This window comes from Pseudoalteromonas sp. CO342X (assembly GCF_004208915.1).
GTDB lineage: Bacteria > Pseudomonadota > Gammaproteobacteria > Enterobacterales > Alteromonadaceae > Pseudoalteromonas > Pseudoalteromonas maricaloris.
Map to the genome: position 1 here is coordinate 115,344 of NZ_SGPH01000035.1, position 57,671 is coordinate 173,014.

General features: G+C 44.0%; 56 protein-coding genes and 1 riboswitch (2 of these 57 cut by a window edge). Of the genes, 24 read left to right on the forward strand and 32 right to left on the reverse strand.

All coding sequences use genetic code 11. The features are described 5' to 3' along the window. From EXT47_RS15910 to EXT47_RS15925, 4 genes are all read left to right on the forward strand, one after another. Positions 1 to 412 carry the final stretch of a LysM peptidoglycan-binding domain-containing protein gene (locus EXT47_RS15910; RefSeq protein WP_130127107.1) on the forward strand. The gene continues 1,004 nt to the left of window position 1, outside the view, so the window shows 412 of its 1,416 coding nt (coding positions 1,005-1,416); its start codon lies off the left edge, out of view; the stop codon is at positions 410 to 412. A 101-nt stretch (positions 413 to 513) separates the two neighbouring features. Continuing rightward, entirely contained in the window at positions 514 to 1,002 is a 489-nt protein-coding gene (locus EXT47_RS15915) for a peptidylprolyl isomerase (protein WP_010607145.1), read from the forward strand. Positions 1,003 to 1,004: 2 nt separating this feature from the next. Next, the gene (locus EXT47_RS15920) at positions 1,005 to 1,733 is read left to right on the forward strand and encodes an SDR family NAD(P)-dependent oxidoreductase (protein WP_130127108.1); all 729 of its coding nucleotides are present in this window, start codon (positions 1,005 to 1,007) and stop codon (positions 1,731 to 1,733) included. Positions 1,734 to 1,747: 14 nt separating this feature from the next. Further along, positions 1,748 to 2,581: an amidohydrolase gene (locus tag EXT47_RS15925; RefSeq protein ID WP_130127032.1), complete on the forward strand. Its 834-nt coding sequence runs from the start codon at positions 1,748 to 1,750 to the stop codon at positions 2,579 to 2,581. On the opposite strand, the gene EXT47_RS15930 is transcribed toward EXT47_RS15925, so the two are convergent. The 5 genes from EXT47_RS15930 to EXT47_RS15950 all read right to left on the reverse strand — a co-directional run bounded on the left by EXT47_RS15930 (position 2,576) and on the right by EXT47_RS15950 (position 6,798). Next, positions 2,576 to 3,346, reverse strand: coding sequence for a YggN family protein (locus EXT47_RS15930; protein WP_039492770.1), 771 nt, complete (start codon positions 3,344 to 3,346; stop codon positions 2,576 to 2,578). The two genes, EXT47_RS15925 and EXT47_RS15930, sit on opposite strands and share 6 nt — an antisense overlap. 177 nt (positions 3,347 to 3,523) lie before the next feature. Further along, positions 3,524 to 4,027: a DUF1566 domain-containing protein gene (locus EXT47_RS15935; RefSeq protein ID WP_039492772.1), complete on the reverse strand. Its 504-nt coding sequence runs from the start codon at positions 4,025 to 4,027 to the stop codon at positions 3,524 to 3,526. A 10-nt stretch (positions 4,028 to 4,037) separates the two neighbouring features. Then, a complete protein-coding gene (locus EXT47_RS15940; protein ID WP_039492774.1) occupies positions 4,038 to 5,723 on the reverse strand; it encodes a DUF1566 domain-containing protein in 1,686 nt (561 codons plus the stop codon). Positions 5,724 to 5,738: 15 nt separating this feature from the next. Next, the gene (locus EXT47_RS15945; RefSeq protein WP_010607140.1) at positions 5,739 to 6,071 is read right to left on the reverse strand and encodes a hypothetical protein; all 333 of its coding nucleotides are present in this window, start codon (positions 6,069 to 6,071) and stop codon (positions 5,739 to 5,741) included. Positions 6,072 to 6,093: 22 nt separating this feature from the next. Beyond that, positions 6,094 to 6,798 (reverse strand): DUF2982 domain-containing protein, encoded by a 705-nt coding sequence (locus EXT47_RS15950; protein ID WP_017218431.1) that lies wholly within the window; start codon positions 6,796 to 6,798, stop codon positions 6,094 to 6,096. A gap of 228 nt (positions 6,799 to 7,026) precedes the next feature. Between EXT47_RS15950 and EXT47_RS15955 the strand changes: the two genes are divergently transcribed. The 3 genes from EXT47_RS15955 to msrA are packed head-to-tail and all read left to right on the forward strand — an operon-like array spanning position 7,027 to position 11,717. Further along, the gene (locus EXT47_RS15955) at positions 7,027 to 8,079 is read left to right on the forward strand and encodes an efflux RND transporter periplasmic adaptor subunit (protein WP_130127033.1); all 1,053 of its coding nucleotides are present in this window, start codon (positions 7,027 to 7,029) and stop codon (positions 8,077 to 8,079) included. A 6-nt stretch (positions 8,080 to 8,085) separates the two neighbouring features. Next, the gene (locus EXT47_RS15960; RefSeq protein ID WP_130127034.1) at positions 8,086 to 11,184 is read left to right on the forward strand and encodes an efflux RND transporter permease subunit; all 3,099 of its coding nucleotides are present in this window, start codon (positions 8,086 to 8,088) and stop codon (positions 11,182 to 11,184) included. Next, a complete protein-coding gene (gene msrA, locus EXT47_RS15965; protein ID WP_205991267.1) occupies positions 11,181 to 11,717 on the forward strand; it encodes a peptide-methionine (S)-S-oxide reductase MsrA in 537 nt (178 codons plus the stop codon). Before EXT47_RS15960 ends, msrA begins: the two co-directional genes overlap by 4 nt. A 41-nt stretch (positions 11,718 to 11,758) precedes the next feature. On the opposite strand, the gene EXT47_RS15970 is transcribed toward msrA, so the two are convergent. The 3 genes from EXT47_RS15970 to EXT47_RS15990 all read right to left on the reverse strand — a co-directional run bounded on the left by EXT47_RS15970 (position 11,759) and on the right by EXT47_RS15990 (position 15,877). Further along, positions 11,759 to 12,736 (reverse strand): hypothetical protein, encoded by a 978-nt coding sequence (locus EXT47_RS15970; protein WP_045990561.1) that lies wholly within the window; start codon positions 12,734 to 12,736, stop codon positions 11,759 to 11,761. 425 nt (positions 12,737 to 13,161) lie between these two features. After that, on the reverse strand, positions 13,162 to 15,024 hold the full coding sequence (locus tag EXT47_RS15985; RefSeq protein WP_130127037.1) for a TonB-dependent receptor: 1,863 nt from the start codon (positions 15,022 to 15,024) through the stop codon (positions 13,162 to 13,164). Between the two features lie 34 nt (positions 15,025 to 15,058). Next, a riboswitch (cobalamin riboswitch) is annotated at positions 15,059 to 15,305 on the reverse strand. A gap of 89 nt (positions 15,306 to 15,394) precedes the next feature. Beyond that, complete coding sequence (locus EXT47_RS15990) at positions 15,395 to 15,877, reverse strand: YajQ family cyclic di-GMP-binding protein (RefSeq protein WP_010374237.1); 483 nt, start codon at positions 15,875 to 15,877, stop codon at positions 15,395 to 15,397. Positions 15,878 to 16,029: 152 nt separating this feature from the next. Between EXT47_RS15990 and EXT47_RS15995 the strand changes: the two genes are divergently transcribed. After that, positions 16,030 to 16,380: a VanZ family protein gene (locus EXT47_RS15995; protein ID WP_236596531.1), complete on the forward strand. Its 351-nt coding sequence runs from the start codon at positions 16,030 to 16,032 to the stop codon at positions 16,378 to 16,380. Next, the gene (locus tag EXT47_RS16000) at positions 16,373 to 17,275 is read left to right on the forward strand and encodes a ketopantoate reductase family protein (protein WP_130127038.1); all 903 of its coding nucleotides are present in this window, start codon (positions 16,373 to 16,375) and stop codon (positions 17,273 to 17,275) included. The genes EXT47_RS15995 and EXT47_RS16000 overlap by 8 nt, the downstream gene beginning before the upstream one ends. A gap of 444 nt (positions 17,276 to 17,719) precedes the next feature. Here the strand turns inward: EXT47_RS16000 and thiI are convergent, their stop codons facing one another. Continuing rightward, the gene (gene thiI / locus EXT47_RS16005) at positions 17,720 to 19,177 is read right to left on the reverse strand and encodes a tRNA uracil 4-sulfurtransferase ThiI (protein WP_130127039.1); all 1,458 of its coding nucleotides are present in this window, start codon (positions 19,175 to 19,177) and stop codon (positions 17,720 to 17,722) included. 219 nt (positions 19,178 to 19,396) lie between these two features. Then, a complete protein-coding gene (locus EXT47_RS16010; RefSeq protein ID WP_010374241.1) occupies positions 19,397 to 20,053 on the reverse strand; it encodes a TetR/AcrR family transcriptional regulator in 657 nt (218 codons plus the stop codon). Between the two features lie 185 nt (positions 20,054 to 20,238). Here EXT47_RS16010 and coaD point away from each other — a divergent pair, with 185 nt between their 5' ends. Continuing rightward, a complete protein-coding gene (gene coaD, locus EXT47_RS16015; protein WP_010374242.1) occupies positions 20,239 to 20,721 on the forward strand; it encodes a pantetheine-phosphate adenylyltransferase in 483 nt (160 codons plus the stop codon). Next, a complete protein-coding gene (locus EXT47_RS16020; protein ID WP_039492790.1) occupies positions 20,718 to 22,076 on the forward strand; it encodes a capsule assembly Wzi family protein in 1,359 nt (452 codons plus the stop codon). The genes coaD and EXT47_RS16020 overlap by 4 nt, the downstream gene beginning before the upstream one ends. Before the next feature lie 557 nt (positions 22,077 to 22,633). Here EXT47_RS16020 and EXT47_RS16030 read toward each other — a convergent pair. The 6 genes from EXT47_RS16030 to argC all read right to left on the reverse strand — a co-directional run bounded on the left by EXT47_RS16030 (position 22,634) and on the right by argC (position 29,311). Then, the gene (locus EXT47_RS16030; protein WP_223193776.1) at positions 22,634 to 23,089 is read right to left on the reverse strand and encodes a hypothetical protein; all 456 of its coding nucleotides are present in this window, start codon (positions 23,087 to 23,089) and stop codon (positions 22,634 to 22,636) included. 402 nt (positions 23,090 to 23,491) lie between these two features. Continuing rightward, positions 23,492 to 25,357: an argininosuccinate lyase gene (gene argH / locus EXT47_RS16035; protein WP_130127040.1), complete on the reverse strand. Its 1,866-nt coding sequence runs from the start codon at positions 25,355 to 25,357 to the stop codon at positions 23,492 to 23,494. A gap of 14 nt (positions 25,358 to 25,371) precedes the next feature. Continuing rightward, the gene (locus EXT47_RS16040; RefSeq protein WP_130127041.1) at positions 25,372 to 26,583 is read right to left on the reverse strand and encodes an argininosuccinate synthase; all 1,212 of its coding nucleotides are present in this window, start codon (positions 26,581 to 26,583) and stop codon (positions 25,372 to 25,374) included. Positions 26,584 to 26,594: 11 nt separating this feature from the next. Further along, a complete protein-coding gene (locus EXT47_RS16045) occupies positions 26,595 to 27,515 on the reverse strand; it encodes an ornithine carbamoyltransferase (RefSeq protein WP_010374249.1) in 921 nt (306 codons plus the stop codon). Positions 27,516 to 27,524: 9 nt separating this feature from the next. Further along, positions 27,525 to 28,304 carry an acetylglutamate kinase gene (gene argB, locus EXT47_RS16050; RefSeq protein WP_039492799.1) on the reverse strand — a complete coding sequence of 260 codons (780 nt, stop codon included), beginning with the start codon at positions 28,302 to 28,304 and terminating at the stop codon, positions 27,525 to 27,527. Next, positions 28,301 to 29,311: an N-acetyl-gamma-glutamyl-phosphate reductase gene (gene argC / locus EXT47_RS16055; RefSeq protein WP_188249516.1), complete on the reverse strand. Its 1,011-nt coding sequence runs from the start codon at positions 29,309 to 29,311 to the stop codon at positions 28,301 to 28,303. Before argC ends, argB begins: the two co-directional genes overlap by 4 nt. Positions 29,312 to 29,487: 176 nt before the next feature. Here argC and argE point away from each other — a divergent pair, with 176 nt between their 5' ends. Further along, positions 29,488 to 30,636 carry an acetylornithine deacetylase gene (argE, locus tag EXT47_RS16060; RefSeq protein WP_010374255.1) on the forward strand — a complete coding sequence of 383 codons (1,149 nt, stop codon included), beginning with the start codon at positions 29,488 to 29,490 and terminating at the stop codon, positions 30,634 to 30,636. A gap of 56 nt (positions 30,637 to 30,692) precedes the next feature. On the opposite strand, the gene EXT47_RS16065 is transcribed toward argE, so the two are convergent. Next, positions 30,693 to 33,116: a zinc-dependent metalloprotease gene (locus EXT47_RS16065; RefSeq protein ID WP_130127042.1), complete on the reverse strand. Its 2,424-nt coding sequence runs from the start codon at positions 33,114 to 33,116 to the stop codon at positions 30,693 to 30,695. A 154-nt stretch (positions 33,117 to 33,270) separates the two neighbouring features. Between EXT47_RS16065 and EXT47_RS16070 the strand changes: the two genes are divergently transcribed. Further along, complete coding sequence (locus EXT47_RS16070) at positions 33,271 to 34,239, forward strand: class 1 fructose-bisphosphatase (protein ID WP_010374260.1); 969 nt, start codon at positions 33,271 to 33,273, stop codon at positions 34,237 to 34,239. 67 nt (positions 34,240 to 34,306) lie between these two features. Here EXT47_RS16070 and EXT47_RS16075 read toward each other — a convergent pair whose 3' ends face one another. The 8 genes from EXT47_RS16075 to EXT47_RS16110 all read right to left on the reverse strand — a co-directional run bounded on the left by EXT47_RS16075 (position 34,307) and on the right by EXT47_RS16110 (position 41,962). After that, entirely contained in the window at positions 34,307 to 35,146 is an 840-nt protein-coding gene (locus EXT47_RS16075; protein WP_130127043.1) for a sulfurtransferase, read from the reverse strand. Positions 35,147 to 35,150: 4 nt separating this feature from the next. Next, positions 35,151 to 35,552, reverse strand: coding sequence for an adenylyltransferase/cytidyltransferase family protein (locus tag EXT47_RS16080; protein ID WP_010605851.1), 402 nt, complete (start codon positions 35,550 to 35,552; stop codon positions 35,151 to 35,153). A 232-nt stretch (positions 35,553 to 35,784) separates the two neighbouring features. Further along, positions 35,785 to 36,435, reverse strand: a complete 651-nt coding sequence (locus EXT47_RS16085; protein ID WP_130127044.1) for a hypothetical protein — start codon at positions 36,433 to 36,435, stop codon at positions 35,785 to 35,787. A gap of 110 nt (positions 36,436 to 36,545) precedes the next feature. Then, entirely contained in the window at positions 36,546 to 36,965 is a 420-nt protein-coding gene (locus tag EXT47_RS16090; protein ID WP_130127045.1) for a group 1 truncated hemoglobin, read from the reverse strand. Beyond that, a complete protein-coding gene (locus EXT47_RS16095) occupies positions 36,966 to 37,793 on the reverse strand; it encodes a DUF3034 family protein (RefSeq protein WP_130127046.1) in 828 nt (275 codons plus the stop codon). Beyond that, complete coding sequence (locus EXT47_RS16100) at positions 37,780 to 40,116, reverse strand: bifunctional diguanylate cyclase/phosphodiesterase (RefSeq protein ID WP_130127047.1); 2,337 nt, start codon at positions 40,114 to 40,116, stop codon at positions 37,780 to 37,782. The genes EXT47_RS16095 and EXT47_RS16100 overlap by 14 nt, the downstream gene beginning before the upstream one ends. Next, on the reverse strand, positions 40,113 to 40,745 hold the full coding sequence (locus EXT47_RS16105; protein WP_130127048.1) for a methylamine utilization protein: 633 nt from the start codon (positions 40,743 to 40,745) through the stop codon (positions 40,113 to 40,115). Before EXT47_RS16105 ends, EXT47_RS16100 begins: the two co-directional genes overlap by 4 nt. Before the next feature lie 116 nt (positions 40,746 to 40,861). Next, complete coding sequence (locus EXT47_RS16110; RefSeq protein WP_130127049.1) at positions 40,862 to 41,962, reverse strand: phosphoribosylaminoimidazolesuccinocarboxamide synthase; 1,101 nt, start codon at positions 41,960 to 41,962, stop codon at positions 40,862 to 40,864. A gap of 188 nt (positions 41,963 to 42,150) precedes the next feature. Between EXT47_RS16110 and EXT47_RS16115 the strand changes: the two genes are divergently transcribed. From EXT47_RS16115 to EXT47_RS16125, 3 genes are read left to right on the forward strand one after another with little or no spacing between them, the layout of a single operon-like run. Next, positions 42,151 to 42,843, forward strand: a complete 693-nt coding sequence (locus EXT47_RS16115; protein ID WP_130127050.1) for an ABC transporter ATP-binding protein — start codon at positions 42,151 to 42,153, stop codon at positions 42,841 to 42,843. After that, a complete protein-coding gene (locus EXT47_RS16120; protein ID WP_130127051.1) occupies positions 42,837 to 44,216 on the forward strand; it encodes an FtsX-like permease family protein in 1,380 nt (459 codons plus the stop codon). The genes EXT47_RS16115 and EXT47_RS16120 overlap by 7 nt, the downstream gene beginning before the upstream one ends. Positions 44,217 to 44,226: 10 nt before the next feature. Further along, the gene (locus EXT47_RS16125; RefSeq protein WP_010605860.1) at positions 44,227 to 44,733 is read left to right on the forward strand and encodes a DUF3299 domain-containing protein; all 507 of its coding nucleotides are present in this window, start codon (positions 44,227 to 44,229) and stop codon (positions 44,731 to 44,733) included. Between the two features lie 98 nt (positions 44,734 to 44,831). Here EXT47_RS16125 and EXT47_RS16130 read toward each other — a convergent pair whose 3' ends face one another. Next, the gene (locus EXT47_RS16130; RefSeq protein ID WP_069020569.1) at positions 44,832 to 45,065 is read right to left on the reverse strand and encodes a hypothetical protein; all 234 of its coding nucleotides are present in this window, start codon (positions 45,063 to 45,065) and stop codon (positions 44,832 to 44,834) included. A 254-nt stretch (positions 45,066 to 45,319) separates the two neighbouring features. On the opposite strand from EXT47_RS16130, the gene EXT47_RS16135 reads away from it, so the two are divergent. The 4 genes from EXT47_RS16135 to EXT47_RS16150 all read left to right on the forward strand — a co-directional run bounded on the left by EXT47_RS16135 (position 45,320) and on the right by EXT47_RS16150 (position 47,391). Then, a complete protein-coding gene (locus EXT47_RS16135; protein ID WP_130127052.1) occupies positions 45,320 to 45,637 on the forward strand; it encodes a helix-turn-helix transcriptional regulator in 318 nt (105 codons plus the stop codon). A 46-nt stretch (positions 45,638 to 45,683) separates the two neighbouring features. Then, positions 45,684 to 45,944: a hypothetical protein gene (locus tag EXT47_RS16140; RefSeq protein WP_130127053.1), complete on the forward strand. Its 261-nt coding sequence runs from the start codon at positions 45,684 to 45,686 to the stop codon at positions 45,942 to 45,944. Between the two features lie 494 nt (positions 45,945 to 46,438). Continuing rightward, positions 46,439 to 47,110, forward strand: a complete 672-nt coding sequence (locus tag EXT47_RS16145) for a hypothetical protein (protein ID WP_130127054.1) — start codon at positions 46,439 to 46,441, stop codon at positions 47,108 to 47,110. A 56-nt stretch (positions 47,111 to 47,166) separates the two neighbouring features. Beyond that, the gene (locus EXT47_RS16150) at positions 47,167 to 47,391 is read left to right on the forward strand and encodes a hypothetical protein (protein ID WP_017218402.1); all 225 of its coding nucleotides are present in this window, start codon (positions 47,167 to 47,169) and stop codon (positions 47,389 to 47,391) included. 70 nt (positions 47,392 to 47,461) lie between these two features. Here EXT47_RS16150 and EXT47_RS16155 read toward each other — a convergent pair whose 3' ends face one another. The 6 genes from EXT47_RS16155 to asnA all read right to left on the reverse strand — a co-directional run bounded on the left by EXT47_RS16155 (position 47,462) and on the right by asnA (position 53,257). After that, positions 47,462 to 48,052, reverse strand: a complete 591-nt coding sequence (locus EXT47_RS16155) for a biliverdin-producing heme oxygenase (RefSeq protein ID WP_130127055.1) — start codon at positions 48,050 to 48,052, stop codon at positions 47,462 to 47,464. A 124-nt stretch (positions 48,053 to 48,176) separates the two neighbouring features. Further along, complete coding sequence (locus EXT47_RS16160) at positions 48,177 to 48,569, reverse strand: RidA family protein (RefSeq protein ID WP_010374286.1); 393 nt, start codon at positions 48,567 to 48,569, stop codon at positions 48,177 to 48,179. 10 nt (positions 48,570 to 48,579) lie between these two features. Next, complete coding sequence (gene spoT, locus EXT47_RS16165) at positions 48,580 to 50,682, reverse strand: bifunctional GTP diphosphokinase/guanosine-3',5'-bis pyrophosphate 3'-pyrophosphohydrolase (RefSeq protein WP_010605866.1); 2,103 nt, start codon at positions 50,680 to 50,682, stop codon at positions 48,580 to 48,582. A gap of 248 nt (positions 50,683 to 50,930) precedes the next feature. Then, positions 50,931 to 51,206, reverse strand: coding sequence for a DNA-directed RNA polymerase subunit omega (gene rpoZ / locus EXT47_RS16170; RefSeq protein ID WP_010374289.1), 276 nt, complete (start codon positions 51,204 to 51,206; stop codon positions 50,931 to 50,933). An 87-nt stretch (positions 51,207 to 51,293) separates the two neighbouring features. Then, positions 51,294 to 51,917 carry a guanylate kinase gene (gene gmk / locus EXT47_RS16175; protein ID WP_130127056.1) on the reverse strand — a complete coding sequence of 208 codons (624 nt, stop codon included), beginning with the start codon at positions 51,915 to 51,917 and terminating at the stop codon, positions 51,294 to 51,296. A gap of 344 nt (positions 51,918 to 52,261) precedes the next feature. After that, positions 52,262 to 53,257 carry an aspartate--ammonia ligase gene (gene asnA / locus EXT47_RS16180; RefSeq protein WP_010374293.1) on the reverse strand — a complete coding sequence of 332 codons (996 nt, stop codon included), beginning with the start codon at positions 53,255 to 53,257 and terminating at the stop codon, positions 52,262 to 52,264. 161 nt (positions 53,258 to 53,418) lie between these two features. Here asnA and asnC point away from each other — a divergent pair, with 161 nt between their 5' ends. The 4 genes from asnC to EXT47_RS16200 all read left to right on the forward strand — a co-directional run. Continuing rightward, positions 53,419 to 53,877, forward strand: a complete 459-nt coding sequence (asnC, locus tag EXT47_RS16185; RefSeq protein WP_010374296.1) for a transcriptional regulator AsnC — start codon at positions 53,419 to 53,421, stop codon at positions 53,875 to 53,877. A 50-nt stretch (positions 53,878 to 53,927) separates the two neighbouring features. Then, positions 53,928 to 54,626: a tRNA (guanosine(18)-2'-O)-methyltransferase TrmH gene (gene trmH / locus EXT47_RS16190; RefSeq protein ID WP_017218399.1), complete on the forward strand. Its 699-nt coding sequence runs from the start codon at positions 53,928 to 53,930 to the stop codon at positions 54,624 to 54,626. Positions 54,627 to 54,654: 28 nt separating this feature from the next. After that, on the forward strand, positions 54,655 to 56,742 hold the full coding sequence (gene recG / locus EXT47_RS16195; RefSeq protein ID WP_130127057.1) for an ATP-dependent DNA helicase RecG: 2,088 nt from the start codon (positions 54,655 to 54,657) through the stop codon (positions 56,740 to 56,742). A 385-nt stretch (positions 56,743 to 57,127) separates the two neighbouring features. Further along, positions 57,128 to 57,671, forward strand: the 5' portion of a protein-coding gene (locus EXT47_RS16200) for an alpha/beta hydrolase (protein WP_130127058.1). The gene runs 119 nt beyond the window's last position; the window shows 544 of its 663 coding nt (coding positions 1-544); it begins with the start codon at positions 57,128 to 57,130; its stop codon lies off the right edge, out of view.

Genomic DNA, 57,671 nt, shown 5'->3' on the forward strand with positions numbered 1-57,671 from the left:
AGCGCTAAACAATAAGCGCTCTGATTTGATCCGAGTTGGCGAAAAGCTATTAGTTTCCGAGAGTAATGAGCAGTTAGACTTACTCATCGACTATGACGTAAGCCCTTATATTAAAGAAATAAAAGCCAAGCCCATACCGCAAGTGGAACATCACCACACCATAAAACAAGGCGAGTCATTGTGGACTATCAGCCGTCACTACAAGGTCGCGGTAAAAGATTTATTAAATTGGAATTCACTCACGGCACAGAGTCTATTAAAACCTGGCAAAGTGTTAATGGTGTTTTTACCAGCTCCTGCTGCACCAAAAAGCAATAAGACTCAACCAGCTAGCTCCTCAATCTCTAGCATTGAAGCGCTCCAATCAATACTGCGCCATGGCAAGCCAAAGCAAAGTGAGAGCCCAAATTAAAGGGATAGACTTGCGTCCAAGAAGCGCACTCACGTAAACTACACGCTTTACAGGTGGATGCTAAATGGCGTCACCGAACACTATTTATTTAAGGTTTACTTATGCAAATTGCAAAGAACACAGTGGTAGAGTTTCACTACACACTTCACGAAGGTGACAGCCAAATCGAATCAAGCAAAGAAGGCGAGCCACTAAACTACCTGCACGGTACTGAAGGCATGCTACCTGGTCTTGAAAGTGAACTTGAAGGTAAAACCGGTGGCGATAGCTTTACGGTAACCTTAACGCCAGAGCAAGCTTATGGCGAATATCAAGAAGGTCTAGTACAGCGCATTCCTATTAAACACCTTCAAGGTCTTGGTGACAGCAAAGTTTGGAAGCCAGGCATGACTGCTATTGTCGATTCAAACCAAGGTCGTCATCAGGTTAAGGTAGTAAAAGTAGGACGCTTCAATGCGGATTGCGACTTAAACCACCCATTCGCAGGCAAAACACTAACGTTTGATGTTGAGATCCTTTCTGTACGCGAAGCAACTGCAGAAGAAATTTCACATGGTCACGTACACGCTGCTGGCGGCTGCGGACACTAATGATGAACCAAGTTGCCATCGTTACCGGTGGCAGCTTTGGCATTGGCGCCGCCATTGTCAACAAGCTGCTATCGCAACAATATACCGTTTATAACCTCGATATTCAGCCCAGTGAACAAGGGATTTTTCGCCATTGTGACGTCAGTAAAGTCGCCGATGTAAAAGCAGCAATTGCAGATATAGTCGCAGAAACAGGGAAAATAGATGCGCTCGTTTCAAACGCGGGGAAACATCTGAGTGCTACAATCGAAGATACCGACGAAGCCACATTTGATGCCCTTTTTGCATTAAATGTGAAAGGCGCTTACGCTGCCATTCAAGCCGTATTACCAAGCATGAAATCACAAGGTAGCGGTAGCATCGTATTGATGTCTTCGGATCAGGCAGTTATTGGTAAACCTAACTCTTTCGCTTACAACCTTTCTAAATGTGCGCTTGCTTCGATGGCGAAAACCACAGCATTGGATTACGCCAAATTTAACATTCGCGCGAATGCAGTGTGCCCTGGCACAATTGAAACTCCGTTATTCCATCATGCCATTGATAGTTACTGTGCGCGCAGCGGCGCTGATAAAGCAGAAATCGTTGCAGAAGAAGCCCAGTTGCAACCATTGGGTAGATTAGGGCAACCGCAAGAGGTTGCTGCGCTGGTCGCTTTCTTGCTAAGTGAGGATGCGAGTTTTATCACAGGTAGCCTACAAAACATTGATGGCGGTTATACCGCACAGTAAAAAAGGAATGCGTGATGAGTCTGAGAATTATTGATAGCCACCTACACTTTTTCGATTTAGCGTTAGGACAATATTCTTGGCTCAAGCACAACCCGCCGGCTTGGCCTAATCTGGAAAAAATAAGGCAGAACCATACCCTTACAAGTCTCCCCCACCATGCACAGTTTACACTCGAAGCCTTAGTGCATGTGGAAGCCGGTTTTGATAATCACAATCCCATCAACGAATTACATTGGTTAACTCAGGAACTTGGCAGCTTTCCTTTTAAAGCCGTCGGTTACGCCCCTATTAACGCGACTCCTGAGCAATTTAGCGCAGCTATAGCACAGTTAGCACATCCTCATCTCGTGGCGATAAGAGACATCACCGAAGGCTGTGACAGCCAACGTTTATCTGCGCCTTTCGTGCTCGAAAATCTCACCTGTCTTGCCGAGCATGGACTACATTTTGAGGCGCAATTAGAATTTAAACAAAGCGAAAAAGTCGACCTTTTATTACAACTTGCAGAACAAAAAGCTGACCTTAAAATCGTATTTAACCATGCTGGTTTTATTGACGCTAACAGTCCTTGTACAGATATATTAAGGCGCATTGGAGCGCTTAATAATGTCATGATCAAGTGCTCTGGCCACGAAATGTTAGCAAACCCACTCACACTCTCTGAGTGGCTTACTCACTTAATCACACATGCGGGAGAAGAGAGCCTAATGCTAGGTTCGAATTATCCGGTTTCTCTTATGCAAAAAAGCTATTGGCAAATATGGCAGGATTATTTAGACGTGATAGGCATATCGTCAACTTGGCATAAACTCAGCCGAGACAATGCCAAAAGTTGCTATGGATTATGAGCGGATCTGGACGAGATCGTAAGCAACTAGCTCAGGTACTATGCGCTGTAGTTTTTCTTCCGTTTGATCTAAGGTGTTTAAGCACTCGCAATATTCTGCCGCTTTTTCTTCTAATTGATGGGCCTTTTTCTGCAGCGATTTATCTATCTCTTTCGAAATAATCTCCATGCGTTGTCCCATATCGTTAATGCGATCTTCGATATTCCCTTCGCGAGATTTAAACGCATCCCCCAAAGAGACTAAAATAGAGCCCAACGAACCATGAACAGCAGAGTGAATTTTTTGACTGATCTCTTTAGTAAAGAAATCATCAATTTTAGAAAGTGACTGTGGTGCGATAAAAAAGAAATCATCTCCACGCTTAAACTTATCCATCAGCGCACGTTCAACGTATTGCAACTGCGTTTTGAGCACTTCAGGTTCTTTGTCGGACATCCCCTCAACCACCTGCTCAATCGCACTCAATCCGAGGTTGACGCCATCGGTCGCCAGATTAACCAGCTCAGGAACGGTATCCCGTATTCCTAGAGAGTACTCGCGCACAACTCTCTCCCCTTCCTGATCTAACTCAATCCAGCGACCTAGAATAAAAAGCTGACTATCATTGTTGATTTGGATTCGAGTCTGACCATCATCAACGATACGAATTTCGTTGTCAGTGATGATAAGACCATGCCCAAGTTCAACATCGCACTTATTGTTAGCATGGGCAGAAGACGTCAATACGGCACAAGACAAGGCTATCGCGCTGAGTAATCGATTCATATGGCCTCCTGTGTGCAGAATGTAAGACGGGAAAGGGGTGCTTCAGGAGAGTACCAAAAGATCAAACAATCCCAAAGCCATTTTAGACGGATGAAAGTAACAAGCTATGTCTGACTGGCAATATTAGAGATCCATACCCGTTAGCATCAAGGGTAGTAGCAATACCACTAATAAGGGCTATTGGTAGTATCTTACTAACCTGACAAAGGCATCCGCAGTTTTAATGGTTGGATTATTTTTACCATCAGCAAACTGATACACCCAAGCAAACTGAGGTTGGTTCGTTTGGGTCGTTGCCGACCAATAATTATTACTTTTGGTCGTTGGAAATACCGTTATGTTTATTGCTGGAGTCACACACTCGTGATACACAATACTGGCCAGTTCTTTAACGTTAGGCACTTGCCAGTCTGTAAACCCTGCAAATTGGTCTTCGTTGGCAACCACCAATGCTTGCTGCCAAGTAAGTTGCTGAGCATTGCCTTCACAACTTTGAGCAGTCGCGTTGTAACTTTGCCCAAAGTTGCAGCGCTGCCACATTAATCCCGTTTGGCTATCGAGCACAGTACCGTTGCTGTTTATCGTATAGCGACTGGTATTGGAGCCGGTACCAACGCAAGTTTGCGCTTGGCAAACAGCCGTTAATGACAAAGTAAATAGTATAGTTGCAATAATTTTCATACCACGCTCCCTAAGGATTCCTTACCAACCTAACAAATGCGCTGCTAGACTTTTCTACTGCAAAATCATTGCCCGTATCCATGTCGACAACATAAGCTCTTCTCAGCGTGCCACCGGTACCATCTAAACTCGACTGCAAGGTCCAGTAATAGCGATGACCAAGCGTGGTTGTACTAGGTAAATTAGGGAAAAGCGCTTCATCTATCACCGCTGTACTTGCACTGCCGTAATCTAGTAGTCCAAGTAGTTCCATATAAGTTGGTAAGCGCCAATTGTTACCACCACAGTAACTTTGCTCTCCAACGGCAGGATTATTCACTTCATCAATCAAAGCTTGAATACCACAATGACTATCCTGCGGGCAGGTTGTATTTGCTGCAGCCTGAACACTTCCCTCGGCAATTGCTCCGTCTACCTCAACATACCAGGTATAACTATTTTGTGCGTTGCGAGAAGAAGTGTTTGGTAATGTACCCGAACTTGCTTCTTTCACTTCCCAAATAAGTCCAGTGACGTTATCACGAACGCAAGCAAAGTCCGTAGCGTCATCAGGCAATTCATCCGCAAAGCGATTTAATTTGGTAAAATCAAAACCTGCTCGACCACTGCCTTCTTTCGCCACCTGAGAGGCAAAATTATCACGCCCACGCTGCGCATCTTGAGCCGTAAACTGCGTCATACTACAAGTGATCGCATCCGTATTGTTATAACACGCGGTTTGGCCACTATCGTTTAGTTTACCTAATGGCTTTTTCTCGATATCAATGCGCACGGTGTCGGTAGCAGAGCGGTTTTGCGAGTCAGTAACGGTCAGCTCAAATTCCACTTGCGACAAAATATTTTGATCTGGTGCGTTAAAAGTTGTTGAACACCCGGTAACAGAACTTAATGCTATCTGAGTGCCAGACGTCACTTGCCGCCATACACACTGTTTCTGACCAGATACAGTATCACTGTTTGAGCCATCAAGCGTGACCTCATCAAACTCTTGCACTTGCTGGTCGCTCCCAGCATCTGCCACTACCACATCCGAATTCGCAAGTAGCCCGAGGGTAAACTGGGTACTGGCTTGTCCGCCTTCATCATCGGTAACCGTCAACTGCCAGATTGACGCCTGAGAGCTCGCCAATAATGGATGGACAAAAGATAAAGTAGCTGTATTCAAGCCCGTTGGCTGTATTGTTGTGGGACCACTTACTTGCTGCCACTGATAAGCAACCACTTGGCCATTTTCATCTGGATCGGAGGAGCCTGCGCCACTGAGGACAATAGTATCTTTATATTTGGCTGGTAATGTTTCCGGTGCTGTTTGGCTGATACTTGGTATAGGTAATTGATTGTTAGATTTGATAGCAACCGTCACTTGGTCGCTTGCAAGACTGCCATCAGGCGCAACATAATCAACCTGAATAAGTAAATTGACATCGGCTTTGATATCCGGTGCAACAAAAGCGGCTTGTTGCTCCGTGATTGGAAATTCACTGACGTTTGCACCAGAGATTACTTGCCAGTTAAAAGTACCACCTGCAGGTGATGCTTGTGCATTCAAGGTGACTTCTGTTTTTTCAGTTACTTGGACATCAGCACCCGCGTTAACCGATGCGCTGACTTGACTCGGTTCATCACTCCCAGAGCCTCCGCCACAACCCGTTAATATTAGCGCAAGTACAACCCAACTTCCCTTGAATGCATTCATATTATTCCTTATGAATTATAGATAACTCTCTTGATGTATTCGCACGAACAACTTAGTGCCAACTTTACTGTAATCTATTTTGTATTCTCGGCCGTCTAAAGCCTGAATAAACAACAACCGCTTTACTTCACCAAATACATCAATACTCGAAACGTGGACGACCTCTAAATAACGCTCTTTAGCTTCTCTTCGGTTTCTAGGTAAGTCTTCCTTAAAAGGCACCAAACCATTTGCAGTCACCTTGATTTTTGGGTGTGCTTCACCATTCACAATCACAAGATCTAACTTCTTCTCTTTGTGAATAATGGTATTACGCCCACTTTTAATATAGGCCGTTTCTAAGCTCATATTGGTGTATCCTGTTACATCTTCAGTAGGTGGTTTGTTCTTCTAACAATGCTTTTACCACCTCTTTAGGGTTAAGTTTCCAGCGGTTTAACATGACTGAAAATTGCCAAATATCCCTGTCTAAGGCAGTCGCGGGGATCAATAAATCATATCCCGTCACTGTCTTTAAATTATCCATCCGGTTTGCAAACATTGCCATTAAACCAGTATATTCTTTTCCCGCCTTGGAGCGAAAAACGGTTTCTTCTATCAACCATTCAGATGGGCAGTTGCCATTTTCGCAATGCATTTTAACAGCTTGTAAAAAAATATGCCGCTGCTCGATCAATAATTTACCCGCAAGTCGAGGTGTTAAATTTAATAAAAACGCATCAATATCATTAAGTTTAATACCAACTGCATTTAACTCAAGTGTTTCAACACCTTGTTGAACTTTGGGAATGCCGCTGGAGTGGAAGTTTACAATGGATAGCGGCCAAGCTCCATATTTATGCACATACCTAAACTCTTGTTCTGTAAAGTATAAACTAAAATATGGTTGCTGACTTTTAAGAAATCCAACAAAAATAGCCACTAACATGGCGCTGGCAAGAAATATTTCTACAATAGTAATAGCTGTACCACGCAAGTTGACAAAAAGCATGATAACAACCAATCCAATTGCACCAACCAGCATAAATTCAACGCCATTGCGATCAGCGGTTGCACGTAGTTTTGCTTCAAGCATGGGTATACCAGACATAAAAGATATACATGATGATCGCCCATGCGACTAATTTACGTATTGTGATGCATCGTTTACATGAATGACTGAGTTTCATAATATTTAATTTAGGTACAAACACTTAAATTGAATTACATTTTCGTTTAATGCACAAATTTACAGGATATGCCGTAGACTTTGTTAGCCTTTAATTTTGTAAACTAGAGACAAATTATAATCTGGGTCACTTTTATGCGTCATCAATCAGGAAAAGCACTGTTTCCTTTTATCATTGTAGTGCTAGTCGTTATCAGCGGCTATTTATATTTACCAGCCTCGGAAGGCAAGATGAGTGGCAACTCGGCACCCGTAACCTCCGTTCAAGCTCATACTGTAGCCAAAGAAGAACGTATTATTGCTGTTCACTCTATTGGTTCCGCTAGAGCAAATCAAGCAATCAACGTGAGTAGCGCCCAAAGCGACTACGTGGCAGCCCTATATTTCGATGACGGAGACGTAGTAAAACAAGGCGATAAGCTAGTCCAGTTGCGTGATGCCGAAGAGAAACTCGATATCGAAGCGCTGAAAGTGACGCTAAAAGAAGAAATTAGACAACTAAACCGCCTTAAAGACCTAGCAAAAACTCAATCGGCGGCTCGCTCTCAACTAGAAGCACAATCAGCAAAGGTAGACACCTTAACGGCACAATTGGAAGCCACTAAAACAAAACTCGCCGAGATGACCATTTATGCGCCATTCGATGGATTACTGGGTACTCGAAATGTCTCCATTGGTAGCTTCGTAAACAACAATACAGTGATCACCACGCTCGATGACATTAGCATCATTAAAGTGGATTTTCAGGTACCAGAAAAATACCTAGCGCAACTACAGCTTGGTATGCAAGTGAATGCACAAAGCGAAGCTTACCCAGAGCAAATATTTACTGGTAAGGTCTCCCATATTGACCCGCGTATTAATGAACAAACGCGCTCGGTACGAGTGACAGCAAGCTTCACCAACCTAGACCATAAACTTCGCCCAGGTATGCTGCTGCATATGGGGCTTGAACTGGCTCGATTACAAGCCCTTGTGGTGCCAGAAAAAAGCATCATTCCAAGACAAGACAAGCATTTTGTATTTGTCATTGACGACCAAGGTAAAGCGCAACAACGCGAAGTACACCTGCAAACTCGCTTTAGCGGCTGGGTGGCTATCGACGAAGGGCTTACAGAAGGACAACAAGTGATCACGGAAGGCACCTTGAAGATCCGCTCAGGCTCAAAAGTTGAAGTAAAGGGGTAAGGCGACGTGAGAATCACTGATACGGCGGTAAAGCGCCCGATCTTCGCGATCGTCATCAACTTACTGCTGCTGACCTTTGGCTTAGTGGCATTTACTATGCTACCGCTGCGCGAATACCCTGATATTGAAACCCCAATTGTCAGTGTAAGCACTAACTACACAGGCGCATCAGCGGAAGTAGTAGAAACCAAGATCACCCAAGTACTAGAAAACCGGATTTCGGGGATCGAAGGGATCAAAAGCATAAATTCCAGTAGCCGCAACGGTAGCTCCAATATCACTATCGAATTTAATATCGATCGTGATATCGACGCTGCTGCAAATGATGTACGTGAGCGCGTTTCTCGTGCGCTAGATAGACTACCAGAGCAAGTTAGGCCGCCTGAAGTATCGAAATCAAACAGCGATGAAAGCCCTATAGCTTGGTTTGTACTCAATAGCGAAACCATGGATACCTTGCAGCTTTCAGACTACGCCCAGCGCTTTATCGTTGACCGTCTGGCGGTTGTTGATGGCGTATCAAATGTACGCATTGGCGGTGAGCGTCAATACGCCATGAAAATTTGGCTAGACCGAAAGGCGATGGCCGCTCGTGGAGTCACAAGCAGTGATATTGAACAAGTGCTACGCAGAGAAAACGTAGAATTACCCGCTGGCGAAATTGAATCCGTTGACCGTGATTTTTCTGTTCGTATTGCCAGAAGCTATAAGACTCAAGAAGACTTTGACAACCTAGTGATTAAGCGCGGTGAACAAGGCTATTTGGTGCGACTTGGTGAAGTCGCGCAGGTGGTACTTGAAGCCGCTGACGACGAAAGTACCTTCCGTGGTAATGGTAAAAATATGATTGGCCTTGGCGTTGTCAAACAAGCCAAAGCCAATACGCTAGAAGTAGTCGACAACGCCCGTAAAGAGCTTGAAAAAATAAAACGCAACCTGCCTCAAGGCACGACCATAGAAGACAGCTACGACTCTTCTATTTTTATCCGTGAGTCCATTGCTGAAGTATACAGCACACTTGCAATTGCCATGGTGTTGGTGGTACTCGTTATCTACATCTTCCTTGGCAATATTCGCGCCACGCTGATCCCTGCTGTTACCGTGCCGGTAGCCTTAGTTGCAACCTTTATGTTCTTGCTGGCCATGGGATATTCTATCAACTTGCTGACACTACTTGCGCTCGTGCTTGCCATCGGCCTGGTGGTCGATGACGCCATTGTGATGCTAGAAAATATCTACCGCCGCATTGAGCTTGGCGAACCCAAGTTACTGGCAGCCTACCGTGGCGCGCGAGAAGTAGGCTTTGCCATCATTGCAACAACGCTGGTTTTGGTTGCCGTGTTTATTCCCTTAGTCTTTATGGATGGTCGTATTGGTGCCCTATTTACCGAGTTTGCCTTTGCAGTAAGTGCTGCAGTGCTGTTCTCCAGTATTACCGCGTTGACCTTGTCTCCTGCCCTTTGCTCCAAAGTATTAAAGCCTAGCAATAAAGAAAACCGCTTTAGTCAGTGGATGGACCGTCAATTTGGACGACTAGAGCAAGGGTATCGCCGAGTTTTACAAGACAACTTATCGCGCAAATATAGCCTGATCGTGATGTTGGCACTGGCGGGTTTTACCAGCTATAGCCTGTTTAAACAGATCCCGTCTGAACTGACACCAAAAGAAGACCGCGGTACTTTCTTTGTTATGATGAATGGTCCAGAAGGGGCAAGCTACGAAAACAACTCGCAAAATATGGCAAAAATTGAAGAGCGACTGCTTCCTTATGTAGACTCAGAGGAACTTAGCCGCGTGCTTATTCGAGTGCCTGGCTGGGGTGGTCAAGGCGGTGTTGCTATTATCGGCATGCCAGACTGGGATGAGCGAAAACGCTCTACTTGGGAAGTCATGGATGAGATCAGCGGTAAAATGCAAGACGTTACAGATATTCGCGCCTTTGCTATTATGCGCCGTGGTATTGGCGGCGGCGGTAACTCACGTCCCATTGAGTTTGTACTGCAAGGTAACGACTACGATGAGTTAGCTGCATGGCGCGATCGCATTCTAGAACGCGCACGAGAAAATAAAGGACTGGTTCGTCTCGATCACGATTACAAAGAAACCTTCCCACAGTTTTTAATAAGCATTGATAAAACCAAAGCCGCAGATTTAGGCGTGTCGGTAAGTGCCATCGGCCAAACGCTAGAAACCATGCTGGGACAACGTCGTGTTACCACCTTTATTGACCGCGGTGAAGAATACGATGTGATCTTAAAAGGCACCAAAGCCGACTTCTCTGCCCCAGATAATATTTCTGATATTTATGTGAAATCTCGTAGCGATGAGCTCGTGCCATTAGACAGTTTGATCACCATAAAAGAAGAAGCCACAGCTTCTCGATTAAACCGCTACAACCGTATGCGCGCAATCACTATTACGGCAAACCTCGCTGGCGACTATACACTGGAGCAAGCGCTCGACTTTTTAAATAAAGTTGCCGCCGAAGAGAATGATATCGATGGCGCCATCGACTACAAAGGCGAGTCACAGCTGTTTTATGAAGGTGCATCAGCGATGACCTATGTGTTTATTCTGGCGCTCACCGTTACGTTCTTGGTATTAGCCGCACAGTTTGAAAGCTTTGTCCATCCACTGGTTATCATGCTCACCGTACCGCTGGGCTTAGTCGGTGCGATGTATGGGTTATTTATCACCGACAGCACGCTCAACATTTATAGCCAAATTGGTATTGTCATGTTGATTGGCCTTAGCGCCAAAAACGGGATCTTAATCGTGGAATTTGCTAACCAATTGCGTGACAAAGGCATTGCCTTCGAACAAGCCATTGTTGATGCTGCAGCGCAGCGATTAAGACCTATTATTATGACCTCGCTAACGACCGTGATGAGCTCTATCCCGCTTGTGTTTGCAACAGGTCCAGGGTTCGAAAGCCGCATGGTGATCGGTGTCGTGATTTTTGCCGGTGTCAGTGTTGCCACCATTTTAACCTTGTTTGTTATCCCAACCGCCTATACTTTACTAGCTAAGAAGACGCAATCTCCAGAAGAGACGACAAAACGTCTTGAGGAGCAGTCGAAACAACATCCTGAGCAGGAGGTATAATGGCAAATTTACAAACCGCAACTTTTGGTGGTGGTTGTTTTTGGTGTATTGATGCGGCATTTCGCCGCGTCAATGGCGTTGAGTCAGTGCAGTCAGGTTACGCAGGTGGCCACACAGATAATCCCACCTATCAAATGATATGTCGGGGAGACAGTGGCCACGCTGAGGTAGTCCAACTGCAATTTGATGCCGATATTGTCAGCTTTGATACTTTGCTTACTATGTTTTTTACCCTGCATGACCCAACGCAGTTGAATCGCCAAGGTAACGACATTGGTACTCAGTACCGCAGTGTGGTGTTTTATCATGACCAGCAGCAACAGCAACAAACTCAAGATTGTATTGCGCAGCTTCAAAGCCAGTTAAGTGAAAAAATAGTGACTGAAGTTAGCCCAGCGCCTGAATTTTATCCTGCTGAGCACTATCACCAAGATTATTACACTGAAAACCCAAACCAAGGCTATTGCAGTGTGATGATTGCTCCTAAAATTGCAAAGTTTGAAAGCCATTTTGCGGCGAATTTAAAACACTAAACTTGTGTGCCGAACGCAATAGATTGCGTTCGGCTTACGCCTTACGGCAACATAGGTATAGCAAATACATAAAAACTAGTGTGGCCATCTTTAATCCGCAAATGCCCACGCGTTACTTCCATTTCTAAATTCGCAGTATCACCAGGTCTTAAGGTATCTAAGCCTTTAAGCGGAACGACACCTGAATTGATTAACTGGGCGTTGTGTTTAATGACCTGCGGAATATCTTCGCTCATATCCACACCCAAGAATTCAAACACATCAATCACAATACGGCTAAATTCTGTATAAAGCTTGTCAAAAATCCCCGGAGTCAAGGTATCTATCAAATCGAGGATCCACGGCAGATCTACTTTTGTCGTCACCACAGGCTTAAAGCTAGAAATTAAAGGATCTAACTCAAGCTGCTGGGTACGTACATCATACTTACCTTTGATGGTGACATTTTCGTTGTTAATATAGACATGGATATAAATATTCATTCCAAGCTGCTTCTTACGAAACTTAGCGTAAGACTTCAAATCGAAGCCATCGATCAACACTGGTACTTTATTTTGTGCATCGACTCTACCTGCGATTTTCATATGCATCGTGCCGTAGAGACTAGTCGTGTGGCTCACTTTATTTGAACTAGATTGCGCGGCAATATTGTTGACGATATCGGTCGTCAACTCTTTGTAGTTATGTTCCACATTCGAAAATTGCTGATGAATGATATCTGAAACCTGCGTATACATTTCCTTTGGACCTTGGCTAGATGTTGTCCTGCCAGTAGACCAACACTCTCCACCGGTATAAATCACAGGCACAGATATAGGCGTTAGGTGATCGTTGCCAGGATGACGATAGTACATCATGCTGCGGATCCGACTACAGGTTTGCGATGGCGCGTTAAACCAAGCGAAATCGCCCGTCATTGATTGTGTTGAAAATTGAGGTTCAAGCTGGCTTTCAGGCTGTGAGGCTTGTGCTGATGTGACAATCCCAAGCGTGAGTAACCCAAATAATAGTGACTTCATGTTCTTTTCCTTAAGGTAGTAATAATACAAATCAAAGCTATTATCAACCACATGTAAGGCAGAACACCAGTTACAAATGTAATGCAACTAGGGCCTGTTGATCTTTCAAGTTTGTTTTTGCAGCAGTTTGACTGGTATTTATACAAGGCAGAGCCTGCGTAGCATAGTTATTCTATGTAAGTCAGGTGATAACACAGTAGAAATGCCAGTCAAGCGCTGCCCTTTGGGTTCACCTGAGTGCGCTTTGTTCATTGTTGCTCAACTTTTGCCTAGATTACTAGGCGGCAAGTCGAGCGTCGCGATAAAAACACACTCAGAAGAACAAAAATCAAACAGCAAAGGTCAACAGGCCCTAAATGATAAATAAGAAAAGTGATCCATTACTCATGATGGATCACTCTAGGTATTGAAAAGCAGTTAACGCATTAGAAGCTGTAGCTCACACCAACGTAGGCTTGTCTACCTAGTGGCTTATAGCCCAGTAAAGAGCCATCTTTTGCTTCGCCCGCTGTGGCATTGAAATAACGCTTATCGGTTAAGTTTTCAATTCGGCCATTTAACTTGAATCCGTCGAAAAACGTATAGTTAGCAGCTAAGTTAAACAGCGTATATGACGGTAAAGTCACTGTATATGCACCTTCAGCTCCCCATACTTTATCGTCACGATTACCTCTATGGACTAAGGTCAGTGTTGCGTCAACATTTTCCCACTCTTTACTGACTGAATAAGTTAAGGTACGTCTCGCTCTGCGCTGTAATTGCTTATCGGTATCTGCGTCTTTAGCACTCACATAGCTCGCATTTACCGTATGCTCGATACCAAAGTTGTCTTCAATTTCAACAGAAAGATCAGCACCTTCAAAGTCAGCGCACTGAACATTGTAAGGGACATATTTCCATTTATCATTTTGCTGATAAACGATTTTATCGGTAATACGGTTATCGTATACCGCAGCTTCCACACGGAAGTTCTCGCCGCTCCATGTGACAATAATTTCGTTATTAGTGGCTTCTTCCGGCTTAATATTTGGGTTAGGCAGATAGTAAGGACTATCAATCACAAACGCCTGTGATAAAGAAGGTGCTCTAAAGGCAGTACCATGATTCAACTTAACACTCAGGCCATCCATGAGTTGCTTGCCTACAGCAACCGTGTAGGTGTTTGCACGACCATGAAAATCATAATCATCCGTTCTCAGTACAACCTCTGCCAGCCAATTTTCATCGTTGTAAAACCCACCTAGTGCTAAAGATAAGTTATCACGCTCAGGCTCTGAAAAAGAGGCGGTAGAATCACCAACATCTTCATTTAGAAAGGTAAAGTTACCCGTGAAGATCAAAGCTTCAGTTAAACTATATTGCGACTGATATTCAAATTGGCTGCGTTTGGTGACATAAGCGTTATCGTCAGCACTATTACCGATTTGAACGTTTTGTTCCTTACCTAAGCTGTATGACGCACTTTGGCTAAACTTGTCAGTACGTCTTTTCCACGCCAACTTATTGGTGTAGTTATGGAAACGGTAAGCATCACTACCAAAAGAGTCATACTCCCCCTCACCTTCACTGTACTGTGAACGTAAGCTAAAAATGCCACTTTCTTCATCACCATACTGCACATTTAAACCGGCATTACCGTTATAATATCCATCACGGTCATGGTTTTTTGTGATTGCAGCTTCTGGGTCTTTCTCAATCACATCATAGCCATCGGTATGAGTGTAACCCGCATTAGCTGCAATGCTAAACTTGTCTTTTTTGTAATTTACCGTTGCTTCGGTCTTAGAGTAATTGTTACTCCCAGTCGTAAGCGCGATAGTATTATTATTCCCTTCGCGACTAATAATATTAATCACGCCAGCAATGGCATCTGAGCCATAAATCGCAGCTTTGGCACCACGAATGATCTCAATCCTTTCGATGCTATTAAGTGGTAAATTAGTGAGCGAATTGTCACCGGAGTTTGCATCCGTCACTCGAACCCCATCAATTAACACTAGCGTATGCTTAGCGTCATTACCGCGTAGGAATAAACTCACACTTTGGCCGAAGCCACCGTTTCTAACCGCTTGAATACCAGCGACATTATCGAGTAGCGATACGACATCTTGAACATTGCTTTTTTCAATTTCAGCACGACCTATAACCGTAATGGCAGACAGTGCGCTTTCTAGAGATTGTTCAAATTTATTGGCAGTAACAGTGATATGTTCAACATTTTGATCAGCAAATGCTGAAAAAGAGAGCGCCGTCGCTATCGCCGCGCTTAGAGCAGTTTTATTTAACATGGTTTCCCCTAACTTGTACCCACCGTACAAGAACACAAAGTGACTGTTTCAAGGCCGGTCTCCGGGCTCAGTAAACCTGCAAATTAGCAGTTCACTCTACCGTTGCGGGGGCAGCGCTGGCATAGAACCGATCCAAGCTAATCACGTGCAATAAACTGTCTTATTCAATTTATTGTTGATTAACGCAATTAGATGTTCCCTTGTGTTCGCACCAGTTTCCCGATTATCTATACACTTAGCAACCACACTAGGTTGTGTACAGCACCTTGAAAATGCGAGGCTATTGTCTTGGGTTTCGGAATGATTGTCAATGGACGTCTAGAAATCCAAAAGTGCAATCTATGCACTTTTGGAATGAAGTAAAGCGTAATTAGTCGCGGAAGTTTTTGAATTGAAATGGTTGGCCAAGCTCACCGGTACGAACCAGTTGCATCGTTTCTTGCAAATCGTCACGCTTTTTACCCGTTACACGCACCGTATCGCCTTGAATTGATGCTTGAACTTTAACTTTTGAGTCTTTAATAAGCTTAACCAGTTTTTTCGCCATCTCTTTGTCGATGCCTTGCTTTAACGCCACCTTACGTGAAACGTATTTGCCAGAGCGCTCAATGTCTTTTAACTCGAAGCTTGCCACATCAAGGCCACGCTTTGCCGCTTTACCCACTAACATATCGAACAATTGCATAACTTGCTGTTCTGCTTCCGCTTTGAGGTTAATCATTTCACCGCTTAGCTCGATTGACGCATCTACGCCACGAAAATCAAAACGTGTATCAAGCTCACGAACCGCATTGTCTACGGTATTTTTTGCTTCTGTCATATCAATTTCAGATACAATATCAAATGAAGGCATGCTTCTCTCCTAAAGTCATTTTGGCTCGATTATAGCAGTTTATGCCTAATTTGAGTTACTTTAAGTTTTTAAACAGCGTATTAGGATGTTCACCCAATGGACAGTTTTCGATGGTATACTGCTCGCTTAGTCATACAGAAGTAGGATGTATTGTGACACGGCGCGTTTATAAAGCTCTTTTGATTATCTCTTTAATTATATGTACGGTGCTATTCGCAAAGGAAATTAGCTTGTCTCCAAAGCTGTTCCCAAATATCGATAAAGTGGCACATTTTGGTGTATTTTTTGTGCTTGCGTTTATCTCTCACCATGCTTTTAAAGTAAAGGTATGGACACACATAGTGCTACTGTCCTTGTACGGTGCAGGAATTGAGTGGATGCAGCATTCATTACCGTATCGCCAAGCATCTACCGCTGACTTTTTGGCTGATTTAGCCGGTGCGGTCAGTTATTTTGTTTTATTTTATATTTGGGCAAGTTGGCGCAACAGAAAACATGGCTAACATACATATTTTAGGTGAAGGGGCGATAGGATTACTGCTCGCCCAGCACCTTAGTCAATCTCATCAAATTACGCTGATCACTCGAAATAAACGCGCGGCGACTTATCGCTATCAAACAGCAAGTATTCAACAAACCATCCCATGCAGCACCAAAACACTTGCAGAACTCCCTGCCAGCAGTATAGATACGCTAATCATTCCCGTTAAAGCATATCAAGTAATCGAAGTACTCCGAGCGCTTCGCCCTGCTCTTTCAAAAAATGGCGCACTAATCCTTAGTCATAATGGCATGGTAGATTGGTCTGGTGAGTTAGCAGCGCTTGAAAAAACACAATCCGCCTACTTCTTAAGCACATCCATTGCGGGCTATAAAGTCGCAGACACTGTGCACCATACAGGACAAGGTGCAACTTGGTTTGGGCCGTTAAATTCACCAGCAGAATGCCACTACCAGCGCGTATTCTCGCAACTGTTTAGCACATTTAAAAATGCCCAAACCACGTTTGATATCATGCCAACGCTTTGGAAAAAGCTGGCGGTTAATATTGCCATTAACCCGTTAAGTGCATTGGAACAAGTCGCAAATGGTCAGTTAAGACAGCCCAAATACGCAGCCCAAATCCTTAATTTAATGAATGAAGTACAGCTTGTGGCCGCAAGTACAGGCGTAACCTTAGCGCTTAGCGAGCTAGTCGCGCTTGCTTATACCGTAATGGCGCAAACTGCAAACAATCGCTCTTCAATGAATCAGGATATCGCGAATAACAGGCGCACAGAAATTGACGCCATGTGCGGCTATATTTGCGAGCTAGCAGCAAAACAAAATATTGATGTACCGTTTAATCAACAGTTATTTGATGAAGTGAACAAGCGCTGGCAGCTAGCGCGACAATAGGCTTAGCTTCTCGGCGGGTAAACCGCCTCCCACTAAACTATTTGCACAGCGAATTAGGGATACAGCTCGTTGAGAGTTTTTGCAATACTTGCAAGCAGCTTAACTGCTAAAACCGTAGAAGATTTCATAAGCAGCTAATACCCCTTTCATCACACCTGAGAAACATAAGCCGATATGCAATGCGCCGGCGGGATGTCGGTTGCTTTCCTATCAGTTTTTTGGTTTAGGATTCAGTATGATGTCAGGGCGACGTTTTCTTGATTCGCTCGATTGCGTCGTTTCAAAAGAATGAACGAGGAGCGCATGGATGCGCTTTGATACTAACTGTGGAAGGCAGCTACAAAATACCTAGTAAATAAACGGGGATAAACAAGCAACCCCCACAAAAAACGCACGTTGGGTAAATCCTTAAGCCTCACCCAACGCTTGTTAACATGCTTTATTCTAAGGGCGGTACACCTTGACGTTAGCATAGCCATTTTCATGCAGAATAAGCGCTTGTAACTGGCTCATTACGCCTTTCGAACAGTACAAGTAGTATTCTTTGTCCTGTGGTAAATCGCCAAACTTAGTGGCTAATCTAAAGAAAGGCAAGTGGATCACTTGTGCACCATCTAGCTCTAGAGGGTTGGCATCTTCCTCTTCTGGAGAACGAATATCTAATACCACCGCGTTGTCAGGTAATTCACTTACCGATTCCGCTTCTTTCACTTCTTCTTTTGCTTCAGCTTCAATATCACGAATATCTTTTACCGTCGCGTTAGCTACAACTGTATTCAATACATCAAAGTCAAACTTTTCTTCTTCAGCTAATATCTTGTGAAGCTGTGCTTTTACCGTTGGTTTTTGAGAGATCACACCACAATATTCAGGCATTGCTTCTGCCATTTCATTGGTGCCAATCGCTCTGGCAATACGAATGATCTCTTCTTTATCGTGTTGAATAAGCGGTCGTAAGATCAGCATCTCTGTAACACGGTCAATCACGTTAAGGTTAGCCAAGGTTTGGCTTGATACTTGACCAATACTCTCACCAGTTACCAGTGCAGGGATCCCCAAACGCTCTGCGACTACAGCACCTGCACGCATCATCATGCGTTTTAGTACCACGCCCATTTGTCCGTTTTCGATATTCTCAAGAATTTCAGCGACAACTGGCTCAAAGTCAATCGTAATAAATTTAACTTTGTGGGTAGAGCTAAATTGTTTCCACAAGTAGTGGCTCACTTGCTTAACGCCAATTTCGTGGGCTGCGCCACCTAAGTTAAAGAACAAAAAGTGCGTACGCGCGCCTTTTCGCATCATTTGATAAGTCGCAACACCCGAGTCGAATCCGCCAGAAACCAAAGACAGCACGTCTTCTTGCGTTGGTAGTGGGAAGCCACCTAGACCAAAGTGCTGGTGACGAACGATGTAAGCTTTATTGTCTTTGACTTCGATTTTAACCGTCACATCAGGTTTTTTCAGCCTTACGCTGGCACCCTCTACATTTTGGTTTAAACCGCCACCAACATAACGCTCCACGTCGCTTGAAGTAAACTCATGCTTACCTTGGCGCTTTACGCGTACACAAAACGTTTTGCCCTTGATCAATGGCTCAACCAAAGCAATCGTTTGTTGGTAGATATCATCAAGCGTATCGAACTGTGTTTCTTGCACCTCAATAAACTGCACAATACCTGGTGTGCGTTTAAGGTGGTCGATTAGACCAAGGCGGGTTTTCTCGTCACTTAGCTCGCTCGTCACTGAGATATTGTCCCAGTTATTTTTAACTTTTACGTTTTCGTCAACGCGAACCAACAGCATTTTGATGTTCTTCTCTAATACTTTGGTAAAACGCTTACGGACGGATTTGCTCTTAATAGCAATTTCGGGATGTAATTTGACGATAAATTTAAGCATAAAAGTCACTCTACTACAGATCGATTATCGGTTGCGATGACGCACTGATTTGACCTAAGCGGACTTTATCGTGGCGCACACTGACCGAGGGACAGTTCGGGCGCGCGAGTATATCAAACTCAGAGCCGATTAGGAAATAAACAAACCTTTTCCCTTTGTGCTCTACAAAGCCTTTTGCCCGTGCTCCCCCAGGCAAAAGGCCCCCTTAATTATTTAAGGCTAAGCAATACTCGGTAAGCTCGCCTCTGCTAGTGCTTGATAATGCTGCTGAAGTTGTGCCACTTTCGGTGCGCTCATGGGCGTCGCGTAAGGTTTAAAAATCATCAGTACTTTAACAATGCCATTGTATATATCTTGTTGCTCAAGGACGCCAGTCATTCTTCTGGCTTTAACATAAGGAGTCCAGAAACTAACAGTCATTTTCAACATATGCGCAAGCTCTTTAGCATCGTCATCATCTATGGTGATCACGCCTGTATCTCTTAGGCCAATTACTACCGCTTTTACTTGCTCAAGTAAGCGTGACTGAAAAGCAATGTAGTTTTTTTTCAATTCATCATCACGAGCCAAAATGTCTGTCAGATTGTCGTAGAAAAAGTGATAACGCCACATCAGGTCGAACAAGGAGTCTAAATATTGAGTTAGCTGCTCAAGTGGTTCGTTGTGCTGCTCCAGTGGCTTAAAATGCGTATTTAAATGCTCGCTATAAAGGGCGAATATCTGCCGAATGATGTCTTCTTTATTTTTAAAATGATAGTACAAATTGCCAGGACTAATCCCCAAACTGGACGCTATATGGTTTGTCGTAATCGCGCGCTCTCCATGCAAATTAAATAACGCGATGCTGGTACGTATTATTTTTTCCTTGGTATTCATTACGATTCTCTATCTTTGTTGATAACGTGGTCGCGCTATTGCTAGGGTTACTAGGCTATTGCGCGCTCCATGTGAAAAAATAGCACTAATTTTACCTCTAGATAAGCTTAGATCCGACAAAGCTGACCAGTGTTTTTTCAAAAAAACCTTGTTACCATACAAAAAAATTCAACATAGTTACGCTTATGAAAGTCATCGCCCTCTACCCTGGCACATTTGATCCCCTCACTAATGGACATGAAGACTTAATCAAACGTGCAGCAAAAATGTTTGATACCGTGATCTTGGCAATTGCCCATAACCCAAATAAACAGCCTTGTTTCTCACTAGAGCAACGTGTTGCTTTGGCTGAAGAAATTTTAAAGTCACATAAAAATGTAAAGGTGATTGGGTTTTCAGGATTACTCGTTGATTTAGCAAAAGAGCAAAAAGCCAACGTGCTGATCCGCGGTATTCGCGCGGTGTCTGACTTTGACTATGAGTTCCAACTGGCCAATATGAATCGCCGTTTACATCCCGATTTGGAAAGCGTATTTTTAACGCCATCTGAAAAGAATTCATTTATCTCGTCAACTTTAGTAAAAGAAGTTGCGCTTCATAAAGGCAATGTCAGTGAATTTGTTCACCCGCTGGTTGCCAAAGCTTTAGAGGAAAAACTACACGGATGAAAAAGTGCCTATTATCCCTAGCCGTATTGGTTGGTACTTATGCGCACGCTTCACCTTGGATAGAGGTGTCGCAAAGTGAGCTTAAACACAGCATAGATTTACTGGTTGCAGAAGGCGTGATAAATCGTCCGGTTAATCAATATCCTCTGCTATGGAGCGGCATTGTTAATGACCTCGCCGCTATTGATGACAGAAATCTCTCTGAAACCGCAAGCTTTGCATTGGCACATTTACGCCATGCGCTAAAACAAGCAAAAAGAGAAAGATATAGTAGTGTAAAAGCACATTTTAACGGTGCTGAAGAGCGCTCAACAGGCTTTGGTGAACGTCAAAATGAACGTTCAGGTTTGCGTACTTATGGCGTTATTACAGGTGGTGCTGTTAGCGCTAAAGTTGCGGTTAACTACGCAGATGAAGGCCAAGATGGAAAATACGTGAATCACCACGGCAGCCACCTCGCAGTGCTGTTTGGAAATTGGTCTCTCAGCGCTGAGCGGCTAAGCTACTGGTGGGGACCGAGCAACGAAAATGCACTGATGCTTTCAAACAACGCAGCCCCCATGAAGGCGGTTCGTTTGAGTCGTGCCAATAACAACTACATTGGACCGAGCTTTCTCTCTTTCGTTGGTCCTTGGCAAGTGACGGCCATTATGGCAAAACAACGCCCAAGTATAGCCAGTAAAAAGGGTGGTGATTTTTGGGGGTTTAGAGCGGCAGCTTTTCCAATTCAAGGGTTAGAGCTTGGCTTTAGTACAACATCCAGCGACTTTGTTTATCAACAACAAAACCTTGAAAGCGAAAAGCAAACACAACGCCTCACCAGCGTTGACTTCAAATATTCCACTCGGATAGCTAATCAACCGCTCGCTTTATACGGTGAGTTTGCAGGCAATAACGACAGTGGTGCGTTACCAAGCAACCCAATGTACACCCTAGGTATTGAAAGTTATTGGGGTAGGAAAGACTATCGTCTCAAAAGCTTTATTGAATACTCAGATACAAGCATTGATTGTAAAGACGAGCTAAAGCTCGCGCTTTGCCCAAGAGGCAATACAGTAGATTCAGCGAACTATCGTGAACGCGACCTTTGGCTTGGAGCAAGCTCGGGATTGGACGCTAAAAACCTCACTCTCGCGTTAGATTACTTCAGCACAGATGGCATTGGTGCTTATGCCAAACTAAAACGAGTTGAATTTGACACACTAGACGTTGAGCGAAACCAGCTCGAGCTCGGTTACCAACAAGGTGTGTTTGGCGCGCTTGCTAAAATTGGCCTTAAGGCATGGCAAGATAAGTCTCAGGAAGAAGACGAAAGCCACGCAGCACTCACGTTGAGCGTGGAATATCAGTTTTAAAGAGCGGCCATCGCCGCTCTTTTATTATGGCGTATAATCCAAGAAAGTCCTTAGGAATAAGCAAAACGACAATTAAAAGCCAATCGGTTATATACATTCCGATAGTGTATAACCAGTAAACCCAATCACGATACTCTTTATCCACTCGGTGATTAGTAATAATATCCTCACTTATAATTAAAACAAAAAGAAATGAGTTTACTGTTAAAAAACCTATCACATAGGACTTCACTACTCTTGTCAGTCTAAATTCTGGAAACTTAAATAGCTTAACTAGCAAAAGTATTGTAGAGATATCTAAGAATAAAAATATAAAGTAAATTGAAAGATCATAGAACCCCGCTGTACCAGTTAACCAGCCTTTTGACTCGCAAAAATAAAATGTAGGTATTGTGAGAAAATATGAACCTGCGAGGAGAAACGAAATGCCACTGAGCTGCTTAAATTTAGGGTTTTTAGTTGCTCGAACAAAGTTAAAGAGTGCAACAAACAGTAGAATCCATGAGTGTAAACTACTAAGAAACAAGTAAAACAAATAGTGAAAATCGACCACAACTTCAAGCTACCCTAGCTCTCACCTTACTTATAGCCCATTTAATACCTAACCAATCTTTATTGACTAATAGAGAAGTAACCATAATAAAGTCCACAGAAATCACTAAATATGAGTACAAATACCATAACAGCCAGCGCGTTACATTTTCATAAATATATGTATCAATATACATAAAGAAGAACATAACAGTATTAATAGCCAAACCTATCATAGTATATAAAACGCCCACCTCAAGCTTTTCATCTTTAAAAAAAGTATAAGTGGCAAGAAAAAGAGCTAATAAAGTAAAGAGATCAAATAAAGCAAATATGCCGTGAATAGCTGTGTTATAGCTATCAGAAACAATGATAAAATCGCTTACAAAGTAGGAGATAAATAACAGAGTAGAAGCAAGGAGTAGCTGTAAATTTTTCTGGACTTTTAGTATATAAAAAAATAGATGTAGCAGTGTGGCCATCAAGAAGCCCCATATAACAAGGGCTCCTATACTCATACCAAAAAAGTCATAAATTAACATTAATCATTAGTACGGTTCTTTAGACCCAGGCGGAGTAATTACACTTCCACGTGCGCCAGATACCATCTCAAGTTTACTTCCAGATTGAATTACCTTATCAGAAAGCGACTTTGTTTGACCAGCTGTTTTAGCTTGATTTTTTCTCGCTAGAATCATCTTTAGCATTGAATTTCCCTCAATATTTACAAATTAGTCTTAACTCTAAAAGTGAGTCACCTAAAAATTATCGAGATTTACATAGCACGAGACATGCCAACATTTATTAAATTAATTTCAATCGGTTGATTTACATACAGAAAGAGCGCTTACTAGCGCTCTTTTTGATTCTATAAAAGTTGGATGTTAAGCCACAAATTTACATGGAATACTTAAGCTAGATGTTTGTTTTATAATGAAATCCATTGCAATTTCATCACAGTTATCTTTACGCAAGCACAACTCACAGTCTTTCATCACTTTTTCAGGCAAGCTATCTTTGGTACAGTTGTTAAAGCCTTGTTTCATAAAGAAGCCAGGCACTCTAGTTAGCACAATAATACGATTGAGTGCCAATTTTTTGGCTTTCACTAGCAAATGCTCGACTAAAAGTTGCCCTTGTCCCTTAATTTCGCTCTCGGGATTTACACCCAAAGAGCGAATTTCAGCAAGCCCAGTGTCGTAAATATACAAAGATGCACATCCTGTCACCCTGCCACCGACCTCTGTTACCGCAAACTCATTGATACTATGGATCATATCACTTTTCGCTCGCGGTAGGTTCTCACCTACTTTAGCCCAATATTGGATCAGTCCGGCAATGGCTTCAACATCATCTAAATTGGCATCACGCACTAGGATTTTTTGCTTTTTTTTTGCCGTTTTAATGGCATTGGTCACTTGTGGCAATGAGGTGCCGCCTAATGCTTTACGAGCGGCAATACAAGCGTCAATTTCTAGTACTGGGTAGACATCCTCTGCAATTACTGCGCTGACTTGCTGGAATTCTTCTAAGCTCAGATCCTCGAGGTTTTGCCCCTTACTAATTGCTAACTGCACTAATTCACCGACGATGTGATGGCCTTCCCTAAACGGTATTCCCTTAGCAACGAGATAATCAGCAAGCTCTGTCGCATTGGCGTGACCACCTTTTGCAGCCGCTAACGTCTTATCACCATTAACCTTAATGCCTTTAACGCATGCTTCAGCCATATGAATACACGCAAGCCAAGTTGGCATGGCATCAAATAGGCCTTCTTTGTCTTCCTGCATGTCTTTGTTGTAGGCCAAAGGCAAAGCTTTAAGCGTCATCATCATGCCACTAAAGGCACCAAAAACTCGGCCTGTTTTGCCACGGATCAACTCTAAGGCGTCAGGGTTCTTTTTCTGTGGCATCAAGGATGAGCCGGACGTCACGCTGTCAGCCAAATCAATAAAGCCAGACTCACCAGAATTGTAAAAGATCAAATCTTCAGCAAAACGAGATAAATGCATCATCGAAATAGACGCACAACTGAGTAGCTCAACCACAAAGTCACGATCAGAGACCGCATCTAAACTATTACGGGAGGCTTCTCTAAAGCCAAGGTTAACGGCCAACACTTCACGGTCGATAGGATAAGCAGTCCCCGCTAGCGCACCTGAGCCAAGTGGACATACATTTAACCTTTCAAGCGCATCATTTAAGCGCGACTCATCACGCTCAATCATCTCAACGTAAGCCATACACCAATGACTAAAGAGTACTGGCTGAGCACGCTGTAAATGGGTGTAGCCTGGTAAAATAGTACCAAGCTCCTGCTCTGCGAGTGTTACTAGAGCTTGCTTTAGTGAATTCAGTGCCACAAGCAGTTGCTGCGCCGTTTTACGACTCCACAGTCTAAAATCAGTGGCTACTTGGTCGTTACGGCTTCGACCTGTGTGCAGCTTTTTACCTAAATCACCCACTTTGTCGATAAGTTTAGCTTCAACATAAGAATGAATATCCTCATGTCCCGCGGTTGCTACACTACGCGGATCAGCAATCACTTCATCCAAAAGCTGTTTCAGCGCAGAGATGATCTGCTGATGTTCGCTTTCAGTTAATACTTCTACTTGCTTTAGCGCACCCGCCCAAGCGATAGAGCCAACAATATCTTGCTCTGCCAATTGATAATCAAATGGCAGAGAATCATTAAATTGCTTAAATGCCTCATCAGGACCTGATGAAAAACGGCCGCCCCATAATGCCATCTCGCTCTCCTACCTTAAGACTGCTTTTGCTTGTTTAACGCCGCTATCCGGCTAGATAGTGAGAATAGACGAATGAATCCCTCCGCATGAGATTGGTCATATACGTCATCTTCACCAAATGTGGCAAAATCTTCGCTGTATAAGCTATTGATTGATTGCTTTTGCACGGCATGTACATGGCCCTTATAAAGCTTAAGCACCACCTCGCCAGTTGCCTGCTGTGCGAAAGACTCTGCAGCAGCTAGAATTGAATCTTTCAGTGGGGTAAACCAGCGACCGTCATAAACTAAGTGTGCAAACTCTTCGCTAAGCGCGGTTTTCCATTTACGACAAGATTTGTCTAAGATAAGCTCATCAATCGCTTGTAACGCAGCCATCATCACAGTACCTCCCGGTGTTTCATAACAGCCACGAGATTTCATGCCGACTAGACGGTTTTCAACGATATCCACACGACCAACACCGTGCGGTGCTGCAATCTCGTTTAACTTAACTAGACACTGATAAGGACTGTAACGCTCACCGTTAACACCGGTGATTTCACCCTTTTCGATTAATACAGACACATATTCAGGCTGATCCGGTGCGGCTTCTGGAGAGTTAGTCATGGTCCAAACCTGATCGCTTGGCTCATTCCATGGATCTTCCAATTCACCACCTTCGTGAGAAATATGCCAAGCATTGGCATCACGACTGTAAATTTTGGTAGCAGAGGCTGCACAAGGGATATTACGCTCAGCCAAATAGTCAAGCAGCGATTCACGACTTGATAACGACCATTCACGCCATGGTGCAATCACTTTAAGATCAGGCGCAAGCGCTGAGAAGCAAGATTCAAAACGCACCTGATCGTTCCCCTTGCCAGTACAACCATGAGAAAGTGCATCCGCGCCAACTTTACGCGCGATTTCAACTTGTGCTTTGGCGATAATAGGACGCGCCATTGAAGTACCCAGTAAATATGTCCCTTCATAGGTAGCGCCAGTTTTAAGAGTTGGATAAATATAGTCGCTAACCATTTCTTCTTTTAAGTCGACGATATAGCACTCAGAGGCACCCGATGCGATTGCCTTTTCTTCAACCCCAACCAATTCTTCTTCACCCTGACCTACATCGGCAACAAAGGCGACAACTTCACAACCGTAGTTCTCTTTTAACCATGGCACAATCGCTGATGTGTCTAATCCACCAGAGTAAGCCAGTACCACTTTTTTAATCTTGCTCATGTTCTTTAACCTCAAACGTAATCTTTGTTTAACAGCGATACCAGCAATGCGTTTTGGGCATGCATGCGGTTTTCAGCTTGTTGAATAATTTTTGACTTTGGCCCGTCCATCACTTCTGAAGTAATTTCAAACTCACGATGTGCTGGCTGGCAATGCAAAATGGTTTGTGCGCCACACGCTTCAACTAATTGTTGGTTGATTTGATATGGCATAAAGGTGTCTTTCACCTGTTCAATTGGCGTTTTATTCCCCATAGAAACCCAAGTATCAGCGTAGAGCACATTAGCGCCAGCCGCCGCTTCTACCCGATCACTGACCAGAACTGAGGCACCATTTACCGCTGCAATTTGTTCAGCCTGCTTTACAATTTGTGCATCTGGAGAATGGCCTTTAGGACAAACCGCCACAAAATCAGTGCCTAATGTTGCCGCAAGCAACATTAATGAATGTGTTACGTTATTGCCTTCACCGAGGTAAGCGATTTTGATCTGGCTGACATCGTCGTAAGTTTCAAATAAGGTGAGAAAATCAGCCAACGCTTGGCAAGGGTGATATAAATCACATAGGCTATTCACAACAGGCACCGACGAAAACTCAGCGAGCGTTTCAAGCGTGCTATGGTGATTTACGCGAGCCACAAGGCCATCGGCCCAAGTCGAAATATTAAGCGCAAAATCTTTTACGGATTCACGCGCACCCATTGCACCGTTTTGCTGATCTAAATACACAGCATGGCCGCCTAATTTATGAATACCGATATCGAACGACAACCGTGTTCTTAAGCTCGGCTTTTCAAATAGCGTGACTATCGACTTGCCAGCTAAGGCTTGGTTGTATTCTTGCGGTTGATTTTTAATATTTTTTGCAAGCTTTAATAAGTTCAAAACGTTAGTTTGGTCTAATTCCAAACCAGTTAAAAAATGCTTAGTCATGATGTTTTCCTACGGCAGAATTTGTGTACCTACGTGCTCACCATTGAGCAACGCAATTAAATTTTCTGGCTTTTGCCAGCTAGAGATGTACACCCCTCGTCGTAAGTGTTGGGCAGCGTGAAGACTGGTCTTAACTTTGACCTCCATCCCGCCCACAATGACCTTTTGCGTGATTAACGTTGAAATCTGTTCCGCGTTAAGTTGATTTAATGGCTGTTTATCGCCATCAAGTACCGCTTCAACGTCAGTCATAAAAATAAGTTCTGCACCAAGTTTACTGGCGATAGCAGCTGCTGCTTCATCCGCATTCACATTGTATAAATGGCCGTCAGCACCAATACCAACTGAACTAACAACAGGCAACCTATCAAACTCCAACACTGCTTCAAGCATGCCACCTTCACTCGCTTCACAGCTACCTACACGGCCAAGCGCTTTAAGCTTTTGAGTTGTGGAAAACCCAGCATCATATAAGCACAATCCAACGGGCTTGAGCGTGGCGGTAATGGCGTCTGCCATCAGTTGCTTGTTAGCACAGCCTGCAAGTGCACCAACAATATAGGGCATTTGCTCCTGTGGACTGATCCGCAGTCCTTGATGTTTTGCAGTAGCAAAACCGGCATCGGTCAGCCACTTATCAACCAGCGCCCCGCCACCATGAACAATCACAAACTGCTTGTGTGGTGCATCCTGTTGAATTTGCTTGATAGCTGAAAACAATGCTTGCGCTGCCCCCTCTTGATTCAACACCGCACCACCTAGTTTTATCACCCAAGTTTGTTTGCTCATGCTGATACCCCTAAACCTTGATAATGCTCAAGTCCCGCCGCCAAGTTCATACACTGTAATGCTTGGCCTGCAGCCCCTTTAAGCAAGTTATCAATCGCGACCACTACAATCAGTTGATTGCCCTTTTGCTGCCAACCAATATCAACAAAAGGCTGATTTTCAACGGCTTTGATTGATGGGAGTTGACTCCCCTTTAATCTGATCAGCGGCTCATCGGCAAGCACCTGGTAAGCGGCATCAACTTGATTTGGTGTGACATTTTCTTTCAGAGTGACGTAGATCGTTTCCAAGATACCACGCTTAAAATTCCCTAAATGCGGCGTAAACAACACTGGGTGTTCAAGGTATTTTTCTATTTCTGGGCTATGTCTGTGCGTAAACAAACCGTATGGTGCAAGAGATACTTCGCAAAAGTGTGTGGCGACATTCGCTTTTCTACCTGCGCCGGTAACACCAGAAACAGCATTAATGATAACAGGCTGCTCTGTTATCAGATCAGCTTGTTGTAATGGCTTAAGTGCATTGAGTGCCGCAGTCGGATAGCAGCCCGCGACCGCCACTAACTTTGCCGTTTTAATAGCATCGCCATACCATTCAGCTAACCCGTATTGCGCTTGCGTTAACCAGTCTTGATGTGGGTGAGAAAAACCGTAGTAAGTTTCGTAGTCTTCATTGCTAGATAAACGGTAACCTCCAGATAGGTCAAAAACCCGTTTGCCCATCTGTAAAAATACCGGTGCAAGTTCTACGCTAACCTTGTGATCCGTGCATAAACACACATAGTCCGATGATTGCTCTATCAACGAAAAAGCTTGCTCATTTAAGGGTTGCAGCTCAATATCTAGCAAGCCCGAATATTCTGGATATAAATCGCTGATGAATTTGTGTTTGTCTAAGCTTTGCTCAGATACAAAGCAATGCGCAAGTGTGAAGGCAGGATGCTTGGCAACCAGCTTAGCAAGCTCAGCGCCACTGTAGCCGCTCGCTCCGATTATAGATACTTTCAACATAGTGTTCTCAAGATTAGAAAAGTTTGATTTGGATTGGTTCTGCTAGTTGTTGAAGTCAAATCGTCGCATTGCTGTTCCAAAATATATTTATGCTAAAAAAGTGAATTGATATTCACTCTAAACATCTTTATATTTTTATGCAAGAACTTTGAATAAGTATTTTAGGAATTTTTATGAAATTGCCCGCTTTTATGGAAATGTATCAGCAACTGATCGCCGCGCCATCTATCAGTGCATTAGAAGAAAGTCTCAACATGAGCAATCAGAATGTGATCCATCTACTCGCGCAGTGGTGCGAAACGTTAGGGTTTATCGTTGAAGTAACAGAGCTTGAACATGCAAAAGGAAAATATAACCTAATTGCAAGACGAGGCAGTGGCGATGGTGGATTAATGTTGGCCGGCCACACGGATACCGTGCCATTCGACGATAGCCGCTGGCAATTTGATCCTTTTAAATTAAGCGAGCAAGATAATAAATTATATGGTCTTGGAAGTATTGATATGAAAGGCTTTTTTGCTTTCGTATTGAATGCAATCTCAGAGCTTGATGAATTACAGCAAAATGCTCCTATCATGATTTTAGCCACCGCCGATGAAGAAACCACTATGGCTGGAGCTCAGGAAATCGCAAAACATCCAAGCTTGAAGCCGGCGCGCTGTATTATTGGTGAACCCACCGATATGGTGCCAGTATTTACCCACAAAGGCCATATGACGACCGCCATCCGCATCGTTGGTCGCTCAGGTCATAGCTCAGATCCAGAGCGCGGCTTAAATGCCATTGAAATCATGCATCAGGTGATTGCAAATTTATTAAAGTTAAGAGAAGAATTAAAGAATAAATATTCAACGCCACATTTTGCTATTCCTTACCCAACTTTAAACCTTGGGCACATTCATGGTGGCGACAATGCCAACCGTATTTGTGGCTGTTGTGAACTACATATTGATATGCGCCCTTTGCCTGGTCTGAGCATCAAAGAATTACAAGCCATGCTCACGGCAGCTGTAGCACCCATCAATACACATTATCCGAATAGTGTCTCGGTTATAGATATGCACGAACCCATTCCGGCTTTTACCGGCTCAACGGATTCTGCTTTGGTGAAAATGGCTGAGCGCCTGTCAGGACAACAAGCAATTGCTGTAAACTATTGTACCGAAGCACCATTTCTACAGCAGCTAGGTTGCGAAACTATCGTTATGGGACCGGGTTCGATTAATCAAGCACACCAACCCAACGAGTTTTTAGCAATGGAAAAAATCCAGCCAAGTCAGGATATTATTAAGCAGCTAATAAGAGAAAGTTGCTTTGCTTAATTATAACTAAAAAGGGCGCTCCCTCGAGCGCCCTTTTTTCAGCTTTGCTTTAAAGACTAGATTGGTGAGCCTGGCGGCATTTCAAGCGCCTTAAAACTTTCAGGCCACTCTCCTGAATCTAAGTAGTGATTGATTTGCTGTGCAAGCATATGTTTAAACGCTTGCTCAAAAGCAACATCGCTAAATACCGACGACTGATTAAAGTCTTTCGCAACTTTTGCTAAATAAAACTTTAACTGCGCCTGCACCTCAGGTGCGACTTTATCGTTGTGACTCAGTTTTACAAGCTTAGTTGCACCTAAGTATTGCACTCGTTGCTGTAGTTTTTGAGCCATACCTTTGCTGCCTGACTGAGCAAATACCTGCTGATATAAAGCATCTAAAAGTGCCTGTGTACCAAAATATTGAGGATCACGTGCATGCTGCTGTGCAAGACGGTTTAATCGCTGTGGATTAAGCAGCAAGTCAAGGCTATGCTGTGCGGCGACTTCTGGTAATGCCATCGCATCTAGGGTTAGCCCTGTTCTCCCTTTAATACTTTCACGAGTTTTGTACTCACCGTAAGCCTTAGGAGGTATTAACGCCAAAATAGAGTCAGGAATAGTCAATGCCGCAGGCGACAGCGTACTCAAAAGCGCATTGGCTGCATTTTGCTGTGCCTCTTTAGCCACGACTTTCGCGCCTTTTATCACCTCATCACCGCGAACTTCATAGTCGTAATCCACGCCGCCAATCAATTTTACTGCGGCCTCAACCTGATAACGATGGAAAAGATATAGTGGTACCAGTTTCTCCTCTAGCTGCGACAGAGCAACTCCTTTTTGAATGCTGTGAATACCAAAGCTATTCAACGCCTGCTTGCGCACATCCAACACACGCAGTAATTCTGCTGCAGGATCTGCCCCATTATCCCAAAGGTGCGCCGTTGGATGTGCCCCGCCCTGCGCTCTGGCGTCAGAGTCAGAGATAAATTCAAGCCCTTGCGCCTTATTTTCAGCAAGAATAGCTGCAAGCTCAGTGGCTTCATCAGCACCAGCGAAATCACTATAACCATATTTAATCACTTGTGTATCCCACGTGCCCATGCCTTTTGCGTAGCCCTTAGTGATATCCAGTTGGCCATTTTCAAATCCCACCAGCGGATGAGGATAGTCCATGACTGACGCGCGATCCTTTACCGACGCTGAGAAGTTGTGTGCAATGCCCAACGTGTGGCCAATTTCATGTGCACTCAACTGACGAATACGGTCTAGCGCCATAGCATGAAGTCGCTCAGTCACCTCATTACCCTCAACAAATGGCGCAGAAAGTGCTTCGGCGATAAGAATATCTTGACGGACACGCAGCGAGCCTAGCGTAACGTGACCTTTTAAAATTTCACCGCTACGTGGGTCTATCACCGACGCGCCGTATGACCACCCACGAGTAGCGCGATGCACCCACTGGATCACGTTATAGCGAATATCCATAGGATCGGCATTTTCAGGAAGTACTTTGACTTGAAATGCATTTTTGTAGCCAGCAGCTTCAAATGCTTGATCCCACCATTTAGCACCATCAAGTAATGCAGTTTTGACAGGCTCAGGCACGCCAGGATCAAGATAGTAAATGATTGGCTCTACGGCCTCCGAAATTTGTGCAGTTGGGTCTTTTTTCTGTAAACGGTGGCGTGGGATATAACGCACAAACATTGACTGTCCAAGCGGTGCTGAGTAGTCCTTATGCTCGATACTCCAATAACCCGATTGCGGATGAAATGCACGTGGCTGGTAGTTATCGTCAGGCAACTCAATTAAAGAATGGTGCTGATGTACCGTAAGCGCATAAGGATCTGCACTCACCTGGCGTACATATTCACCTGGCTTTGTACCTTTGAATGTCAACACAGCTTCAAGTTCTGTGTTTTTAACAAATGCCTTTGAACGCGACATAAACACAGCGCTGCGGCTTGAGTCTAAGCTAAAACTACCTTGATTACGATTTGCCAAGGTGCGAGAAACACCATGCACATCGCTGAGTAGATAAGGCGTGTAGTCAATCAACACACTGTCTTTATCTTCTGCAACCACGTTGAACCCGTGTAGAATGCTTGAAGCAAAAGCCTCTTTAACACTTTGCTTTTCGGCCATATTATTCGCACTTGCGCGATAATAAGTGTTGATAGCACGCAGCATGACCTTATCACCAAAACGTTCAAACTGAACTAAGTGCGTACCGCCTAGCTGACCGCGGTCTAAACCGATATCATTCGAACCTACACCATAAGGTAAACTATGCTGTAACAAGAAAGGGGCGTCTAGTTTGTCGATGTCTAAGTACAATTTGCCGCTCGAATCATCGCTATAGAAGGCGTAAAAACCGGGATGATGATTAAAACTGGCAGTAAATTCATCAATAGACTTAATTGCTGCGTGTGCTTGGGTTATCATACACAGTAGCAAAGCGGATACAGTTTGAGTGAAGCACGTTATTTTTCTCATGGCTGCTCTTTGTTATTTATGGTTTTGAGGCTTAACCCCAGTTGTATATGAAATCGTATACAATTTACAGTCTTTCAAGACGAATTACAGCGCTGTTTATGGCACCTCTCACACTATCTATTGCCATAAACACAAGGTGATCAGGATTTAAAAAATGCGTAGACTCCCTCCGGTGTTAATTGAAGATGGTTGTTCTCGTGAGTTGGTTTCTCTAATCAGAACCATTCTCGCGGCATGTAAAGAAATATCGTTCCGTGTTGGCCAAGGTGCACTTTCAGGTGTATTAGGTTCAACCTTAGATGAGAACATTCAAGGTGAAACGCAAAAGAAGCTCGATGTACTTTCAAATCAACTATTGAAAGATATTTTGCTTGAATCTGGCTATGTCAAAGCTATCGCTTCTGAAGAAGAAGATTACACCGTCGCCGGCAATCCAAAAGCGAACTATATTGTCGCTTTCGATCCGTTAGATGGTTCATCCAATACCGACATTAATTCACTAGTCGGTACTATTTTCTCTATTATGGAAGCGCCTGAAGGTTCAGACCCTAGCGATCCTGCAATCTTTATGCAGCCAGGTCATAAACAAGTTGCAGCGGGCTATGTGTTATATGGCCCATCAACCATGTTAGCGCTATCAACAGGCAAAGGAACTCGCTTGTTTACTCTGGACAAAACACACGGTAGCTTCCTACTCACACAAGACTTTGCTGCTATTCCTGAAGACACCAAAGAGTTTGCCATTAACGCTTCAAACCAACGCCACTGGACCCCAGCAATGCAAAACTACATTGCCGATCTACTTGAAGGTGAAACCGGACCACGTGGTAAAAACTTCAATATGCGCTGGATAGCGGCAATGGTTGGCGATGTTCACCGCGTATTATGCCGTGGCGGACTATTCACTTATCCAGAAGATCGTAAAGATCCAAACAAGCCATTTAAACTTCGCCTACTTTACGAAGCCAATCCAATGGCGATGCTTATCGAGCAAGCTGGCGGTATTGCCCACACAGGTCGTGAACGCATTTTGGATATTCAACCTGAAGAAATACACCAACGAGTCGGTGTTATCTTAGGTTCAAAGCACGAAGTTGAAGCGTGCCTTGCTTATCATAAGTGATCTATTTTGAAGCGAGGAAATAGCTCGCTTCACAAATGAAGAAGGTGCCATTGGCACCTTTTTCACATTAAATAGTGGTATAACTCGTCTCAACGGGCACATCGGGATCAGCGCCCCATTCACTCCACGAGCCGTCATATACCGTCAAATCTTTATAACCTAGCTCGTCAGCTACCAGCACTAAAATACAAGCTGTAACACCTGAGCCACAAGAGAATATCAGAGGCTTAGTTTTGTCCTTTGATAAGTCGCTATATAACACTTCAAGCTCAGTAAGTGGTTTAAAGCAGCCATCGGCGTTTAACAAACTCGTGTATGGCAGATTTTTACTTTTAGGCACATGGCCGCTGCGCATATCTGCACGAGCCTCTTGCTCTTCACCAGTAAAGCGCTTTGCACCTCTAGCATCAAATAGATCACTCAGTTCAGCATCAATATTACTAAGCACAGCCGCTTTATCGACAAATGCTGTTTCTTCATATGCAGCGACAAAGTTTCCTGCTTGTTGGACTTGCGCGTATGCTTGACTCAAAGGGTATTGTTTTTCACACCAAGCAGGTAATCCGCCATCCAGTACATACACTTGTTTATGACCCATCATTTTGAGCATATACCAAGCTCTGGCAGCGCTAAACATGCCCTTATCATCGTAAGCGACTAACACATCATGTTGGTTGATACCAAGCTGTCGCATTTCTGCTTGAAATTGAGCTGGACTGCAGCACATATTGGGTGATGTAGCATAGGGATTAGCTAGCGCACCACTAATATCAAAACGCAGCGCGCCTTGAATGATTGCAGAGGCGTTATAAGGGCCTGACTGACCCGGTTTCACAATACCAGCATCCAATACTTTCACTTTGCCAAGGTTTGCAAAGAGCCATTCCCTATCGACCACATGCTTCATGCTATTACTTTCCTTCGGGTCTGCGTACGACCTCTATTATTTCCGTTGTTGAAATTGATGGAGTGCGCTCTAAATAAACCACATCACAGATATCTTTATATATATCGAACTTGTCTTTCCAATCATCACCCATCACCAGAACATCCGCATCAAAGTCTTTGATATATTGCGCTTTTAGCTCCAGAGATTCTTCCACAAACACCTCATCCACAAATCGCAATGAGCTAATGATTTTTAGGCGATCTGCTATTGAGTATATTGGATTTCTACCTTTTTTCGAAAAGTTAAGTTCATCTGATGAGATACCCACAATAAGATAATCACCCAGTGCTTTCGCTCGCTCTAAAATATTGACATGACCAACGTGGAATACATCAAAGGTTCCAAATGTGATAACTTTTTTCAACTTGGCTCTCTTCATTCGTTAATAAGTTTATGTGCAAACACTATATGAAGTATCAACAGCGCCTTCTAATCTTATGAACTATAAGTACCGAAGGTAGAATGTGATTGTAGCATTCATTGATTTTCTTACAACAATATGACGATTTTGGACGTTTACTTGATTAGCTTTTAAAGAAGTGTGAAAACGTTATAACCAAGTCACTTCTGCGAAACAACTTGGTTATACGGTGTTGTTAGTACTGTCTGACTTCTAGGTTTACTTCAAAACCATCAAAGTCATAAGCGTCATTATCTGTCGCTAAATCAGTCCAGCCGCCACCATTGGAAGCCCATGGAGTGAACGTCGAGTTCCCAACTTCTCGCCCACCCCTATCAGATACTCGCAAGCCGATACGAAAATCGCTTAAAGAGCGGCTACTGTTCCAAGCTCTGGTTTCAATGCGAATGCGAAAAGCATCAGGGTCGAATCGGTCTGTATCAAATGCCATACCAGACCAACCACCACCTTCACTCGCCCAAGGAGTGTATTGCCAGTATCCAAAATCACCTCGGCCGCCTCGGTCTGCAGCTTGGATAGCTAATCGGAAATCACGGTTTGTCGGGATCTGGTTAAGTACAGATAAGTGTAAACGTAATGCATCGGGGTCATATGCATCTCGATCAACAGCCCAATCAGACTGAACATTAGAACCTGCAGAAAGATACTTAGTATACTCTACAGCACCAGGGTCTCTGCCACGATCATCTAGAGCTTGTAGTCCTATACGGAAATCGTAATTCGAACCTGTACCAGCTAAATTAACAGTTGAATCAATTTGCTCTGCCGCAAAAGTAGATATGCTAACGCCCAGTGAGCATATAAGCATGATAGATTTAAACTTCATGTAAAACTCCTTTTATATATAAATGTGTAGTACCAATTTGATACCTAGGAATTTTACGACTCAAAGCATGATAATTTAATGTAAATAAAGTTAAAAAGTGTAGATGTTGATTATAATTTGATTATCTCACTTCGCATCGGTGCTAGACGGGCCAGGACTTGATTTTGTAGAGAGTGAGCAATCCCAACCTCATTCATTGCGTTGATCAAGAGATCAACCACTCGATTAAAGTCAGACTCACTAATAACCATGCCGGTGTGGATCTGCACCATGCTATCACCTTCATAATCACAAGGGCCATCTAAGGTATCGCACAGATGAGTGATAAACCCTTCACGAAAGTGCCTAACATTGGACTCCCTAAAATACGGTAAAATAACGTCATCATTGCCAATCTGTTTAATAAACGCGTCTACTAGCTTTTCTGCGCCGGCTTTGCCCCCTATTTGCTCATATAGGGAGGTTTGTTGAGTTGAAGCACTACATGCCACGAGGAAAAGTAAGATTGCCGTTAGTGATAGCCATTTCATTTAAAAGTACCCCGTAACAGATAGATACCAACCCGTTTGAGAAGGCTGCCCTGCGATTTTTCCAAGGTCTAGCCATGCCGCCGTCACACTCACTGACTTATTCGGGATCCAAGCGACAAAAACATCTTTCCAATCTGACTCACCAAGTCCAAGGTTATGGGATTTTTGGCGGTATTCTGCACCGACAGCCCAATGCCTAGATAAAAATACTGCGCTGCTGGCTTCTAGTTGCCAAGGCGCACTATCGTTAGCACCACCATAACCTAGTATGCCAAGTTGATTAGCCCGAGAATGTCTCATCGTAATATTCCAGAACCAGTTATAACCGCCTACAGCGCCCAAATGCAGTTTGCTTGCAGCTAAGTAATAATCCGTTCCTGAGTCGTCTTCAGCGCCGAGCAAATTGGCAACCGTAGCATCATCCAAAGACTTATGTTGAATACCAAAGCTCAATTGTGGATATTTACTGTAGACGATATCGCCATATAGCCGCACCTTGGCACCGACAATATCTTGCTCAATATCAAGATTAAGCGCATCCACATCGAAGTTTTGTCGAGCGAAACTTAACTCTACGCGGTTGAATAAGTTGGCTTGAACGCCACACACATCGAGCTGGTAGTCTTTCAGGCTAGCTCGGCTACAAAACCCGCTCGCCGACCATTCATCTTCCGAAGCATATCCTGCAAGCTGCGCCCACGGCACAATGCCACCACCGGCACTTCCCTCGACCTGTGACACCCCGGGAGTGGCTAGTAACTTTCCTGTTGCGGCGTAAGTTGGCCCACATACTATTAAGCACACGGCAAAAACATTAGCCCACTTCATTATACCTCCCCAGCCATAGGTCAAAGTCTGCGGCTTTGAGCGGCTTACTTAGATAGTAACCTTGTGCATAATCACACTGCATTGACTCAAGTAGCTCAAGCGATGCTTTGTCTTCAACGCCTTCCGCAACCACGCTAAAACCAAGTTGGTGACCAAGCGTGATGGTGGAGCGAACAATAAACTGGTCTTTTTCCGATTGTGCGAGCTTTAAAATAAATACCTTGTCGAGCTTCAGCTCATCAATAGGCAACATTTTTAATCGACCAAGGGAGGTTTGACCCACACCATAATCATCAAGCGAGACCTGCACGCCAAGCTGTTTGAGCGCTTGGAGAACCGCAATGCCTTTTTCCTCATTCTCAATCATGTCTCGCTCAGTAAGCTCTATGGTGATCAACTCAGGTTTGACGTTATATGTGTCTAGTAGCGTCTTAAGATGAGACAAGAAGTTTTTATCTGCAATGTCTTGTGCCGATACATTAATAGCCGCCTTGATGCGTTCACCTTGACGTACCCAATTAGCAACTTGAGACACCACAGTTTTTACTACCCACTGAGTTAACTCAACAATCAAACCTGATTGCTCGGCAAGATCGATAAATAGTTCGGGCGACACCCATTCGCCATTTTTACGTTGCCAACGAATAAGAGACTCAACCTTATCAATACGATTGGTTTTCATATTTAGCTTTGGTTGGTAGGTCATAAAAAGCTGACCATCGTCGTTGGCAATAGCGTGTTTTAGTTCATCAATAATTTGCAGGCGCTCTAGGTGGGCTTCATCTTCACCAGATTGGTAGTAGTAAACATCATGACCATCGTGCGCTGCAGTATCAACTGCTATCAAAGCCCGGCGAACAACATCCTCGGGAGTATGCGCTTGTTTGGGGTAATGCACTACGCCGATACTAAAGTGAAGCGAAATATCTAACCCCTGCACAGTGTAGGGCTTGCTCAGACCTTGATTTAGCATCTCAGCGCATTCAACAATACCGAGCACAGCACTTTGCGGATCGGCACACGCACTCGCTGGATGTGCAACTAAAAACTCATCACCACCAAGCCTAACATTCAATCCGCCTTCTGCTGTATTGATCTCCGCTATCCGTTTCGCCACGGCTTTAATACAATCATCCCCTACCCGAGGGCCGAGCTTGTCATTAATATGGCGTAATCCCTTTATGTCTATGGCAATAAAGTAATACTCTGCACCACTGCTGAGCATACTATGTAGTTTATCCAAAGCCGCATTACGATTAAAAAACCCAGTTAAATGGTCATGACTGGCTTGAAAACGGATCTGCTCTTCACGCTCTTGAATGTCTTCGCCCATATCATTAAAAGCGTCAACGAGTTGGCAAATTTCTTGGGTCGGTCGAGCCTCTTCCAGTTTGGCTGAGTAATCCCCTTTAGCAAAGCGTTTTGCCAACTCAGTAAGCTTACTAAGCGGTGTCGTAAGATTCTTGGCAACAATACCACTGGTGATAAAACCAATAAGGATAGTACCGAGGGAGAGTAAAATAATGGTCAACACCATTTTATCGAATTCTTGATACTGAGTAGTTAAATCTGCACTGAGTACCAAACTCACCGGGTTACTTTCAAGAGAAGGTAAACTCACCTCTGCACTTTCATATACCGGATATTGGCTAAGCCACCGTGTCGTTTTTTGCGCCGCTAAGAAAGTAAATAAATCACCACCAAGTGCAAGAGCAGTCAGCGAGCTTGCTTTTAGGTTATCAGCGGCACCAACAAAGCTCGTTTCCATTCCTGTCAGCTCTTTGAGCTCTAACGCCACAGCAGATCCAACCTCAAAGCCAATAATTGAGTATGCAATCGTCCTAGGTGCTCGCACAGGCAAAATAATCACTTGATACAACTGCTCACTAAGCACCACAAAAGCTGAGTGGTCGGTGTGGCTTTGCAACGCTTGCATCCAAGTTCTGGTGTCGCTCGGGAAGTCGAGTCCTTCTCTGTTTGCGGAGATCAGGTCGCCTTTCACATCCAGCAGCAGCATTAAGTCGGCATCAATACGGCGGGAGTGATTAAGCAACACACTACTGATGGTTTGTGCGTCTCTTGTCGCGACCGCCTGTTTAAAGCCAAAGTCAGCGGTCAGTACAGTCGCCGCGGTAACCAATAGCTGCTCTCGCGCTTTTAAATATTGTTGATAAACATTTTGCGCCACTTGAATTTTTCTTTGCACTTGCGCTTCATTGAATTTACTTGTGGACCACCAAAAACTTGCCAAGCTCATCCCCGCCGTGACAAGGATCAGCAAAATACAGAGACTAATTATTTTATGTTTAAAGCTGTTATTCATTCATGTTGTCCAAAGCGCTCGCCAAAGGTATTACGCGGCGCTGGATAAGTTGTTTTTATTGTTACGGACATTGGCGCCGTTGTGTTCACTATTTGCACGGTTTGCCGACTATCTATGTCATTATCTTGATAAGGATGCCATACCGTTACTTGTTTCGTAGAATTCGGCAAAGTTACTAATCCATTCGCATCAGATACCAATACTTGCTTGTCATCTGCAATGTAAATATAGCCGACCATAGAGTCGTGAATGTTACAACCTAACACCACTACACCAGCGTTTTCAAACTTAAGCGGTTGATTTGGCGTGCCAGCGTATAGCTTTAGCTCAAAAGGTTTTACCGCAGAAAACGAATAAACGTGATGACGGATATCATCGCTATTGGGAAAATTAACCAATTGTCCTTTTTGGATGGTAAGGATGAAAGGAACAAACTGTTTATTGATTTGATCCATAACCGCCACTGCTTTTGCTGCTGACTCGACAGGCTCGTCCCTCAATTCAACAACGGCATGCTGCAAGGGCTTGCCGCTGCCATCTAGCACTGTTAATTGCCCAGCATTTGCGCAGCTTGAATCTAAAAGGAATAAAAAACAAAAAGTTAGTAGGAGTAGAACAGACGTTCGCATATCTGACTCTATTTTTTGCAACAATTAGGTTAAGTAAAAGAGACCTTGCAATGAAAAGCAAGTGAATTGAGGAAATTGCCCTAATAAACTTGTCTATCAGGGCAACTGAAAAGGAATTAATCTATTAAACCGTACTGCTTATCAAGAATATCAATAACTTCTTGGCGAGGATCAGCAGGGATCGTTAGTTCACGGCCAACGATTTTACTTGCGATCCCAACGTAAGTTTCGCTTACCGACATCATCACAGCTTCTGGCAAAAGATAATCGCGAGCAAGTGCTTCACGCTCAGGCATGCGGTCTTTATTCAGCAGCACATCGCTATCTGGTACGTTGTTTATCAATAGCTGACGGAAGCCTTCTTTTGAGTTTTCAACGATCTTACCATCGCGATAAGCAGGGCCATCCCAAATACGTGACGAGTCAGGCGTACCCACTTCATCAATGTAAATTAGGCGCTCTTGGCCGTCTTTATCTTCAACGTAACCAAACTCAAATTTAGTATCTACAAAGATCTGATCAAGTTTCTCAAGCTCTTTACTGATCAGGGCAAAGCCCTCGGTTAGCAACTGCTCGTACTTATCCACATCTGCCGCAGATTTAAAGTTGAACGCTGCAAGGTTATCTTCGATGTTTTTACGAGAGATGTTTACGTCATCCACTTCTGGTACGTCTGCTAAACCTTTGATGATCCCTTTGGTTGATGGTGTGATTAAGACATTATCTAGTTTTTGATTGGCCTCTAAACCTGCTGGTAATTGCAAGCCACAAAACTCCCTTACGCCCTTTGCGTAATCGCGCCACATGCTGCCGGTAATATATTGACGCGCAATCGCTTCAACTCTTACCGTACTGGCTTTGCGCACAATCCAAACATAAGGATGTGGAATATCAACAATGTGATTACCTGCAAGGCCAGCTTTATCAAAAAGTGAAAACCAATGTGAAGCAACGCTGTTAAGCGCAATGCCCTTACCCGGTACACCGTTAAGACCATTTTCACCTTGCCAAATACAATCAAACGCTGAAATACGGTCTGAAATGACCATAATTGCCAGCTCTGTACCAACCGGGACTTGATAGCCTTTTTCTTCAATTAAACGTGCACTGTCGGCGTCGGTTAACCAATAAACTGAACGTACTTTACCACTGTGAACCGCACCTTTAGTGCGAATTGGAAGATCGTCATTAACGTCTAAAACTTTGTAGCTACTCATTGTTACTCCAATGACAGGATGCGCCTTGCTAAAGGGCACAAAATAATGAGGGGGTTAGGGTCGCTATAATAGTCGAGCTGAACAAAAATCACAATTTAACTTACACGCTTGTTGTTGAGCTTAACTTGGTTTTGCTTTAGTCATTCTTGTTATACCATCACAACATTATTTGCCAGCGTTGAGGCGTTATGCTTACGATATCTCAATTACAGTTTACATGGCCTAAGTCGAGCACCCCGGTGCTAACCATACCTAAGCTACATATCGCCCGGGGTGAACACGTGTTTTTACATGGTCCAAGCGGCAGCGGTAAATCGACTTTGCTAGGACTTATTGCCGGCACCTTGGATTGCCAGCAGGGAGAAATTGAAATTGCAGGTACAAACGCGAGCGCACTGAGCCGTGGCCAACGAGATAAGTTTAGAGCCGACCATATAGGTACTATTTTTCAGAACTTTAATTTATTGCCCTATTTGTCGCCAGTTGAAAACGTTACCCTTGGCTGCGAATTTTCCAAAAAGCGCAGGCAAAACATCTCCTCACAGAATAAATCGCTTGAGCAGGAAGCCAAACTTCTGCTCTCTGATCTTGGTATAGACGAGCACACTCAGCAGCGCAGTGTCGCGGAGTTAAGTATTGGCCAACAGCAGCGCGTAGCCGCCGCTCGCGCATTTATTGGCAGGCCCGAAATCATTATTGCCGATGAGCCAACCTCAGCCCTCGATGCCGACAGCCGTGATGGTTTTATTAAATTACTATTTAGCCAAGCCGCGGTTTACAGTGCATCTATTCTCTTTGTCAGTCACGATAAAAGCTTAGCGCCGTTATTTGATAGGCAAGTAAGCTTGCCTGATTTACAACAAGGAGCGCCGCTATGCTAATCAAACTTGCGTGGAAAAGTACGCTAAACCGAAAAGCCAGCGTCGCCCTAACTCTAGTGACCATTGCAATTAGTGTCATGTTACTGCTGTCGGTTGAGCGTGTACGCCAAGACGCAAAATCCAGCTTCGCGAACACTATTTCTGGCACTGACTTGATTGTCGGCGCACGTACTGGTGATATTCAGCTTTTGCTTTCAAGCGTATTTAGAATTGGTCACGCCAATAATGCCGTACAATGGCAAAGTTACGAGTACATCAAGGCACAACGCGGTGTTGCGTGGAGTATTCCCATTAGCTTAGGCGATAGCCACAAAGGCTTTGCTGTGCTGGGCACAGATGCAAGTTACTTCAGTCATTATCAATACGCTAAAAAACAACACCTCACCTTTGCCGCTGGTCGACCATTTCACAATGGCCAAGAAGTGGTGCTTGGGGCTATGGTCGCAAAAAAGCTGGGTTATCAGCTGGGACAAAAAATCGTCATTTCTCACGGTATGGGCAATACCAGTTTCCATCATCATGATGACAATCCGCTGGTTATTTCTGGCATTTTGGCAGCCACGGGAACGCCGGTGGATAAAACACTACATGTGCCGTTAAGTGCCATAGAGAGCATGCATAGCACAGGGCACAACAAGCCATCTCGAATGGTTGCACGAAAACAAGATGCAACGCAGCATGAGCATGAGCATGAGCATGAGCATGAGCATGAGCATGAGCATGAGCATGAGCATGAGCATGAGCATGAGCATGACAGTAAAAACAATAGCGTTCTACTTCACAACCTCGACTCTAAGCCCGGTGATTTAATCGGTTCAACAACACAAATCACTGCATTTTTACTTGGTTTTAAGTCACCACTTTATACCCTACAAGTGCGCAGAAATATTAATCAGTATAAGGGTGAGCCTTTACTGGCAATTATGCCGGGGGTGACATTGAGGGAATTGTGGGAAATGCTTGATATCGTCGAAAAAATCTTGCTTCTCATTACCCTTGCTGTGGTGTTGATAAGCTTGCTTGGCATGCTAACCTCATTGCTCGCCACGCTGAATCAAAGGCGCCGAGAACTTGCTATTCTACGCTCCGTTGGTGCGCGACCTTGGCATATTTTTACACTTCTCATTAGCGAAGCAATTTTTATTACCGTGTTAGGATGTGCTTTCGGTGTAGCGCTTTTTTATACCTTGCTCATTGCTGCCCAATCCAGCCTACAAAGTCAATTTGGCGTAGTCCTAAGTATCTCAGTGCTCTCAACCTATGAACTCACGCTACTAAGCGTTATTATAGGTGCAGGTACTTTGATCGGCGCCATTCCTGCCGCCCGTGCTTATTTTTACTCGCTTGCCGATGGCATGCAAATTAAAACCTAAGAGGATCAAGATGCAGTTAACCGCACGAACTCACGTTTTTTACTTCATTGCATTCATCACTGCGATGGTATTCAGTGGTATTGCAAATGCGGCACCACCTAAAGAGATATTCTGGGAAGATTTAATTCCAAAAGGACATGTCCAGATCAGCAATCAAGACGCAGCAAGCCATGATGGCGCCGAGCAAAATTGGGTGCAACCTGACTTAGATGCTCCAGTCGTCAAAGAGTTAGATGGTCAACTAGTTAGCTTACCCGGCTTTGTTGTACCACTTGAAGGTGACAGTGAAGTGATCACCGAATTTTTGTTGGTTCCCTACTTTGGCGCTTGCATCCACGTGCCGCCTCCGCCGCCAAATCAAATTGTTCATGTCAAAATCAAAGGCGGTGTTCCGATTGAAAGCCTATATGATGCAATCACAGTCAGTGGCACGATTAAGGTTTCTACTTGGAAGGGCGACATCGCGCAAACAGGTTATATGATGGAAGCCAAAGGCGTCGCGCCATTTGAGCTCTAAACCCTCATAAATCAATAAAAAAGAGTGCCAATACTTAATCAAGCTTGATTGGCACTCTTACCACTGCAAAACATACAATTTTATTTCTTTTATTTACCCTACTCAGTGGTAGGAACACTGGCATACACCAGTTCGATAAGATTATTCATGGTTCGCGACTTTTGCATATACGCCTTTTCCATATACGCCAGCTCCTGGAGCTCAAATAAGGTACTCTCTACAAGAGAAAACCACTTAGTGGTCGTCTCAGCTATCTCAACCTCTCCGCGACTCGATTTTTTAAGTGCTTCATAGAGAATATTTAAGTCGTTATATTGACGTAGATAATCCATATCACCCTCAGTCAGTTGTTACCCTTGTTTCATTTCACACCACAGTAACAAAAGCCTCGCTAAAAAATCTTGTCGAACCAACTTTTCTATTAAAATGATGAAAATAAAGTGAAAAGTATACGTATATTCTCAAGCGACATACCTATAATTGACTAATTTAATTTCCTCTTGCAGAAACATTTTTATTGATTACAATTACAAGTTAACAAAGATTACACATAAAAATAACTTAGATAGAGTGAACATACTCTCCCATACAAGAAAGGATTAAATTGGTGGGCAATCCCAATTTTAAATATAACGGTGATGACCTTAGAAGAATGCGCCTTGCAGCCCAAAAAACCACGCAGCAAATGGCCGACCTTGTTGGTATTACTCGCCAAACATACGAAAACTATGAAAATGGTGTAAGCCGTATACCTTGGGATCACTTTCAAGTTTGGTGTAACTACTGTGATATTGACCTTTCTCCCATCATTAAACAGTTTCAAGCTCTGCGGAGCTTAATTAGTGATACCCAATTAAGACGCAAAAGCCCGACCTCTCCTGATGCAAAGAAAGTGGAAGAGTAAGTATCCTAATTTGTAGATGAAACTCTTACTAAAAGGAAAAATACTGATGACGACAAGCCAAAGAAATATGAAAAAAGCAGGGATAACAAATACAGCAACAACCACTAATAATATTGCTCACAAATATTTGCACCACAGCGAAGCAAAACGAGTCGAAGGTGAAAATCATGGCAAAGCATTAAAATGCCACAGACTAGAGCTTAACACTCAACAAGCGCAGCCCTCGCAAATATTTAACCTTCAGCAGTTACGCGCTATAGCTGGAGGAAGTGATGGTCTTCTAAAAAAAGATCCTAAAACCAAATAATTACAGTTACTTTCAATGATTGATTTTACAGGTACCGTATTAATAATTTAGCCATCGCAAAAGCTTATGAAGGATATGGATATGATGTTATCTATAACACCGAAAAGAATAGATTTTAAGAAATTTGGTTACCTTAAATCAAAGCATGGAGTAAGGGGCAGTCACATTTTAGGCAATTTGGTATTTTACTAATAAAAATAAATCCGAAACCAAGTGGGTAGACCACATTTGGCTTTACAAGTTGTTCTCAATATGTGCTTTCCAGAGTACAGTATTAACAACTTTAACCACTGCAAAGCCTATAAGGAATAAGAATGACAACCCGGAATAAAATCCAATTAAAAGCAATAACTGTTAACTTATCACTGCCCATTTATCAACTAAATCGGGTGAAAGGAGGGAGTGGTGGTTTAACAAAAGATGACCCTAGAGGAACGGGGAGTAGCGCTACAAGCTTCACCCCTACAGTACTCCACTATCGAAAAGGCGAGTAAATGAATAAGTCATTTAGCTTTCTGCTACTTTTAACTTTCATAGCAACAGGCCTAGCTTATATACTTACAGTACTAAATCAGGAAATCTATCTGCCAATGCTTGTTAGTGTTCTGTTAATCGCATTGTGTGTGAAAAACCAGTTGAATATCATCCACCTCTCGACTCTTCTATCTATTTTAATTTTTTTAGAAATTATTACGATATTTTTCATGGATCTTTACGCGTCGGACTTCCCTGCATATAAAGCTAATGCGTACATTTATGCAGTACATTTTTCCTTTGATTTAGCGTCATTTTACGCAATAAAACATAGAGTAAAAATCTCCTTATTAATAGTAAAACGCTTTCAACCGAGTAAAAGGGAATATGTCTATATGACCCATGCAGATATCCTTCTAGTCGGTATATTCTTCCTTTTCATGATCGTAGATATTAGCGCATTCATTGAAAACTTAATTCGCAATATGGACTATATATTTGGTATTGCAGAGGAAACTGCTAAGCCATTTTGGAGTTGGAATTGGGTATATAAAAGTTATCCGTACGCTAAAGCAATTTTGCTTGCAGCAGTTGTTACAGTACTCCTAGCAACGGTTTACGTTGAACGTTTTCGTCCTGCGCCAATTAAAGAAAGTGAAGAAGACTCAACGCTTAAAAAATCCGAGCCATAGCATAGGTCATAGTGACCTGTGCTGCTTTTACCCTAAATCAATTGAAGGAATAAACGATGGATTTAAAACTGAACAAAAAGCAACTGAAGTCATTAGCAGGTAGTAAGCTAATTTTGGATAACAACAAGACCCGTGAAATTGGCGGTGGTTGCTCCTACTATTGTAGTCGCGACTTAAACTGTGACACCGATGGCCCAACGATGGCCTGCCCATCTAAGGCGTTAGCATGTGTTCCTGAGCCAAATACATTACATTGTGATTGCCCAACCAATATGTGCTAGTCACTAACCTGTCGCGACGCTATGTCGCGACAACAACCCTGTTATTCTCCGTTCAACTTATACAATTGTATTAAGCATAGACCTCTGCTTGATACTGCTGAAAACGCATAAAAGCCTGACGAGCGCCGGTGATCAGTGCATTTTCTTGTGCACTAGTTAACTCAACCGTATCGATAAATTGAATTAAGTGACGCCACGCACTGCCGCGCCCGGAACCTGGGCCTGCTAAGTAACGCGCGCCATACTCACCTGTGACGGGCAAACGCGCCTGCACTTGACGCCCAAGCATTGCGGCCCCAACCTTAGAGCCTTCAACGACATAAAGCGCTCCCAAAGCAGTCGCAAACTCGGTTGAAGTTGTGATAGACGGCGACAAAGACGGCACAGGTAATGTGTGCTGTAAGTCAGCAAAGTCCTGCTCCAACAACCCAAGTCGTCGACGCGATTTGAGATCGTCAATATGCATAGAGAGTTCACGGTGCTCATACAATGCAGCGACATCTTTAAGAAACAGGTACTGAAGGGTTAAAAACTGGAGATAACGCTCAATGCTGGCAAACGGGTCTTTTGCCATAATGCTGTTATCTATCCGGTCATGAAGATCAGCAGTACTTGTTTTTAATTTCAATGCACGGCTAGTAAGTGCGCTGGCTGCGGTCATGGGACTTCCTGTAATGTAAAGCGAGGGGAAAATGAATGGACTGACGGTGCTGGCTTTTTGAAAAGCCGCTCCAGCGATTGACACTGGAGCGAAGAGATATATCTAACAATTAGTTAACCTGAGGTTAGTTAGTTGAAGGTAACTCCATAATGCCATCAATCTCAACTTGTGCGCCTTTTGGTAGTTCTTTTACACCAATTGCAGCACGAGCTGGGTATGGCTTTCTAAAATACTGAGCCATGATCTCGTTGACCGTTGCAAAGTTACTCAGATCAGTTAGGAAGATATTAACCTTAACCATATCTTGTAACTCGCCACCAGCCTCTTCACATACCGCGATAAGGTTTTTGAACACTTGGTGCGTTTGCTCTGCAAAATCTTCAGAAATAAATTCCATCGTCTCTGGTACCAATGGAATTTGGCCAGATAAATAGACCGCAGTACCAACTTTTACCGCTTGGTTGTATGTGCCAATTGCTGCTGGCGCTTTATCTGTTGAAATAATAGCTTTGTTCATTAATGTTCCTTTATTTTTTACGATACACGCGTTGTACATCTGGCATCACTCGAATTCGGCGCATAATATCAGCAACATGAATTCGGTTTTTCACGGTAATACCTAAATCAATCACGTATAAATTACTTTCTTTTTCGTCCGTTGCGATTTCGACAATATTAGCTTGAGTCGTCGCAACCACATTGGTTAATTTAGCCAACGCACCTTGGTGGTTAATAATTTCCACACGCAGCGCCGCTATATATTCTTTCTCTGGGTTGTCTTCCCACTTCACGACGAAGTACTTCGAACGCTCGTTGCGCCAACCCTTAATATTTTTACATTCTTGGCGGTGAACCATTAGACCTTTGCCTTGGCTCATATATGCTGTGATAGCGTCACCCGGCACCGGACGACAACATTTAGCATAGGTTACCAACATGCCTTCTGTTCCGATTATCGCGGCTTTGGCACGTTTAGCAATATCTTCTACCGCATTATCATCTTGCAGTAAACGCTTCGCTATCAATACGCTCATGATATTGCCACAGCCAATCTCAACCAGCAGCTCCAACAAGGTATTGAGGTTATGCTCTTCAAGTACGTTGTCGATTTGCTCTTGAGCAATATCATCTAGCTTATACTCACCCAGTGCCGAGTCGAGCAAACGACGGCCTAGTTGGATCGCCTCTTCTTCTTGTTGGCTCTTGAGGTAATTGCGGATCCCAAGGCGTGCTTTACCCGTTACCACAAAGTTCAGCCAAGTAGCGTTAGGGTGTGCACCTGAGCTAGTAATAACCTCGACAGTTTGACCAGTATCCAACGCTTTACTCAATGGATAAGGCTTACGGTTTACACGAGCACCTACACAGGTATTACCCACATCGGTATGCACGGCATAGGCAAAGTCAACCGCCGTCGCCCCCATTGGTAACTCGACAATACGGCCATCTGGCGTAAAGACGTAAATTTCTTCTGGGAATAATTCGGTTTTAACGTTTTCCACAAATTCAAAAGACGAGCCTGCACTTTGCTGTAGCTCAAGCAAGCTTTGCATCCACTGACGCGCACGCTGCTGAGCGGTATGGCCGGCATTATCACCTGACTTTTTATACATCCAGTGCGCTGCTACCCCTTTATCCGCCATATGATCCATATCATGAGTACGAATTTGGATTTCTACCGGAATACCGTGCGGGCCTACCAGCGACGTATGAAGCGACTGGTAACCGTTGGTTTTCGGTACGGCAATATAGTCTTTAAAGCGAGTTTCAATTGGCTTATATAAATTATGTGCAACGCCTAGCACACGGTAGCAAGTATCCAGGTTGTCGACATTGATCCTAAAGGCGTAAATGTCCATCACCTCGTTAAACATCAACTCTTTATTCAGCATCTTGCGGTAAATACTGTATAAGTGCTTTTCACGGCCTTTTACTGAGCCTTGAATACCCGCTTCTTCCAATCTAGATTCAATTTCAGACTGAATATTGCTGATCACTTCTTTACGATTACCACGTGCTTTGGCGACTTCGGAACGTAACGCACGATAGCGCATTGGATATAACGCCTGAAACCCGAGATCTTCTAACTCATTTTTAATATCATGAATACCAAGGCGGTTTGCAATTGGTGCATAAATCTCTAGTGTTTCGCGGGCAATTCGACGACGCTTGTCAGGACGCAAAGCACCTAGCGTTCGCATATTGTGCGTTCTGTCTGCAAGTTTAATAAGGATGACACGAATATCCTGCGTCATCGCCATGATCATCTTACGATAGTTTTCGGCTTGGAACTCTTTTTTATCTTTGAAGCTCAGTTTATCGAGCTTTGACACCCCTTCCACCAACTCAGCGACCGTATCGCCAAAGATCTCTGCTAAGTCGTCTTGGCTAAAGTCAGTGTCTTCAATAACATCGTGCATAAGCGCAGCCATGAGTGTTTCATGATCAAGCCTCATGCTCGCAAGGATCTGGGTTACTTCTACAGGGTGGGTGATATAGGGCTCACCGCTAGAGCGCGTCTGTCCCTCGTGTGCCTCACGGGCCACGACATAGGCTTTTTGCACCAAATCGACGTCTTCTGGTGACAAATATTCTGAGATTTTCTTTTTGAGGCCTTCAAACAGATACATTCACACTCCAATGTTTCAGAGAAGCTATACTCGGCGAGTATAAAACGGGTTACAAGCTAGTTACTTAAGAATATACGATGAAACACCAGCAATGCCAATGAACAATTTATGCTACTTGTTAGGAAATTAAAGGCGTTACGCGTTGTGTAATGTGCTGGCGATTTATACCAATTTGCTTAATTTCAATTGCTATAAAACAATAATGCCAGCAAAAAAGCTGGCATTATTGAATCTAGACAGTGGTTGGATTAGCGATTGCCACCAACGATTGCAGCTACTGCAGCAAGCTCTGCAGCTTCTTGGTGTTGCTGCTCTTCACGGTCGATAATATCAAGCGAGTCAGTGGTTACAAAACCTTGCTCAATTTCACGTAGCGCGATTACGGTTGGCTTGTCGTTTTCAGCATCAACCATAGGATCTTTACCGCCTACAGAAATTTGGCGAGCGCGACGCGCTGCTACTAAAATCAAGTCAAAGCGGTTACCAATTTTATCTACTGCATCTTCTACAGTTACGCGAGCCATCGAAGCACTCCAAATTCAGTTCATTATGCAAAAGGCTAGTTTACTGTATGTCTAGCCTTTCGCCAAGTATTGATGGTTAAAAAGTAATTATTTTAGCAAGTCGGCGATAAGTGCTTGATGACGGATAGACTGTGCTTTTTGCTCAAGTCTTGCGGCAATCACAATATGTTCAAGTTCACCGCGTGTTTGCTCAAAGTCATCATTGACAAGAATATAGTCAAACTCGTTATAGTGTGAGCTTTCTGATTTCGCTTCAGCCATGCGACCTGCGATTACTTCTTGAGAGTCTTGACCACGACCATTTAAGCGCTTTTCTAGCTCCGCAGTTGAAGGAGGTAAAATAAAGATGGTCTTTACTTCAGGCATCAACTCACGCACCTGACGCGCGCCCTGCCAATCGATATCTAAAAACACATCAATACCAGCGGCAAGCTGATCTTCTATCGCTTGTTTTGAAGTGCCGTAGTAATTTTCGAATACTTGCGCCCACTCAAAGAAATCGCCTTTATCGATCAGCTGCTTAAATTCATCAACCGAGACAAAATGGTAATGTACGCCGTTTTCTTCGCCTGGACGAGGAGTACGTGTAGTGTGAGACACCGACACTTTAATATCGTCGTGCTTTTCCAATAACGCTTTGATTAAACTTGATTTACCCGCACCAGAAGGCGCAGAAAGGATAAACAGATTACCGCGTGTAGGTGATGTCATAGTCATTCTCAACAATTAGTACCGGCCGAGTGGTATTGGTTTACTCAAGTCTGCCGCAGAGCTAAAAGCGGGCATTATACCGAGTAACGTATAAGAATACACTAGGGATGAGAATAAGGAAAAGTCGAGGAATAAATTCAGCGTTGTGAGTAACCCAGAAACCTATCACTGTGCTAAATTTATTCCTCTAAAACAGAATGTTATTTTGTCGTGTAAAGCGGCGCCTACCAAGATATTCACCCAGTAGGAGCGAGTTCATCTCGCGATCTCTTAACCGCTCGCCGCGTAAAGCATCTCCTACCAAAGTATTCACCCAGTAGGAATGAGTTCACCTCGTGATCTGTTTAAAGCAAATCAGCTACGCTGCTACGTACTTCTTCAGGCCATACCCCAACTTGTACTTGACCAATGTGCTGCTTTTGCAACAGCAACATCACTAAACGCGATTGGCCAATACCACCCCCAATGGTTTGTGGTAATTCGCCCGCTACTAATTGTTGGTGCCAATCTAAACTCAAGCGTGCTTCGTCATCGGTTAATTTAAGCTGTCTTGCAAGTGAATCTGGACAAACCCGAATACCCATTGACGAGATTTCAAATGCGTCTTCTAGCACCGGGTTCCACACCAAAATATCACCGTTAAGCCCTTGGTATTTGTCGCATGTTGGCGTTGACCAATCGTCATAATCCGGCGCGCGAACGTCGTGAATCTTACCGTCACCAAGCTCTCCACCAATACCAATTAAAAATACCGCGCCATATTCTTGGGCAATCGCTTTTTCACGTTGCTTAGCTGTGAAATCTGGATACATAGTGCGTAATTCTTCGCTGTGCACAAAGGTAATTTTCTCAGGGAGGAATGCCGCAATGCCAAACTCATCCTCAACCACTTTTTCCGTTGCTTTAATTGAGCGATAAAGGGTTTCAACTGTTTCTTTTAGTTTTGCCAGCGAACGCTCACTGTTTTCGCAAATCACCTTTTCCCAGTCCCACTGATCCACATAGACAGAATGGATTGGCGATAACTTATCTTCGTCAGGGCGTAGCGCTTTCATGTGCGTATAGAGGCCTTCGCCTTTAGCAAAACCATAATCGCCTAGTGTTTTACGTTTCCACTTAGCAAGTGAATGCACTACCTCAAACTGCGCATCCGGTAGCGTTTTCACTTTTACCTGCACCGCCTGCTCGTGGCCACTTAGGTTGTCTTGAATACCATCGCCCAAACGCGCCAAAATAGGCGCTTGTACTTCAACTAAACCCAATTGCTCGGTTAGCTGTGCTGAAAATACTTGTTTTACTCGTGCTATCTGTTTTTGTGTCTCTTGATACTTGCTCAACATGGTTAGGTCCTCATTCCCGAATTTGTCGTTTTGTTGAGTCTATATTTAAAGAAACCGACACAAACATCAATAACCTGCAACAAAAACACCTTTACATAATTATTTTCATCAAAAATATGCTATAAATTTTATATAAACGATAATTGTTAATGGATATTTACATGGAAAATTATGAGATCGACAATCTGGATAGATCCATCCTTCACGCTTTAAAAGAGAATGCACGAACGCCCTACGCGGAATTAGCAAAAAGATTTGCTGTTAGCGCCGGTACCATCCATGTTCGGGTCGAAAAAATGAAGCAAGCGGGGATCATTGAGGGGACTCAAGTGAGCATTAATGCCAAACGACTTGGTTATGATGTCTGCTGTTTTATCGGAATAAACTTAAAACATGCTGGCGACTACCCGGGAGCCATTGCACGTTTAAAAGAATTTGAAGAAGTTGTTGAGGCTTACTACACCACAGGCAATTACAGCATTTTTATCAAAGTAATGGCGCGCTCCATCGACCACCTTCAAGATGTGCTTATTAATAAAGTGCAAACCATTGAGTCGATCCAGTCAACCGAAACGCTGATCTCACTGCAAAACCCAATTCAGCGCACCGTTATGCCCTAGCTTCTTTTTTGTTATAATCGCGGGAATTTTTTGATTAGAGTAGTAAGTAGATGGCTGAGAATAGATTCCATCGTGTAAAAAGCGTATTAGATAGACGCCAAACCGACCTCACAGTGTGCCTAGATGAAGTACATAAGCACCATAATCTGTCAGCAATTGTGCGTACCGCAGACGCGGTTGGCTGTCACCACGTACACGCGGTATGGCCACAAGATCAAAGACGGTTAACAAACAATACCTCTGGCGGCAGCAAAAATTGGGTTGAAACCCATATGCATGAGCATATCGACCAAGCTGTTGCGACAATTCGTGAACAAAACCCAGGTGTACAATTATTAGCAACCAACCTTAGCGATAGCGCCGTTGATTTTCGTGAAATTGATTACACCAAACCTACCGCAATTATTGTCGGTCAAGAGCGTTTAGGGATCTCAGAGCGCGCACTTGAGCATGCGGATCAGCACATCGTGATCCCAATGCAAGGTATGGTGCAATCACTCAATGTGTCTGTTGCTGCAGCGCTTATTTTATACGAAGCGCAGCGCCAAAGAGATGCAGCAGGACTGTACAAACGTACAGATATGATGGATCCTGTGGTAAAACATAAGTTACTATTTGAAGGATGTCATCCAATCATTGCAACCCGCTGTCGCGAAAAAGGGCTACCTTACCCGGCACTTGATGAGCACGGTGAAATCGTTGCAGACGACGCTTTTTGGGACATTCTTAAGTTTACGCAGAAGAAATAAATAACGCGGATCGCGCTAGAGGATTAGCATGTCGACACCAAATTTGGCCACTTATCCAATCACCGAATTAAAAGGCGTAGGCCCAAAAGCGGCCGAGCGTTTGGCCAAACTTGGCATTCAATCGGTGCAAGACATGTTATTTCACCTTCCGCTACGCTACGAAGATCGTGCGCGCACCTATCCTATCTGCGAGCTACAAGCGCATAGCCATGTCAGTATTGAAGCCGAGATTGAACGCAGCGAAATCACGCAAGGCAAACGCCGCATGTTGGTGTGTTATGTTAATGATGGGACGGGGCGGATCGCGCTGCGCTTTTTCAACTTTAATGCGGCACAAAAAAATGCCATGCAAGCGGGCAAAGTGATCCGCTGTTTTGGTGAAGTTCGCCGCGGTCATTATGGCTTTGAAATGGCGCATCCAGAATACAGCATCAGAGAGACGCGCTCTGCACCGAGCGATCCGAGCCTTGCGACGCTTACCCCAGTTTATCCTACCACCGAAGGATTAAAGCAACTGAGCATTCGGGCAATTGCCGATCAAGCCGTTGAGTTACTACGCAAATATGATGTACCAGACTATTTACCAGCTCAATATCGGCCATCACAGCAAAGTGTAAAAGAAGCGCTGTTATTACTGCACCGTCCACCACAGGAAGTCGATTTAGCGCAATTAGAGCTCGGGCAACACCCCGCGCAAGCACGATTGGCGTTTGAAGAGTTGTTGGCGCAAAACCTCAGCTTGCTTAAGCTAAGACAAAAAGGCCAAGCGGTAAAAGCGGTTGCACTACCGCCCAGCAATCCACTTGAAGTTCAGTTTTTGTCGGCCTTGCCATTTGCCCCCACCAATGCCCAAAGTCGAGTAGTGGCGGAGATTAAAGGCGACCTACAACATCCCTACCCCATGATGCGATTGGTGCAAGGGGATGTTGGTTCAGGAAAAACGCTTGTGGCAGCGCTTAGCGCGTTAACGGCTATCGCACAGGGTTACCAAGTAGCACTGATGGCACCCACTGAGATCCTATCCGAACAACACGGCATCAACTTCCTTAATTGGTTTGAACCTATGGGCATAGAAACCGTATGGCTGGGTGGTAAAACCAAAGGTAAGGAACGCACTCATGCGCTTGAGCGTATTGCTTCAGGGCAAGCACAGATGGTGGTCGGCACCCATGCGTTATTCCAAGAGCAAGTGCAGTTTTCTAACCTTGCGCTTATCATCATCGACGAACAACATCGTTTTGGTGTGCATCAGCGCCTAGCGCTAAGAGAAAAGGGAAAGTTTGGCGATTGCTATCCGCATCAGTTAGTGATGACCGCAACCCCAATCCCGAGAACCTTGGCAATGACGGCCTATGCAGATCTTGAAACCTCAATTATCGACGAGCTACCACCGGGCAGAACACCAATCACGACCGTCGCCGTGCCAGACACCAGACGCAATGAAGTGATAAAAAAAGTACAAAAGGCCTGTGTTGAAGATAAACGTCAAGTTTACTGGGTATGTACGCTGATAGATGAGTCGGAGGCGTTACAATGCCAAGCCGCAGAAGACACCGCCAAAGCACTTGCCGAAGCCTTGCCTGAACTTAATATTGCGCTGGTACATGGCCGTATGAAAGCCCAAGAAAAACAGGCCATCATGGACGAGTTTAAACAAGGTCATACCCATGTGCTGGTTGCCACTACCGTGATTGAAGTGGGCGTGGATGTACCCAACGCTAGCCTTATCATCATTGAAAACCCTGAGCGTTTGGGTCTTGCACAACTTCACCAATTACGCGGCCGTGTTGGTCGCGGACAAATCGCATCACATTGTTTACTGCTTTATCATGCGCCACTGTCGGTCACTGCGCAAAAGCGTTTGGGAGTGCTTAGAGAAAGTAACGACGGATTTGTCATCGCTGAGCGCGACCTTGAGATCCGCGGCCCGGGTGAAGTACTTGGTACAAAACAAACAGGTTTGGCGGAGCTAAAAATTGCCGATCTTAGCCGTGATAAACATTTATTACCGCAAGTGAGAAGCCTCGCTTTTACCGTGCTTAAAAACCACAGCGATATTGTTGACCCGATTATCTGGCGCTGGATGGGTGATAAGAGTGAACTGGCCATGGCGTAAGCCTTAAACATCAAAGATCGCGAGGTAAACTCGTTCCCACTAGCGCGTTTTGTAGGTCGAGATTTATCTCGACAGCATAAGCTGAAACGTCGGAGCCGCTTCATGCGGCGAGCAGTTAAAAGATCGCGAGGTAAACTCGTTCCCACTAGCGCGTTTTGTAGGTCGAGATTTATCTCGACAGCATAAGCTGAAACGTCGGAGCCGCTTTATGCGGCGAGCTGTAAAAAGATCGCGAGGTGAACTCACTCCCACAACATGAGTCGGATCTCACAAAATAAACTCGTTCTCACAACTCTCTCATACAAAATAACCCGTCGCGCTACGCTTGCTTCTTTTATCAAAGCTTGGCTACCATCTCGCTACATCAACTAAAAAGACTCAAAAAATGAATCATTTACTACGTGCTGTATGCACCTCCTTTGCCGCTTGCGTGGTGTCAATCGCCTCAGCAAAAGCAGTTTACCCAGATGTACCAGAGCAGATTAATCCATCTGCCAAATACGTTTTTTACTCTCATGGCTATATCGTTGAAGGTGATAATGAAACGCCCATTCATAAGCGCTGGGGTAAATATGACTTTCCAGCCATCAAACAAGCATTAAGCGATGATACTTATACGCTAATTGCTGAGCACCGCCCTAAAGGCGTCGCACCAGACGCGTATACAAAAACCTTGGTTAGCAAGGTTCACAAATTACTGGACGCGGGCGTCAGTGCTAGCAACATTACACTCGTGGGGTTTTCTCGCGGTGGCGCATTAACGATAATGGCAAGTGATGCATTAAAAAATGATGCTATTCACTACGTGGTACTAGCTGGCTGCGCTGGGCTTATCAAAAGTAAAACCGAAATTCAGCTCTACGGCAAGGTGTTGTCCGTTTACGAAACCTCAGATCAAGTAGGTTCTTGCGATTTTGTGAAAGCACGCT

Bases quoted from the DNA above. Each gene is read 5' to 3' on its own strand.
- EXT47_RS16105 (WP_130127048.1), bottom strand. From the start codon at position 40,745: ATGCGAACGTCTGTTCTACTCCTACTAACTTTTTGTTTTTTATTCCTT.
- EXT47_RS16140 (WP_130127053.1), top strand. From the start codon at position 45,684: ATGACGACAAGCCAAAGAAATATGAAAAAAGCAGGGATAACAAATACA.
- EXT47_RS16090 (WP_130127045.1), bottom strand. From the start codon at position 36,965: ATGAAATGGCTATCACTAACGGCAATCTTACTTTTCCTCGTGGCATGT.
- EXT47_RS15915 (WP_010607145.1), top strand. From the start codon at position 514: ATGCAAATTGCAAAGAACACAGTGGTAGAGTTTCACTACACACTTCAC.
- EXT47_RS16085 (WP_130127044.1), bottom strand. From the start codon at position 36,435: ATGAAGTTTAAATCTATCATGCTTATATGCTCACTGGGCGTTAGCATA.
- EXT47_RS15930 (WP_039492770.1), bottom strand. From the start codon at position 3,346: ATGAATCGATTACTCAGCGCGATAGCCTTGTCTTGTGCCGTATTGACG.
- EXT47_RS16040 (WP_130127041.1), bottom strand. From the start codon at position 26,583: ATGAGCAAGATTAAAAAAGTGGTACTGGCTTACTCTGGTGGATTAGAC.
- EXT47_RS16020 (WP_039492790.1), top strand. From the start codon at position 20,718: ATGAAAAAGTGCCTATTATCCCTAGCCGTATTGGTTGGTACTTATGCG.
- EXT47_RS16125 (WP_010605860.1), top strand. From the start codon at position 44,227: ATGCAGTTAACCGCACGAACTCACGTTTTTTACTTCATTGCATTCATC.
- EXT47_RS15940 (WP_039492774.1), bottom strand. From the start codon at position 5,723: ATGAATGCATTCAAGGGAAGTTGGGTTGTACTTGCGCTAATATTAACG.
- EXT47_RS16145 (WP_130127054.1), top strand. From the start codon at position 46,439: ATGAATAAGTCATTTAGCTTTCTGCTACTTTTAACTTTCATAGCAACA.
- EXT47_RS15950 (WP_017218431.1), bottom strand. From the start codon at position 6,798: ATGCTTGAAGCAAAACTACGTGCAACCGCTGATCGCAATGGCGTTGAA.
- EXT47_RS16130 (WP_069020569.1), bottom strand. From the start codon at position 45,065: ATGGATTATCTACGTCAATATAACGACTTAAATATTCTCTATGAAGCA.
- asnA (WP_010374293.1), bottom strand. From the start codon at position 53,257: ATGTTGAGCAAGTATCAAGAGACACAAAAACAGATAGCACGAGTAAAA.
- asnC (WP_010374296.1), top strand. From the start codon at position 53,419: ATGGAAAATTATGAGATCGACAATCTGGATAGATCCATCCTTCACGCT.
- EXT47_RS16115 (WP_130127050.1), top strand. From the start codon at position 42,151: ATGCTTACGATATCTCAATTACAGTTTACATGGCCTAAGTCGAGCACC.
- recG (WP_130127057.1), top strand. From the start codon at position 54,655: ATGTCGACACCAAATTTGGCCACTTATCCAATCACCGAATTAAAAGGC.
- EXT47_RS15990 (WP_010374237.1), bottom strand. From the start codon at position 15,877: ATGCCTTCATTTGATATTGTATCTGAAATTGATATGACAGAAGCAAAA.
- spoT (WP_010605866.1), bottom strand. From the start codon at position 50,682: ATGTATCTGTTTGAAGGCCTCAAAAAGAAAATCTCAGAATATTTGTCA.
- EXT47_RS16045 (WP_010374249.1), bottom strand. From the start codon at position 27,515: ATGACTAAGCATTTTTTAACTGGTTTGGAATTAGACCAAACTAACGTT.
- EXT47_RS15985 (WP_130127037.1), bottom strand. From the start codon at position 15,024: ATGTTAAATAAAACTGCTCTAAGCGCGGCGATAGCGACGGCGCTCTCT.
- EXT47_RS16000 (WP_130127038.1), top strand. From the start codon at position 16,373: ATGGCTAACATACATATTTTAGGTGAAGGGGCGATAGGATTACTGCTC.
- trmH (WP_017218399.1), top strand. From the start codon at position 53,928: ATGGCTGAGAATAGATTCCATCGTGTAAAAAGCGTATTAGATAGACGC.
- EXT47_RS15955 (WP_130127033.1), top strand. From the start codon at position 7,027: ATGCGTCATCAATCAGGAAAAGCACTGTTTCCTTTTATCATTGTAGTG.
- EXT47_RS16030 (WP_223193776.1), bottom strand. From the start codon at position 23,089: ATGGCCACACTGCTACATCTATTTTTTTATATACTAAAAGTCCAGAAA.
- EXT47_RS16065 (WP_130127042.1), bottom strand. From the start codon at position 33,116: ATGAGAAAAATAACGTGCTTCACTCAAACTGTATCCGCTTTGCTACTG.
- gmk (WP_130127056.1), bottom strand. From the start codon at position 51,917: ATGACATCACCTACACGCGGTAATCTGTTTATCCTTTCTGCGCCTTCT.
- argH (WP_130127040.1), bottom strand. From the start codon at position 25,357: ATGGCATTATGGGGCGGCCGTTTTTCATCAGGTCCTGATGAGGCATTT.
- thiI (WP_130127039.1), bottom strand. From the start codon at position 19,177: ATGCTTAAATTTATCGTCAAATTACATCCCGAAATTGCTATTAAGAGC.
- EXT47_RS16075 (WP_130127043.1), bottom strand. From the start codon at position 35,146: ATGAAGCATGTGGTCGATAGGGAATGGCTCTTTGCAAACCTTGGCAAA.
- EXT47_RS16010 (WP_010374241.1), bottom strand. From the start codon at position 20,053: ATGAATACCAAGGAAAAAATAATACGTACCAGCATCGCGTTATTTAAT.
- argB (WP_039492799.1), bottom strand. From the start codon at position 28,304: ATGAGCAAACAAACTTGGGTGATAAAACTAGGTGGTGCGGTGTTGAAT.
- argE (WP_010374255.1), top strand. From the start codon at position 29,488: ATGAAATTGCCCGCTTTTATGGAAATGTATCAGCAACTGATCGCCGCG.
- EXT47_RS16120 (WP_130127051.1), top strand. From the start codon at position 42,837: ATGCTAATCAAACTTGCGTGGAAAAGTACGCTAAACCGAAAAGCCAGC.
- EXT47_RS16150 (WP_017218402.1), top strand. From the start codon at position 47,167: ATGGATTTAAAACTGAACAAAAAGCAACTGAAGTCATTAGCAGGTAGT.
- EXT47_RS16110 (WP_130127049.1), bottom strand. From the start codon at position 41,962: ATGAGTAGCTACAAAGTTTTAGACGTTAATGACGATCTTCCAATTCGC.
- coaD (WP_010374242.1), top strand. From the start codon at position 20,239: ATGAAAGTCATCGCCCTCTACCCTGGCACATTTGATCCCCTCACTAAT.
- EXT47_RS15945 (WP_010607140.1), bottom strand. From the start codon at position 6,071: ATGAGCTTAGAAACGGCCTATATTAAAAGTGGGCGTAATACCATTATT.
- EXT47_RS15925 (WP_130127032.1), top strand. From the start codon at position 1,748: ATGAGTCTGAGAATTATTGATAGCCACCTACACTTTTTCGATTTAGCG.
- EXT47_RS15920 (WP_130127108.1), top strand. From the start codon at position 1,005: ATGAACCAAGTTGCCATCGTTACCGGTGGCAGCTTTGGCATTGGCGCC.
- EXT47_RS15970 (WP_045990561.1), bottom strand. From the start codon at position 12,736: ATGAAGTCACTATTATTTGGGTTACTCACGCTTGGGATTGTCACATCA.
- EXT47_RS16095 (WP_130127046.1), bottom strand. From the start codon at position 37,793: ATGAAGTGGGCTAATGTTTTTGCCGTGTGCTTAATAGTATGTGGGCCA.
- EXT47_RS16160 (WP_010374286.1), bottom strand. From the start codon at position 48,569: ATGAACAAAGCTATTATTTCAACAGATAAAGCGCCAGCAGCAATTGGC.
- EXT47_RS16100 (WP_130127047.1), bottom strand. From the start codon at position 40,116: ATGAATAACAGCTTTAAACATAAAATAATTAGTCTCTGTATTTTGCTG.
- EXT47_RS16155 (WP_130127055.1), bottom strand. From the start codon at position 48,052: ATGACCGCAGCCAGCGCACTTACTAGCCGTGCATTGAAATTAAAAACA.
- rpoZ (WP_010374289.1), bottom strand. From the start codon at position 51,206: ATGGCTCGCGTAACTGTAGAAGATGCAGTAGATAAAATTGGTAACCGC.
- EXT47_RS15935 (WP_039492772.1), bottom strand. From the start codon at position 4,027: ATGAAAATTATTGCAACTATACTATTTACTTTGTCATTAACGGCTGTT.
- EXT47_RS16070 (WP_010374260.1), top strand. From the start codon at position 33,271: ATGCGTAGACTCCCTCCGGTGTTAATTGAAGATGGTTGTTCTCGTGAG.